Below are 41543 nucleotides of genomic sequence, written 5' to 3' on the forward strand. Positions count from 1 at the left end.
TGACCGGCCGGCTTATTCGCCGTTGTTCCGTGTCAGTGGAGGCGCATTATAGGGACTTCTCTGACGGTGACAAGCCCTGTTTTCAAAAAATAAATCAACCGTCTCTTTTTTACCCAAATTGTCTTTAAAGTGGCAGTTTTTCGAGCTTTGCGAAGCCGTAGCGTTGCAGAACGGGTATTAATTGCGCAGTTTCCGGGCTGAGCGCCATGCAGTACGCCACATTTTCATCACGAGATTTTGCATCGGGCGCTTCATGCTCAAGCAGCCAGGCGGTTCGTCTGGCAATCGCCGCACCGGAATCCACCAGCCGGGTGCCATCCGGCAGTACGCTGAGCAGTTCATCCTGCAATAAAGGGAAATGGGTGCAACCCAGCACAACCGTATCCGGCGGTTCCGGCATCCGCAGCCACGGCTTGAGGATACGACGCAGCTCATCGAGAGAAACCGGATGGCCATGCAGCTTCGCCTCGGCCAGTTCCACCAGCTCCGCCGATCCCAGCATTTCAATCCGGCATTCATTAGCAAAGCGGGAAATCAGCTCATGGGTATAAGGACGGCGCACCGTCGCGCGGGTCGCCAGCAGCCCCACCACGCCGTTCGCCGTTAAGCGCGCCGCAGGTTTAATCGCGGGAACCACGCCCACTACCGGGAACTCGAATTTTTCGCGCAGGGCGGGAAGGGAAACCGTGCTTGCGGTATTGCAGGCAATAATGGCAATCGCCAGGGGATAACGCTGTTGAACCGCAGTGACAATTTCTACCACGCGCTCAACGATAAATTCTTCGGTCTTTTCACCGTACGGGAAAGCGACATTGTCGAACGCGTAGATGTAATGCAGATCCGGCAGCAACTGCCGGATCTCATCATAGACAGACAGCCCACCGACACCAGAGTCAAAGACCAGTACGGTGGGACGTGCATCAGAAGGTGTAGCTGCCTGACAAGGTGTATTCTCGTCCAGCAGTTTGGTAGCCATAAGCCGTCTCGTAATCTTTATCCAACAGATTACCTATTTTACCACGAACTGTGAGGTGAGACGTTACCGGATATGATGCGGAAATATCGACAGTGCTATAGCTCGGCAATACCCGCTGCTCTGGGTTATAGGTTGACGAGCGGTTGTCATAGCGGCGGCCAAAGTACTGCCATGCGATATCCATATCCACATCGAACATCGTCCAGTCGAGCTGATACTTCGCCTGGCGTTTGGCGCGGCGCGGCAGCACCTCATCGGTTTCGTCGTCACGCGGGTCGATGTACTGCAACGTTACGCGGTGAGAAAAGATGCCGGTATCCACATTACCTGTCCATTCCACGCCCTTAATGGTGGCAGAGTTGATGTTGTAATATGCCGTCTGGCTGTAAGTCACCAGGTTATCGATCTCATAGCGATACGCGGAGAGGCGCCAGTCTACCGGGCCGGTCAGGCCTTCAAGCCCGGCTTCCCACTGTTTTGACTCTTCCGGTTTGAGATTCGGGTTGGAGGCGATACCAAAACGCTCCGCGCCGTACTGCTGTCCCAGCGACGGCGCCAGGAAGCCGGTGCCGTAAGAGACGGTCACGCGATAATCATCAACAAACTCCCAGCCCGCGGCGGTCTGCCAGGTTCCATGCCAGCCGAATTCGTCATCATGATCTTCACGACCGGACGCTTCCAGGGTCACATCGCCAAACTGCTGCTGACCGGTGAGATACAGGCCGGTGTTTTCACGTTTATACACGTCGCGCGCGTAGTTGTCTGAGGAGGTCAGGCGCTCCTGCTTCCAGTCAACCCCTGCGCTCACCGAACCATGACCGACGATAACGTTATTTCCCCACTGGATATAACGCTGTTCCATATCGTCCAGCGTGGTGCCGTCGTTATAGCGGCCATATACGCTGCTGTAGTTGTAATCTTTGCTCTTCTGATAATTGGCGATCAGCTGAGAAGAATAGATGCCGGAGTTAAAGCGCAGGCCGGTATCCCAGTTCTGGCTATACAACTGGCGCTCATCGCCGCCCGCGTCGTAGCCGTAGTTACCCTGGTCGTAATCGACATTATTGGTAAAGCTGTAGCCACGGAAGAAGCCGTCAAAATTGTCGTTAAATTTGTGTTGCAGGCCACCCCAGAAGGTTTTGTTGCGATAGCCGTCGCGATCGTCATCACCCGCCCAGGAAGAGTCCGGCTGAACGTTAAACCCTTTGGTGCTGGTATAGGCGCCAGCGACCGTCGCGACCGTATCGCCAAAATGCTGACGCAGCGCGCCGTCATAGGTCTGGTAGCTGTTAGATCCCACGCTGGCGTTAATCTGCGATTTCTCATCCCCGGTTTGGGTAATGATGTTTACCACGCCGCCAATCGCGCCGGAGCCATACACCGCCGAACGCGGGCCGCGAATAAACTCGATACGCTGCACTAATGAAAGCGGAAGTTGATTCAGTTCAGGATCGTTAGAAATACCGGAACGCGCCACCGGCACGCCATCGATCAGCATCAGCAGCTGTTTGGCTTCAGTACCGCGCACATATACGGATGCGGATTGTCCCAGGCCGCCGTTCTGGGCGATATCCACGCCAGGGAGACGACGCAGAACATCCACCACCGTGCGCGCCTGCCATTTATCGATCTCTGCGCGAGTCACCACATCGGTGGGAGCCAGTACAGTATTGACAGGCTGTTGGAAACGGTTGGCGGTCACCACCATGGTGTCGGCACTGCTTTGCGCCCAGACGGAAAACGCCGTAACGGAAAGGCCCGTCAGCAGCGCGAGTTTTTTTATCATCATTATATAAAGCATCCAGCTAATAAAAGGATGCCGCACTCACGACCGATAGCACGCGATGATCGTGATAATTGCGACGTATTCCGGCAGGTCTTCGGGCTTGGAGGCGTTGTCTGGACGAAGACTTCCCACTTTATTAAGCAGTGTCTGCACGAATGCATTCGTCCCACCTGTCTTTACCGCTGCGCGTCAGCTCCAGATTTTCACTGGATTCCCTATTTTATCTTTTCGAACCGGAACGCGAATGCTACCTGCATCGCCATATGGATGTCCAGACTTCCATGCGTAAACCGCCATACAGGGCTGGACATCACGGCTGCAATCCCTACAATCCCCTGCGTAAATTTTTATCACCAGGAACGCATGATGACGCCAGAGCACCTCCCCACCGAACAGTACGACGCGCAACTGGCCGAGAAGGTAGTCCGTCTGCAGGAAATGATGAGGCCGTTTGACGCCCCTGCACCGGAGGTGTTCCGATCGCCACTCAGCCATTACCGGATGCGCGCCGAGTTCCGCATCTGGCACGACGGCGATGACCTGTACCACATCATTTTCGATCAGCAGACTAAACAGCGTATCCGGGTGGACAGTTTCCCCGCCGCCAGCGAGCTGATTAACGCCCTGATGAGCGCAATGATCGACGGTGTGCGCAATAACCCAGTGCTGCGCCATAAGCTGTTCCAGATTGATTATCTCTCTACTCACAGCGATCAGGCTGTGGTGTCGCTGCTGTATCACAAAAAGCTTGATGAAACGTGGCAGGCGCAGGCCGCCGAGCTGCGTGACGCGCTACGTGCCAGAAATCTCAATGTGCATCTGATTGGCCGCGCCACCAAAACCAAAATCGCGCTCGACCAGGATTACATTGACGAGCGTCTGGTGGTTGACGGCAAAGAGATGATTTATCGCCAGGTGGAAAACAGCTTTACCCAGCCGAACGCCGCCATGAACGTGCAAATGCTGGAGTGGGCGCTGGATGTCACCCGTGGTTCCCAGGGCGATTTGCTGGAGCTGTACTGCGGTAACGGTAACTTTTCGCTGGCGCTGGCGCGTAATTTCCGCCGCGTACTGGCCACAGAAATCGCCAAGCCGTCGGTGGCTGCCGCACAGTACAACATTGCCGCCAACCATATCGACAACGTGCAAATCATCCGCATGGCGGCGGAAGAATTTACTCAAGCGATGAACGGCGTGCGGGAGTTTAATCGTCTCCAGGGGATCGATTTAAAAAGCTATCAGTGTGAAACGATCTTCGTCGATCCGCCGCGCAGCGGGCTGGATGACGAGACGGTGAAGATGGTGCAGGATTACCCGCGTATTCTGTATATCTCCTGCAACCCGCAGACGCTGTGCCAGAACCTGGAAACCCTGTCGCACACCCATAACGTGGAGCGGCTGGCACTGTTCGACCAGTTCCCCTATACCCACCATATGGAATGTGGCGTACTGCTCAACGCGAAGCACCGCTAAAAAGACAAAACCCCAAAAACGTGTTTTTGGGGTTTTTTGTATCCGGCCAGATTATTCAGTGACGTGGGTCGGACGGTTACGCAGGCGGTAACCAATCCAGAACAGCAGCGCCACCGCCAGCACGGACGGCAGGAAGTTAGAGCCGATTGCCGGGTATTCCGCGCGCACGACCGCGCTGTAAACCAGCACGCCCAGGATGAAGCAGCCAGCGGCGAGGCTCGGCAGGCCCACCGGCATGGTGCGGTCCTGGTAACGTTGATGCAGGCAATACACCGTCAGAACCAGTGCGATAATCGGGAAGACAGAAAACGGCACCACGGAGCTGAACAGCGCCGCGAATGTGCCATTAACAGAGAGGCCGGCGATTAATGCCAGCAGTAAGGTGCCTTTTTCTTGATATGACGGTTTCATTGCTCGTCCTTCACTAGTCGGAATGTTGCGCTAACTTTTCTTGTTCGCGGCGATACCAGTAATACGCGCCTTTGGAGATCATCCGCAGTTGCAATACCAGCCGCTCTTCGAGTTGACGACGCTGCTCGGGACCAACGTCGAGGGCTTCCGCGCCGGCGCTAAACACGATGGTGACCATCGCTTCCGCCTGCGCTTCAGTAAAACTTCGCGGCATGTGACTTTCGAGTTCCAGATAGTCGGCAAGTTCCGCAATGAAATGCTGGATTTCCCTGGCTACCGCCGCACGAAACGCCGCCGAGGTGCCGGAGCGCTCCCGCAACAGCAGACGAAACGCGTTAGGGTTGTTGCCGATAAATTCCATGAATGTGGAAACAGAGGTGCGGATCACGCTGCCGCCTTTGGCGATGCGCTGGCGCGCCTGTCGCATCAGCTGGCGCAGCATCAAACCGCTTTCATCCACCATGGTCAGCCCCAGTTCATCCACATCTCTGAAATGCCGATAAAATGAGGTGGGCGCAATACCCGCCTCACGGGCGACTTCACGCAGGCTCAGACTGGCAAAACTTCTTTCAGCGCTCAGTTGGCTGAACGCCGCTTCTACGAGCGACCGCCGGGTACGTTCTTTCTGTTGCGCTCTTACACCCATCACGTTGCCTGAATCCTTCCTGTCGAATGGCACACTGCCAGCCAATAAAATTACCGGGTTTATACTGGATTGTGAATGACTGTTTACGCGAGCTGTCTCGCGTTCCTCAGGAAAAAGCACAGTAACAATTGGGTTATCGCACCGATAATGTTACCATTCTGTTGTTTTTATGTATAAGAACAGGTCTGCCTTACCATGCCACACACCTACGATTATGACGCAATAGTGATTGGTTCCGGCCCTGGCGGCGAAGGCGCTGCTATGGGACTGGTTAAGCAAGGAGCACGGGTCGCGGTCATTGAGCGCTACCACAACGTCGGCGGCGGTTGCACCCACTGGGGCACCATCCCCTCGAAAGCACTCCGTCATGCCGTCAGCCGCATTATTGAATTTAACCAAAACCCGCTGTACAGCGATCACACCCGATTACTTCGTTCCTCCTTCGCCGATATTCTTAACCACGCCGACAGCGTGATTAACCAGCAAACCCGTATGCGACAGGGCTTTTACGAGCGCAACCGCTGCGAGATTTTGCAGGGCGATGCCCATTTTGTGGATGAACACACCCTCGCCCTGGAGTGCCATGACGGCACGGTGGAAAATCTCACCGCCGCGCAGTTCGTCATTGCCTGCGGCTCGCGCCCGTATCACCCGGAAGATGTCGACTTCACCCACCCGCGCGTTTACGACAGCGACTCGATCCTCAGCCTGCACCACGAACCACGCCACGTGATTATTTACGGCGCGGGGGTCATCGGCTGCGAATACGCGTCGATTTTCCGCGGGATGAACGTCAAGGTCGATCTGATTAACACCCGCGACCGGCTGCTGGCGTTCCTCGATCAGGAGATGTCCGATTCGCTCTCCTACCACTTCTGGAATAGCGGCGTGGTGATTCGCCACAACGAAGAGTATGAGCGCATCGAAGGGCTGGACGACGGGGTGATCATGCACCTGAAGTCCGGTAAAAAAGTCAAAGCCGACTGCCTGCTGTATGCCAACGGCCGCACCGGGAATACCGATTCGCTGGCGCTGGGCAACATCGGTCTTGAAGCCGACGGGCGCGGGCTGTTGAAGGTCAACAGCATGTACCAGACCGCATTGCCGCACGTGTATGCAGTGGGCGATGTGATTGGCTATCCGAGCCTGGCGTCAGCGGCGTATGACCAAGGGCGTATCGCCGCACAGGCGATGATCAAAGGCGAAGCCAGCGCGCATCTGGTGGAAGATATCCCGACCGGTATTTACACCATCCCGGAGATCAGCTCAGTGGGTAAAACCGAGCAGCAGCTCACCGCGATGAAAGTGCCGTACGAAGTGGGCCGGGCGCAGTTTAAGCATCTGGCGCGGGCGCAAATCGTCGGGATGAACGTGGGTACGCTGAAGATCCTCTTCCATCGCGAGACGAAAGAGATTTTGGGTATTCACTGCTTTGGCGAGCGCGCGGCCGAAATTATTCATATCGGCCAGGCGATAATGGAGCAAAAAGGTGGCGGCAACACCATCGAATACTTCGTTAACACCACCTTTAACTACCCGACCATGGCGGAAGCCTATCGGGTAGCGGCGTTAAACGGCTTAAACCGCCTGTTTTAACGCCGGGTCGAAATGGCCATCCATTTTTGTACGGATGGCCTCCGCCAGTTGCTCGTAGCGGTTACGCAGCGGCGAGCCCGGACGGTAAACCAGGCCCACGGTGCGACGCGGCTCCGGCTTAAAGCATTGCAGATACACCACGCCGTCGCGGCGGCGCTCATTCGGCACCGCCAGCGCAGGCAGCAACGTAATCCCACTGCCCGCCGCCACCATGTTACGCAGCGTTTCCAGGCTGGTTGCCCGGAAATGGGTATCTTCATCCGCGCCCGCTTCAAAGCAGAAGCCCATCGCCTGGTCGCGTAAGCAGTGACCGTCTTCCAGCATCAGCAATTTTTCGCCCGCCAGATCGGACATCGGCACGCGCTCGCGCGTTGCCCACGGATGATCTTCATACACCGCCAGCAGCATCGGCTCATCAAATAGCGGCACCTCGATAAAGGCTTCGCTCTCTTTCACCAGCGCCAGAATCGCGCAGTCGAGCTTGCCGCTATCCAGTTGCGCCAGCAGTTGATGGGTCTGCGCTTCATGCAGGTACATTTCGAGTTTCGGGAAAGTCTGGTGCAACATCGGAATGATGTGCGGCAGCAAATACGGGCCTACGGTCGGGATTAAGCCAATATGCAGCGGGCCGGACATCGCCTCGCCCTGTTGACTGGCCATTTCCTTTAGCACTTTGACTTCGCGTAATACGGTGCGCGCCTGATCCACCAGCAGCAATCCGGCCTGAGTAAACAGCACCTTGCGGCTGGTCCGTTCCAGCAACATCACACCCAGTTCGTCCTCCAGCTTGCGGATTTGTCCGCTTAAGGTCGGCTGGCTGACATGGCACGCATCGGCAGCACGTCGAAAATGACGGTGCTCGGCCAGTGCGACCAGGTATTCAAGATCACGAATATTCATTAATCATCCTCCGCCGCCACGATAGCCCATGGCGATAGATAGAATAGCAACCAACGATTATCCCTATCAAGCGAAATGACAAATAATAGCCAACAACGAAGCGACACTGCCTTACCCCGCAATGTGAGCTGAAAAACCCTTAACGGAATAACTAAAGCCAACGTAAATTTTTAGCGGACTTGATGTCCGCTTTTTTTTGCAAAAAAAAGCCTGGCACCACGCCAGGCCGAGTGGAGCAAAATGCGATTACGCTAAACGCGCTTTCGCCTCGCTAATTGCGGTTGCGACCTGTTGTGGCGATACGCCGCCTTTTGCCGAGCGCTTATCAAGGCAAGACTGCAACGACAGGATCGGATAAACGTCCTCGCCAATCACGGTACTGAATTTCTGTAAATCGGTCAGCGGCAGCGCCTCCAGCGCTTTGCCCTGGCGAATCGCTTCTACCACGGTTTCGCCCACGATATGGTGCGCTTCGCGGAACGGAACGCCTTTGGCGACCAAATAGTCGGCCAGTTCGGTTGCGTTAGCGTAGCCTTGCTCCGCCGCTTCCTGGCAGCGGGGGCGTTTTACCTGGATGCCGTCCAGCACCAGCGTCGCCATTTGCAGGCAGTCAAACCAGGTGTCGAGCGCGTCGAACAGCCCTTCTTTGTCTTCCTGCATATCTTTGTTGTAAGCCAGTGGCAGCCCTTTCAGGGTCATCATCATGCCGGTTAACGCACCTTGCACACGGCCACATTTGCCCCGGATCAGCTCCAGCGCATCCGGATTCTTCTTCTGCGGCATCAGAGATGAACCCGAAGTCACGCGATCCGACAGCTCAACAAACGCTGCTTCGCCGGTGTTGAAGAAAATCAGGTCTTCGGCGAAACGGGAAAGATGCACCATGCCGATAGAAGCATCGGACAGCAGTTCCAGCACGTGGTCGCGGTCAGACACGCTATCCAGGCTGTTGCGGGTCGCGGAGGCAAAACCCAGCCATCCGGCCAGTTGCTCACGATCGATGTCGTAAGCGGTGCCCGCCAGCGCGCCGCAGCCCAGCGGGCTGACGTCCAGGCGCTTCAGCGTATCCTGCAAACGGCTTTCATCACGGGCCAACATCTCAACGTAGGCCAGGCACCAGTGGGCAAATGTCACCGGCTGGGCGCGCTGAAGGTGGGTATAACCCGGCATCACCGCGTCCTGGTTACTGGCGGCGGTTTCCACCAGCGCGCGTTGCAGTTCGCGGGTCGCGTTCAGCAACTCGCCGACGGTCATTTTGCACCACAGTTTCAGGTCGGTGGCGACCTGATCATTACGGCTACGCCCGGTGTGAAGTTTTTTACCCAGTTGACCGACTTTGTCGATCAGTTTGCCTTCCACCCAGCTGTGAATATCTTCAGCATCGCTTTCAAGAATTTGTTGCGGGTTCGCCTGCACTTCTTGCAGCAGCGTTTGCAGCGCCTGCTCAAGCTGCACCTGCTCATCGGCAGTCAGAACGCCTACGGTCACCAGCGCTTTAGACCAGGCGACAGAGCCCACAATATCCTGCTCCGCCAGGCGGTAATCGAATCGCAACGAGTCGTTGAACTGTTTAAACCGCTGATCCGCTGCCTGAGTAAAACGCCCACCCCAAAGTGCCATAACCCGCTCCGTAAATGTTAATCCAGTCGATAAAATCAAGGCGGATATCGCTACCCGCCAGGTTTGCTACGTTAACGCTTAAGACAACACGTCTGATTATTTTTTCTGCTCGTTCAGCGCACGGATACGTGATGACAGCGAGAACAGACGGATAAAGCCGCCCGCGTGGCTGTGGTCATAGACTTCGTCTTCGCCGAAGGTCGCGAACTCTTCGCTGTACAGGCTGTTGGCGGATTTCTTCTGGATCGCCGTCACCTGGCCTTTATAGAGTTGCAGCACCACTTCACCGTTGACGCCTTCCGCCAGCGATTCCGCCGCCGCCTGCAATGACTGACGCAGCGGCGCGAACCAGCGGCCGTCATACACCACGTAAGACATTTCCAGGCCAACCTGCTCACGCCATTTGAAGCTATCGCGGTCCAGCACCAGCTGCTCAACGCCGCGCAGCGCCGCCATCATGATGGTGCCCCCTGGGGTTTCGTAGCAGCCGCGGGATTTAATGCCCACCAGGCGGTTTTCCACGATATCGATACGGCCCACACCATGTTTCGCGCCGAGTTTATTCAGCGCTTCCAGGCACTGGAACGGGCTCAGGAATTCACCGTTTACGGCAACCACTTTGCCTTTCTCAACGGTGACGGTGACTTGCTCAGGCGCGTCCGGGGCTTCCTGCGGATCGACGGTCCAGACCCAGCAATCTTTGTTGGACGCATTCCACGGGCTTTCCAGCACGCCGCCTTCAGTAGAGATGTGCCAGGCGTTCTCATCACGGCTGTAGATTTTTTCCAGCGACGCGGTGGTCGGGATGTCGCGCTCTTTCAGGTAGTCCAGCAGCGCTTCACGGGAACGCAGGTTCCACTCACGCCATGGGGCGATGACTTTCAGGTTCGGGACCAGCGCCGCCCAGGCGGATTCAAAACGCACCTGGTCGTTGCCTTTACCGGTCGCACCGTGGCACAGCGCATCTGCGCCCACTTTAATCGCCACATCCGCCAGCGCCTTCGCGATCAGCGGGCGCGCCATAGAGGTACCCAGCAGGTAGCTGCCTTCATACAGCGCCCCGGTTTGCAGCACCGGATAAACGTAATCTTTGATGAACTCTTCACGCGCATCGACCACATAGCACTCGCTCGCGCCAGTGCGCAGGGCTTTTTGCTCAACACCTTTCAGATCGTCACGGTCCTGGCCGATATCCACCACGCAGGCCACCACTTCGCAACCTTCATAGTTTTCTTTCAGCCATGGAATGATCGCGGAGGTATCCAGGCCGCCGGAGTAAGCGAGAACAACTTTTTTGATGCCGTGGTTTTGCATTTTCTTTTTCCTTTAAAAACGGTAATTAGGCAAGAATACGGGTGCCGATGGCTGTCCCGTTAAACAAAGAAGGTAACTGCTCGGCATGACGCCAGGAGGCGATATCCACCGGGCGGCCCAGCGTGCGCGCCGCATCCAGCGCCGCATTCACTTTCACCACCATACCATCGGTGATGATGCCCTGGGCAATCAGCTGTTCGGCTTTTGCGGCAGTCATCTCAGCAATGCGCTGCCCTTTGCCGTCCAGAATGCCGCTGACATCGGAAAGCAGGATCAGATCCGCACCGAGCGTGGCGGCCAGCGCCGTAGCGGCCTGGTCAGCGTTGACGTTCATCAGCTCGCCCGCCTCGGTGACGCCGATAGAGCTGACCACCGGCATAAAGCCAGCGTCCAGCAGGGTCGTAATCAGTTTGGCTGAGCCCGGTTCGGCTTTGCCGACGTGGCCAAGTTCATCATCCAGTTGGCTCACTTTTACGCTGTCGCCGTCGCCAAGATACAGGCCCACCGCCGGCAGTTGATGTTTCTTCGCCCAGGCCAGCAGCGTTTTGTTGGCGCTGCCCGCCAGCGCACCGGTGATGATGTCGATCTGATCGGCTGGCGTAACGCGCAGGCCATTTTTCTTTTTCACCGGCAGATTGAGTTTTTTCATCAGCTCATCCACCACGCAGCCGCCGCCATGAACGATTACCAGCGGGCGCTCGTGGGTCTCGCGATAATTCACCAGCGCGGTGAACAGACGTTCCAGCGCCTCTTCGCTATCCAGCAGTACGCCACCTAATTTGATAATTAATGGATTCATTATTGCACCGTTAAATAAGTGACTGAGTTTCAGCGAAGCCGAAACGAATATTGGCACACTGCACTGCCTGCGCCGCAGCGCCTTTCAGCAGGTTATCTTCCGTGGCCACCACAATTAGATGCTCGCCCTGAACAGCGAAACCGATATCGCAGAACGGCAAGCCCACCACATTTTTCAGCGCCGGAACGCCGTTCTGATACAGACGCACCAGCGGTTTATCACCGTAGGCGTCATTGAACGTCTGCGCCACCTGCTCTGCCGTCACGCCCGGTTTCAGGCGGCAGGTGATGGTTTCTAAAATCCCGCGCGGGAAGTTGCCCAGATGCGGAGTGAAAATGACCTGCGCGCCCAGATGGGTCGCGATTTCCGGCTGATGGCGATGGGTAAATACGCCATAGGGTTGCAGGCTCACTTCGCAGAAGCTGTTAGACATCGCCGCCTTGCGCCCGGCGCCGCTCACGCCGCTGGTGGCGTTGATCACCGGCCACTGGGCCAAATCCAGCAGATCGTTGTCGATCAGCGGCTTGAGCGACAACTGTGCCGCCGTCGGGTAGCAACCCGGCACGGCAACCAGTTTGGCTTCTTTCAGCGCGTCGCGGCTCCACTCAGCCAGGCCATACACCGCCTGCTCCAGCAGTTGCGGATGCTGATGGGTGAAACCGTAGAATTTTTCGTAAAACGCCGCATCGTTCACCCGGTACGCGCCGGATAAATCGAATACCACACAGCCTGCGTCAAGGAACTGCGGTGCCAGGTCGTGACTCACTTCGTGCGCCGTCGCCAGAAACACCACGTCAACGCCCTGGGTGAACTCGCTGATGTCAGACATCGGCATCAGCGGCATATCAACAATGCCTTTCAGTTGAGGATGCAAATCGGAGAGTAATTTTCCTGCATCATTGCTTTGCGCTGAGACCGTCAATGCGGTTATGTTCATATGTGGATGGCGATTGACATAGGTCGCGAGCTCTGCGCCAGTATAACCACTGGCACCAACAATCAGCGTATTCAACATCGGGGCTGTTCACCTTCTTTTATCGTCACGAGAAGTTACCTGGGGCAAAAGCGCCTGCTTCTGCCACGTTAGCGAGCGTTTTCAGGAGGCTGCGCGATGCGGTTCCTTTTTGCTCACCGTTAATGTATTTTTATTCACTTAATTTGCATGAATATTGATACTATCACGACCTAAGGTATGTCAACAGTGAAAATGAAATTACCGCCGTTTATCGAGATTTACCGCGCATTAATCGCGACTCCGTCCATCAGTGCGACCGAAGCCGCGTTAGATCAGAGTAATGCGTCTTTAATCAATTTACTGGCGTCCTGGTTTGGCGATCTGGGTTTTAACGTTGAAGTTCAGCCGGTTCCAGGAACCCGCAATAAATTCAATATGTTGGCGAGCATCGGCCAGGGCGCGGGCGGATTACTGCTGGCAGGCCACACCGACACGGTGCCGTTTGACGACGGGCGTTGGACGCGCGATCCCTTCACCCTGACCGAGCACGACAACAAGCTGTACGGCCTGGGCACCGCCGACATGAAAGGCTTTTTCGCCTTTATTCTCGATGCGCTGCGTGACGTCGACGTGACGCAACTGAAAAAACCGCTCTACATTCTGGCGACGGCGGATGAAGAGACCAGCATGGCGGGGGCGCGCTATTTTGCCGAAACCACCCAGCTGCGCCCGGACTGCGCGATTATCGGCGAACCGACCTCTTTGCAGCCGATCCGCGCGCACAAAGGACATATCTCCAGCGCGATTCGGGTACTGGGCCAGTCGGGCCATTCCAGCGATCCGGCGCGCGGCGTCAATGCCATTGAACTGATGCATGACGCCATTGGCCGTATTCTGGAGCTGCGCGATAACCTGAAAGAGCGCTATCACTATGACGCGTTTACCGTGCCGTATCCGACGCTCAACCTTGGCCACATTCACGGTGGTGATGCCGCCAACCGCATTTGCGCCTGCTGCGAGCTGCATCTGGATATTCGCCCGCTGCCGGGGATGACCCTTAACGATCTTAATGGATTGCTGGAAGAAGCCCTGGAGCCGGTCAGCAGCCGCTGGCCGGGCCGCCTGAACGTTGCAGAACTGCACCCGCCGATCCCAGGCTACGAATGCCCGCCGGATCATCATCTGGTGAAAGTGGTGGAAGAGTTGCTCGGCGCGCAAACCGACGTGGTGAACTACTGCACCGAAGCGCCGTTTATTCAGACGCTCTGCCCGACGCTGGTGCTTGGCCCCGGTTCCATTAACCAGGCGCATCAACCGGATGAATATCTGGAAACCCGGTTTATTAAACCGACCCGTGAACTGATTACCCAGGTTGTTCATCACTTCTGCTGGCACTGATCTGCATCACCCTCCTGTCACGTCGGAGGGTGACTTTTGTCACATTTCCATAAGTAACGCTTATCTGGCACGAAATGAATTAAATTTCGTGAATTGTCGCGATTTATTGGTTTGCTGAAGCGATTTCGCCGCAATTGACGAATGGTGGTTTACGTGGCTTTATAAAAGAAAAGACGTAGTTCAAGTCCGAAAGATTTCGGGGGCGCTGCCAACGCGGCTGTGGTTCGAAATATTAAGGACATATACACAAGAGATGGGGTGTCTGGGTTTTATGAACGAACAATATTCCGCTTTGCGTAGTAATGTCAGTATGCTCGGCAAGCTGCTCGGGGATACCATCAAGGATGCACTCGGAGAGAACATTCTTGACCGCGTAGAAACAATCCGCAAATTGTCGAAGTCCTCACGTGCTGGCAATGAAGCAAATCGGCAAGAACTGCTGACCACGCTGCAAAATCTGTCCAACGATGAGTTACTTCCGGTAGCCCGCGCCTTTAGCCAGTTTCTGAACCTGGCCAATACCGCCGAGCAATACCACAGCATCTCTCCCAAAGGGGAAGCCGCCAGCAACCCGGAAGTGATTGCCCGCACGCTGCGTAAACTCAAAGACCAGCCGAACCTGAGCGAAGCGGCGATCAAGCAGGCCGTTGAGTCGCTTTCCCTGGAGCTGGTGCTGACCGCACACCCCACTGAAATCACCCGTCGTACGCTGATCCACAAAATGGGCGAAGTGAATAACTGCCTGCATCAGCTCGACCATAAAGATATCGCCGATTACGAACGCAACCAGATCACCCGCCGTCTGCGCCAGCTCATTGCCCAGTCCTGGCATACCGATGAAATTCGTAAAAACCGCCCATCGCCTATCGACGAAGCGAAATGGGGCTTTGCGGTAGTGGAAAACAGCCTGTGGGAAGGCATTCCCAGCTATCTGCGTGAACTGAACGAGCAGTTGCAGGAGCACCTGGATTACAAACTGCCGGTAGATTTTGTACCGGTGCGCTTTACCTCCTGGATGGGCGGCGACCGCGACGGCAACCCGAACGTCACTGCCGATATCACCCGTCACGTGCTGCTGCTGAGCCGTTGGAAAGCCACCGACCTGTTCCTGAGAGATATTCACGTCCTGATTTCCGAACTGTCGATGGTAGAGTGTACCGACGAACTGCGCGAGCGCGTCGGCGAAGCGGGCGCGTCTGAGCCATATCGCTATCTGCTGAAAGGCATTCGCAGCCAGCTCACCGCTACCCAGGCCTGGCTGGAAGCGCGCCTGAAAGGCCAGAAACTGCCGAAGCCGCAAGGCTTGCTGACCCAAAACGAACAGCTGTGGGAACCGTTGTACGCCTGTTATCAATCGCTACAGGCCTGTGGCATGGGCATTATTGCCAACGGCGAACTGCTCGATACGCTGCGCCGCGTGAAGTGTTTCGGCGTGCCGCTGGTGCGTATTGATATCCGCCAGGAAAGCACCCGCCATACCGAAGCGCTGGGCGAACTGACCCGCTACCTCGGCATTGGCGATTACGAAAGCTGGTCAGAAGCCGACAAACAGGCCTTCCTGATCCGCGAACTGAATTCCAAACGTCCGCTGCTGCCGCGCCAGTGGGAACCGAGCGAAGAAACCCGCGAAGTGCTGGACACCTGCCGGGTGATCGCCGAAGCGCCGCAGGGCTCTATCGCCGCCTACGTAATTTCAATGGCGAAAACCCCGTCTGACGTGCTGGCGGTACATCTGCTGCTGAAAGAGGCGGGCATCGGTTTTGCGCTGCCGGTTGCGCCGCTGTTCGAAACCCTCGACGACCTGAATAACGCTAATGACGTGATGACCCAGTTGCTGAATATCGACTGGTATCGCGGCTTTATCCAGGGCAAACAGATGGTGATGATTGGCTATTCCGACTCGGCGAAAGACGCGGGCGTGATGGCGGCCTCCTGGGCGCAATACCAGGCACAGGACGCGTTAATCAAAACCTGTGAGAAAGCGGGCATCGCCCTGACGCTGTTCCACGGACGCGGCGGCTCCATCGGTCGCGGCGGCGCGCCTGCGCATGCAGCGCTGCTCTCTCAACCGCCGGGTAGCCTGAAAGGTGGCCTGCGCGTGACCGAACAGGGCGAAATGATCCGCTTTAAATACGGCCTGCCGGAAATCACCATCAGCAGCCTGTCGCTGTATACCGGTGCGATCCTCGAAGCTAACTTGCTGCCGCCGCCGGAACCGAAAGCCGAATGGCGTCACATCATGGACGAGCTGTCGACCATTTCCTGCAACATGTATCGCGGATACGTGCGTGAAAACGCCGACTTCGTGCCCTATTTCCGCTCCGCAACGCCGGAACTGGAGCTGGGCAAACTGCCGCTGGGTTCGCGCCCGGCGAAGCGTCGCCCGAACGGCGGCGTGGAATCCCTGCGCGCCATTCCGTGGATTTTCGCCTGGACGCAAAACCGCCTGATGCTGCCCGCCTGGCTGGGCGCAGGTGCCGCGTTGCAGAAAGTGGTGGAAGACGGTAAGCAGGGCCAGCTTGAAGCCATGTGCCGCGACTGGCCGTTTTTCTCGACCCGCCTCGGCATGCTGGAAATGGTATTCTCCAAAGCGGACCTGTGGCTGGCGGAATACTACGATCAGCGCCTGGTGAAGAAAGAGCTGTGGCCGCTCGGTAAAGAGCTACGCGAGCTGCTGGAAGCGGACATCAAAGTGGTGCTGGATATCGCCAACGACTCTCATCTGATGGCGGATCTGCCGTGGATTGCCGAGTCGATTCAGTTGCGCAATATCTACACCGACCCGCTAAACGTTCTCCAGGCCGAACTGCTGCACCGCTCCCGCCTGACGGAAGAAGCGGGCAAAGAGCCGGACCCGCGCGTTGAACAGGCGCTGATGGTCACTATCGCCGGCGTCGCGGCGGGTATGCGTAACACCGGTTAATGCCTTTACGCCCCGGCACTGTCCGGGGCGTTTATTTCTCGCCGCTGGCGACTTCACATCCCATACTTATCTTTTACGGTAATAAAACCGGGAGGAGATAAGCATGACTCAACAGTACGAATTGCTGACCGCGCCCTCCACAACGCCCATCAAAATGTGGACTAAAGGCGTGCCGGTTGAAGGCGAAGCCAAACAGCAACTGCTCAAAACCGCCAGCATGCCGTTTATCTTTAAGCATCTGGCCGTCATGCCTGACGTGCATCTCGGTAAAGGTTCCACCATCGGCAGCGTGATCCCGACGCGCGGCGCGATTATCCCGGCGGCAGTGGGCGTGGATATCGGCTGCGGTATGATTGCCGTGCGTACCTCACTCACGGCGAGCGACTTGCCTGACAACCTTTCAGGATTACGCAGCGCCATCGAACAAACCGTTCCTCATGGCCGCACCGTTGGCCGCGCCCAGCGCGATAAAGGCGCGTGGAACCATACGCCTCAGGATGTAGACGCCCACTGGGCACATCTTGCGCCGCGTTTTAAAAAGCTCACCGACAAATACCCTCAACTGCTGAAAACCAATAACCACCAGCACCTGGGGACACTTGGCACCGGTAACCACTTTATTGAAGTCTGTCTGGATGAGCAGCAGCGGGTCTGGGTGATGCTACACAGTGGTTCTCGCGGCGTCGGCAACGCCATCGGGTCGCTGTTTATCGCACTGGCGCAAAAAGATATGCAGCGCCATATCAGCAATCTGCCCGACCGCGATCTGGCCTATTTCGAAGAAGGCAGTAAACATTTTAACGACTACATGGAAGCCGTCAGTTGGGCGCAGGATTACGCCCATCACAACCGCGAAGTGATGATGAACCGCGTCCTGGCGGCGCTGTCTAAAATCATCACCAAACCCTTCGCAACCCAGCAGGAAGCCGTTAACTGCCACCATAACTACGTTCAGAAAGAAACGCATTTCGGCGAGTCGGTACTGGTTACCCGTAAAGGGGCGGTATCGGCGCAGAAAGGGCAAATGGGGATTATCCCCGGCTCGATGGGCGCGAAAAGCTTTATCGTGCGCGGCCTCGGGAATGAAGACAGCTTCTGCTCGTGCAGCCACGGCGCAGGCCGCACCATGAGCCGCAGCGCCGCTAAAAAGCGCTTTACGGTTGACGACCAAATCCGCGCCACCGCACATGTCGAATGCCGTAAAGACAGCGAGGTGATTGACGAAATCCCTATGGCGTATAAAGACATCGACGCCGTAATGGCGGCGCAATCGTCGCTGGTTGAAATCGTGCATACGCTGCGTCAGGTCGTCTGCGTGAAAGGATAAGGCGCAGCGGGTTAATGGCTGGCGGCATATGTTCCACATTCTTAAAGGCCATACATCAGATATGGTCTTTTTTTATCCTGGCGGGTAAGGTTTGCCATGCCTCTGCGCCAGGCTATCAGGCGCAGCAAATGTGGAAATCTAAATCTGTAACAGGAGAAGATGTATGGATCACATCATTCAGTCACCGGGTAAATACATTCAGGGTGCCGGTGTGCTTAGCCGCCTCGGCGATTACCTTAAACCTATGGCCGAACGCTGGCTGGTGGTCGGCGATAAATTCGTTTTGGGCTTTGCCCAGGAAAGCCTGCAATACAGCCTGAGCGCTGCCGGGTTGGCATTTGAAATTGCGCCGTTTGGCGGCGAGTGTTCGCAGAATGAGATCGACCGCCTGCGCGCCGTGGCGGAAAACGCGCGCTGCGATGCGGTCGTCGGGATTGGCGGCGGTAAAACGCTGGATACCGCCAAAGCGCTGGCGCATTACATGGCGGTTCCGGTGGCTATCGCGCCAACCATCGCCTCCACCGACGCGCCTTGTAGCGCCCTGTCGGTCATTTATACCGATGACGGTGAATTTGACCGCTACCTGTTATTGCCGCACAACCCGAACATGGTGATCGTTGATACCAAAATTGTAGCGGGCGCACCGGCGCGTCTGCTGGCGGCAGGGATTGGCGATGCGCTGGCGACCTGGTTCGAAGCGCGCGCCTGTTCACGCAGCGGCGCCAAAACGATGGCCGGCGGCCAGTGTACCCAGGCCGCGCTGGCCCTGGCGGAGCTGTGCTACAACACGCTGCTGGAACAGGGCGAAAAAGCGATGCTGGCGGCGGAACAGCATGTGGTTACCCCGGCGCTGGAACGGGTGGTGGAAGCCAATACCTATCTGAGCGGCGTCGGCTTTGAAAGCGGCGGCCTGGCGGCGGCGCACGCGATCCACAACGGTTTAACCGCTATCCCGGATGCGCATCATTTTTATCATGGTGAAAAAGTCGCGTTTGGTACGCTGGTGCAGCTAGTGCTGGAAAACGCGCCGCTGGAGGAGATCGAAACCGTCGCATCGCTGTGCTTTGCCGTGGGATTGCCGATCACGCTGGCGGAGTTGGATATTGAAAGCGATATTCCCGCCAAAATGCGCATCGTCGCTGAAGCCGCCTGCGCCGAAGGGGAAACCATTCACAATATGCCGGGCGGCGCGACAGCCGAGCAGGTGTATGCGGCGCTGTTGGTGGCCGACCAGTACGGTCAGGGCTTTTTGAAAAACTGGCAGTAACATAAAAATGCCCGGCTGCGTTAAGCGCCGGGCATTTTTTGAGGTCTTATACCGCCGGGCGCACGCCCAGCGTATGACAAATGGCGTAACTCATTTCCGCGCGGTTCAGGGTATAGAAGTGGAAGTCTTTCACCCCTTCGCGGCTGAGGATTTTCACCATGTCCATGGCGATATTCGCGCCCACCAGCTTGCGGGTTTCCGCATCGTCATCCAGGCCGGAGAACATCTGGGCCATCCACGCCGGTATACGCACGTTGGTCATATCCGCGAATTTTTTCGCCTGTTTGAAGTTAGACACCGGCAGGATCCCCGGAATGATTTCCACGTCAATCCCGGTCGCCGCGCAGCGGTCACGGAATCGCAGGTAGCTTTCCACATCAAAGAAGAACTGGGTGATGGCGCGGTTGGCACCCGCATCAATTTTACGTTTCAGATTCAGTAAATCCGCCTGGGCGCTTTTCGCTTCTGGATGCACTTCCGGGTACGCCGCCACGGAAATATCAAAATCCGCCACCTCTTTCAGCAGGCCCACCAGATCGGCGGCATACATGTCCGGCTTGCCGCTGCCCGGCGGTAAATCGCCGCGCAGGGCCACAATATGGCGAATGCCGTTTTCCCAGTAGTCACGGGCGATGGTGCGCAGCTCATCGCGGGTAGCGTCGATGCAGGTCAGGTGCGGTGCCGCTTCCAGACCGGTGCGATCTTTAATGCCTTTGATGATGCTATGGGTGCGGTCGCGCTCGCCGGAGTTCGCGCCATAGGTGACAGAAACGAATTTCGGCTTCAGGCTGCTCAAACGATCGATGGAATTCCACAGGGTCTGTTCCATTTCACTGGTGCGCGGCGGGAAAAACTCAAAGGAAACGTTAATGCGCCCGGCGACCTCGGCCAGACTCTGGTTCAATGCTTCCCGCTGGTTGGCGTGAAAAAAGCTCATACCCTTACCTCATCACTCGCTTGTCATTATTGGTTGTTGTGTTTTTTTGACTTCTATACGTTTAGACGTCCAGATGTAAAAATGACGGAAAAGCGACATCGCGTCAACTGAAAAATCACCAGAATGAATGAGGAATATTCAGCGAACGTGAAAAAAATTCAGGATGGAGCGTCACAGAAGGAAAAACGCCTTTTGCCAGCAGGGGCAAAAGGCGCATATCAGGTTACAGCAGTTGGGCCAGGCGATTGAGATCGGACTGAATGGCCCCGGCGGTGACGTCGCGTCCGGCACCCGGGCCACGGATCACCAGCGGGTTATCGCGATACCAGCGGCTTTCGATGGCGAACACGTTATCGCACGGCAGCAGCGAGGCCAGCGGATGCTCGGGACGTACCGCTTCCACGCCGACGCGTGCCTTGCCGTTGGCGTCGAAACGCGCCACATAGCGCAGCACCAGCCCCATTTCCCGGGCGGCTTCCAGACGTTGCACCATCTGGTCGTTTAGCGCATCGCCGTTCTCGAAGAAATGATCCACCGACCCGTCTTCGCAACCCTGCGGCACCAGCGATTCTACGCGCACCTGGTCAGGTTCGATGTCGTAACCGGCTTCGCGCGCCAGGATCACCAGCTTGCGCATGACGTCTTTACCAGACAGGTCGACGCGCGGGTCCGGCTCGGTTAAGCCCTGCTGCCAGGCCTGATCCACCAGATCGGTAAATGGCACGCTGCCGTCAAATTGCAGGAACAGCCACGACAGCGTCCCGGAGAAAATGCCGCTGATAGCCAGAATCGAATCACCACTGTCGCGCAGATCGCGCACGGTATGGTTAACCGGCAAACCTGCGCCGACGGTGGCGTTGTACAGCCAGTGACGGCCCGTTTTGGCGAACGCATCGCGGATCTGGCGGTATTTGTTGCTGGTGCTCGCGCCCGCCAGTTTGTTGGCGCTGATGACGTGGAAACCGTGGCTGGCGAAATCCAGATACTGATCGGCCAGCTCTTCGCTTGCCGTCACGTCCAGCACCACCAAATCGTCATACGGATGGTTACGCATCCACAGGAACAGCGACTCTTCGTCATGGTCCTGGGCTTCATCGTTAAAGAAGGCTAAGGCGCGGCTGGCGTCCAGCCCCTGGTCATTCAGCAGGCTGCGGCGGCTATCCACCACGCCGGCCAGCACAAATTCAAAACCAGTGCGGGCGGAAAGCGTTTCCTGCTCGCGGGCGAACAGCTCCAGCCAGCGGGAACCGATATTGCCTTTGCCGAACAGCATCAGGCCGATGCGTTTTTCGGCGCGGAACAGCGTCTGGTGCAGGCCCTGAATCAGGCTTTCGGTGGGACCGACGCGCAGTACGGCCACCAGGCTGATGCCCTCTTCCGATTGCCAGATAAACTCGACCGGCTGATCTTTTAGCTGCTGCCAGAAACGGTGGCTGTGCAGCGGATTGCGGCACACGCCTGCACCGACCATCGCCACCAGCGCTAACCCTTCGCGCAAACGCAGTTCACCCGGCAAGGTGGCAGCTTCTAACGTGCTGAATGCGCTGCCCACCACTTCCGAGGTGTAGCACAGTTGCAGTAAACGGCGATCCGGATGGACGCCAATCGACAGCGGGCGAATTTGCGCGCGTTTTAGTACGTTTAGCGTTTCCTGATGCGCCAGCTTGAAATCCTGATCCGGGGCCACCAGCAGTTCAATCAGGCACACGTCATCATGGCTGGTGACAATGCGCGCGCCGGTGCCGGACGCCAGTACGCGCTCGATACGCGTGGAGCCCTGCTCCGGGTTATAGCTGCAACGTAGCTGCAAATCGATATCGCTGCCGGAAACCGGCTGAAGAGTACGGGCGTGGAGCACCGGAGCGGCGAGGCGCGCCAGTTCGCTGGCTTCATCGAGGCGCAGTAGCGGCAGCAGGCAGGCGTCTTTCACTTTACGCGGGTCGGCGCTGTAAACGCCCGCCACGTCGCTCCAGATGGTGACGCGGGAAACGCCGCCCAGCGCGCCGATTTGGGTCGCGGAGTAGTCAGAGCCGTTACGCCCCAGCAGCACGGTTTCACCCGCGCCGTTGCGGCAAATAAAACCCGTCACCACGACGCGTTTGCCAGGATGCTGGGCCAGAAGCTGTTGCAGTAGAGGATAAGAGAGGCCTTCATCTACCTGCGGCTGCGCGCTGCGCTCGGCGCGTAAAAATTCGCGCGCGTCCAGCCAGGTGGCGTCAATGCCCTGAAGGTTCAGTACGGCGGACATTAACCGCGCCGACCAGATTTCGCCGTGGCCGACCACTTCGGCATACACCGCATCGGTAATGGTGCCGTCGAGTAGCGCCGCCAGCCGTTCGAGATCGTGAATAAAGCCGCTAATCAGTTCATCCGCTTTATCGGCGGGCAACAGGCCGCTGATTAATTCGGTCTGGTAACGGCGCAGCGCCTGCTGAACCTGATGGGCGGACAGACGATCCGTCTGGCTCAGTTTCAACCAACTGATCAACTGGTTGGTGGTACTGCCTGCGGCGGAAACCACCATCATGTCGTCCGGCTGCGAATACTCGGCCATGATCCCGGCCACGCGCAGATAACACTTCACATCCGCAAGGCTACTACCACCAAATTTATGCAGCTGACGACCTTTCGCCCCTGCAGGCGCTGAAACACTCATGCTTACCCCTTAGCCGCTGCCCGGAAGCCATTTTCCAGGTCAGCAAGTAAATCTTCACTGTCTTCAATACCGGTCGAGATACGCAGCAGCGTCTCGGAAATGCCTGCGGCGGCACGCGCTTCAGGCGCCATGCCCGCATGGGTCATGGTCGCGGCATGAGAGATCAGGCTTTCCACCCCACCTAACGATTCCGCCAGTGTAAACAGCTCCAGCGCGCCGAGGAAGCGGCGCAGCGTCTCTTCATCGCCGTCGATTTCAAAGCTCAGCATCGCGCCAAACCCTTTCTGCTGGCGAGCCGCAATGTCGTGACCCTGGTTTTCCGGCAGAGAAGGATGATACAGCTTTTTCACCAGCGGTTGGGTCTTCAGATAGTCAACAATCGCCAGCGCGTTACGCTGCGCGATATCCATACGCGGCACCAACGTACGCAGGCCACGCAGCAGCAGATAGCTGTCAAACGCCGCAGCGGTCACGCCAATATTATTCGCCCACCAGGCCAGATTAACGGCGGTCTCTTCATCACGGGAAATCACCACGCCAGCCACCACGTCGGAGTGGCCGTTGAGGTATTTGGTGCAGGAGTGCAGCACTAAATCGGCACCGAGCGACAGCGGATTTTGCAGCGCCGGGCTCAGGAAGGTGTTATCCACTACGCTTACCGCTCCGGCTTCACGAGCCAGGCGGCAGATTTTTTCGATATCCACCACGCGCAGTAACGGGTTGCTCGGCGTTTCGATCAGTACCAGTTTCGGTTTCTCCGCCAGCGCCGCTTTCAATGCCGCTTCATCGTTTTGATCGACAAACAGCACCCGGTAACAGCCGCGTTTCGCCAGGCTATCGAACAGACGGTAGCTGCCGCCGTAGCAGTCGTGCGGCGCAACCAGCAGATCGCCCGGATTCAGGTACACCGTGGTGACCAGATGGATCGCCGACATGCCCGTGTTGGTCAATACCGCGCCCGCGCCGCCTTCAAGTTCCGCCAGTGCGCGCTGGGTCACATCGCGCGTAGGGTTACCGCGGCGAGAATAGTCATGCGCGCGCGGCTCGTTGAAACCGGTGAAGTTATAGGTGCTGGAAAGATGGATAGGCGGGACAACGCAGCCGTACTGTTCGTCATCGTTTAATCCGCTACGTACTGCGATGGTGGCCTGTTTACGTGTCATGTTGAGCGGCTTCCTGGCTGAAGGACTGATCCCGGCGTTTTCGCGGGATAATCGGGAATCGGTTCAAAGTCTGCCCACAGAGTAACCACAGAAGAAATGGACGTCAATACATCTGGACATCTAAACTTCTTTGCGTATAGATTGAGCAAAACCAAATTAGCCGTTAAAATTGTGTGTTTAGAGCAGCCGTGCAATGGATTTCCCTGTGCGCGGCACTATCGCGTTTATGGCTGTGGCCCACCAGACTGGCCCTGGCCCACTATCAATAATGAGAGGATGAAAGGTATAACATGGCTGAATGGAGCGGCGAATATATCAGCCCATACGCTGAGCACGGTAAGAAGAGTGAACAAGTAAAAAAAATTACGGTTTCCATTCCTCTGAAGGTGTTAAAAATCCTCACTGATGAACGTACCCGTCGTCAGGTGAATAACTTGCGTCACGCCACCAACAGCGAACTGCTGTGTGAAGCGTTTTTGCATGCATTTACCGGACAGCCGTTACCGAATGATGAAGATCTGCGTAAAGAGCGCAGTGATGAAATCCCGGAAGAGGCGAAAGTGATTATGCGTGAGCTGGGCATCGACCCGGAGACGTGGGAATACTGAGCGGCAAACAGAGACAAAAAAGGCGCCTTGCGGCGCCTTTTCTTTCCGTGGTGCTTATTTAGCGCCCGGGATGCTGAAACGCTTGTTGAAGCGGTCAACACGGCCACCGGTAGCAACATCACGCTGTTTGCCGGTGTAGAACGGGTGGCATTTGCCACAAACGTCCAGGTTCAGATCGTGGCCCACAGTTGAGTGAGTTTTGATCACATTACCACAAGAACAGGTTGCAGTAATTTCAGTGTAATTCGGGTGAATACCTTTTTTCATGGGAAACCTCAGTTAAGGCCGCGTCGCTCTTCCGGCCCTAACGCCAGACACCACGCGATGTTGATAAATTCCCCGTCTCATGCCGTCCTGCGGGTGTGTTCACTGCAAGACGACGCGCCGGGGAAATACGTCGATTTGACTGCACGCTTTGTGCATCAAAGGCGGCGAATCATACAGAAATTAATCAGCGTATGCAAACTGATCCGCAAATTGGCTTTCTCACAGTGTACACTATGCCGTCATTTTCTCAGCCGGGAGCCCGGATGTCTGTTGCCCATATTGCCCTGGCGGTGCCACTGCCCCGCACCTTTGATTATCTGCTTCCCGCCGGGATGCCGGTGACGGCGGGTTGTCGCGTGTTGGTGCCGTTTGGCAAGCAGCAGCGCGTTGGTATCGTGGTGTCCGTCAGCGAGCACAGCGAACTGCCGCGCGAGGAGCTGAAATCGGTGCTGGAGCCGCTCGACGGCGAGTCGCTGTTTTCTCCTTCTTTATGGCAACTGTTGTTATGGGCGGCGGAGTACTACCACCATCCGATCGGCGATGTGTTATTCCATGCGCTGCCGGTACTGTTGCGCCAGGGGAAGCCCGCCAGCGGAACGCCGCTCTGGACCTGGTTTGCCACAGAAGATGGCCAAACCATCGACATCAACAGCCTGAAACGCGCCCCTAAACAGCAGCAGGCGCTGGCGTTGCTGCGCCAACAGCCGATTCTGCGCCACCAGCTTAGCGAGATGAACCTGAGCGATGCGACGTTTCAGGCGTTGCGCACCAAAGGATTGTGCGATTTACGGGCACAATTGCCTGAGCAAACCGACTGGCGGCCCGGCTTTAGCGTGTCCGGCGAACGGCTGCGGCTGAACACCGAGCAGGCCACCGCCGTGGGGGCGATCCACAGCGCGTCCGATGAGTTTTCCGCCTGGCTGTTAGCGGGCGTAACCGGCTCAGGGAAAACCGAGGTTTATCTCAGCGTCCTGGAAAATGTGCTGGCTCAGGGCAAACAGGCGCTGGTGCTGGTGCCGGAAATCGGCCTGACGCCGCAGACCATCGCGCGTTTCAGGGAACGCTTTAACGTCCCGGTAGAAGTGCTGCACTCGGCCCTGAATGACAGCGAGCGGCTGGCGGCCTGGCTGAAAGCGAAAAGCGGCGAGGCGGCGATTGTCATCGGCACCCGCTCGGCGCTGTTTACGCCATTTAAACAGTTGGGCGTGATTGTGATTGATGAGGAGCATGACAGTTCCTATAAACAGCAGGAAGGCTGGCGCTACCATGCCCGCGACCTGGCGGTGTATCGCGCCCACCGCGAGCAGATCCCGATTATCCTCGGCTCAGCAACCCCGGCGCTGGAAACCTTGCATAACGTTCGGGTAAAGAAATACCGCGAACTTAAACTCACCCGCCGCGCGGGCAATGCGCGCCCGGCAATGCAGCACCTGGTGGATTTAAAAGGCCAGCCGGTGCAGGCGGGCCTTGCGCCGGCGCTGATCGCCCGGATGCGCCAGCATCTTCAGGCCGATAACCAGGTCATTTTATTTCTTAACCGGCGTGGTTTCGCCCCGGCGCTGCTCTGCCACGATTGTGGATGGATCGCCGAATGCCCGCGCTGCGACCATTACTACACGTTGCATCAGGCGCAGCATCAGTTGCGCTGCCACCACTGCGACAGCCAGCGCCCGGTGCCGCGCCAGTGCCCGCAGTGCGGCTCCACGCACACGGTGCCGGTCGGCCTGGGAACCGAGCAACTGGAGCAGGCGTTAAGCCCGCTGTTCCCCGGCGTGCCGCTGTCGCGTATCGACCGCGACACCACCAGCCGCAAAGGCGCGCTGGAGCAGCATCTGGCGGACGTGCATCGCGGCGGCGCGCGTATTCTGATCGGCACCCAAATGCTGGCCAAAGGCCATCACTTTCCCGACGTGACGCTGGTGGCGCTGTTGGACGTGGACGGCGCGCTGTTCTCGGCAGATTTCCGTTCCCCGGAGCGTTTCGCCCAGTTGTATACCCAGGTTGCCGGACGCGCCGGGCGTGCGGGTAAACAGGGCGAAGTGATCCTGCAAACCCATCACCCGGAACACCCGCTGCTGCAAACGCTGCTCAGCCAGGGCTACGACGCCTTCGCCGAAGAGGCGCTGCGCACCCGCAGCCAGGTCTGGCTTCCGCCTTACAGCAGCCACGTGATGATCCGCGCCGAGGACCATAACAACCAGCAGGCCCCGCTGTTTTTACAGCAGTTGCGTAATCTTTTGCAGGCCAACCCGCTGGCGGATGACAAACTGTGGATACTCGGCCCGGTCCCGGCGTTACAGCCGAAGCGCGGCGGGCGCTTTCGTTGGCAAATCCTGTTGCAGCACCCTTCCCGCCTGAAGCTGCAACATATCCTTAGCCAGAGCCTGGCGCTGGTAAACACGCTTCCTGAGGCGCGCAAAGTCAAATGGACGCTGGATGTCGATCCCATAGAAAGCTAAATCTTCAGCACAATGCGGCAGAGATCGAAAAATAAAATATTGATCACATTTCTTATGCAATATTTGTAACCGCACGGTGTAAATATCTGATAAGAATGATCGGTCAAGCCAGACCACAGGACGTGGCTGCGCCCGCGATAGTTTGCGAGGAGAAGAAGTTGAACCCGAAGAAACAGGTTGTTGCCGCAACCATGAAAGATGTTGCCGAGCGGGCAAATGTCTCAACCGCCACGGTATCTCGTGCATTAATGAATCCTGAGAAAGTCTCTCAGGCTACCCGTAACAAGGTAGAGCAAGCTGCTATAGACGTGGGTTATTTGCCAGGCTCTCTGAACCGCAATTTAAAACGTAATGAGTCACGCACCATTCTGGTGATTGTTCCGGATATCTGCGATCCGTTTTTCAGCGAAATTATTCGCGGTATTGAAATCACCGCCGCCGACCAGGGTTATCTGGTGCTGATTGGCGACTGCGCGCACCAGAATCAGCAAGAAAAAACCTTTATTGACCTGATCATCACCAAGCAGATCGACGGCATGTTGCTGCTCGGCTCGCGCCTGCCGTTCGACGCCAGTAAAGAAGAGCAGCGCAACCTGCCGCCGATGGTGATGGCTAACGAATTCGCGCCGGAGCTGGAACTGCCGACGGTGCATATCGATAACCTGACCGCCGCCTTTAATGCCGTCAATTATCTGCACGAACTGGGCCATGACCAGATTGCCTGCATCGCCGGGCCAGAGGAAATGCCGCTGTGCCATTACCGGTTGCAGGGTTATGTTCAGGCGTTGCGCCGCAGTGGGATGCAGGTCGATCCGCATTATATCGCCCGGGGCGATTTTACGTTTAATGCTGGCGCACAGGCGCTGGATCAGCTGCTGAACCTGCCCAATCCACCCACGGCAATCTTCTGCCACAGCGATGTGATGGCGCTGGGGGCACTGTCCCAGGCCAAGCGCCGCGGCTATAAAGTGCCGGAGGATTTGTCGATTGTCGGCTTCGATAATATCGCGCTCGCGGAGTTCTGCGACCCGCCGTTAACCACGATTTCCCAGCCGCGTTTTGAGATTGGCCGCGAGGCCATGCTGCTGCTGCTCGATCAGTTACAGGGCCAGGTCGTGAGCAGCGGTTCGCGCCTGTTGGATTGCGAGCTTATCGTTCGCGGCTCCACGCGTGCCCGCAAGGCGGCAAAATAGTTTCGATTAGGACTCACCTCACTGGTCAAAAGCCCGTCCCTTAAGTAACATGACGGGCTGATAAACGAATAAATACAGCGAAACGATAGTGGCACAACGAGATTATGTACGCCGCGGACAGCCGAGCCCCGCGCGGCGCAAGAAACCGACTACCCGCAAAAAGCAACGTAACCTGCCTGCTGTTTCCCCGGCCATGGTCGCTATCGCGGCCGCCGTTCTGGTGACCTTTATCGGTGGCCTGTACTTTATTACCCATCATAAATCTGAAGAAGTTGAGGTCATCCCAGGTCACAAAGTAACGGGAAATGGCTTGCCGCCGAAACCAGAAGAGCGCTGGCGCTACATTAAAGAGCTGGAAAACCGCCAGCCGGGCGTGCGTACCCCAACCGAGCCGTCTGCCGGTGGGGAAATCATGAACCAGGATCAGCTGACCAACGAACAGCGTCAGCTACTGGCACAGATGCAGGCGGATATGCGCCAGCAGCCCACGCAACTGAACGAAGTGCCGTGGAACGAGCAAACGCCTGCCCAGCGCCAGCAAACGCTTCAGCGCCAGAAACAGCTCCAGCAGCAACAGAACACCGTCGCGCAGCAGCGTACCCCGCCGCGCGTCGAACAACCGTACCAGCAACCCCAGCAGGTGCGCACGACCACGGTTCAGGAGCAGCCCGTACGCAGCGCGCAAACGCAGAAACCTGCCGCGCAGCAAACCAACCGCATCACCGCCAGCCAGCAGCCTTATCAGGATCTGCTGCAAACGCCGCCGCATACCGCCCAGCGCGAACCGGCGCAGCCGAAGGCGACCGCCCAGGCCGCGCCGGTCACACGTGAAACCACGCCAGAAAAACCAGCCGCCGAGAAAAAAGATGACCGTCGTTGGATGGTACAGTGCGGTTCATTTAAAGGCGCCGAGCAGGCGGAAACCGTGCGTGCGCAGCTGGCGTTTGAGGGCTTTGATTCACGCATTACCGCCAATAACGGCTGGAACCGCGTGGTGATCGGCCCGGTGAAAGGCAAAGAAAACGCCGACGGCACCCTCACCCGCCTGAAGCTTGCCGGTCACACTAACTGCATTCGTCTCGCCGCTGGGGGTTGAAACCCCTAAATCACCCCCCATCTATAATTGCATTCTGCCCCGCGCCTGGCGCGGGGCCTGTATTCAGCTATCGAAAAGGGGTCTGTCAGTGACAACAATAGTAAGCGTACGCCGCAACGGACAGGTGGTGATTGGTGGCGATGGACAGGCCACATTGGGCAACACCGTAATGAAAGGCAACGTTAAAAAAGTGCGTCGCCTTTACAACGATAAAGTCATTGCGGGTTTCGCGGGCGGTACAGCGGATGCCTTCACGCTGTTTGAACTCTTCGAACGCAAACTGGAAATGCATCAGGGCCATCTGGTGAAAGCGGCGGTTGAGCTTGCCAAAGACTGGCGTACCGACCGGATGCTGCGCCGTCTGGAAGCGCTGCTGGCGGTGGCGGATGAAACGGCCTCGCTGATCATCACCGGTAACGGCGATGTGATCCAGCCGGAAAACGACCTGATTGCGATTGGTTCAGGTGGCCCGTATGCCCAGGCTGCGGCACGCGCCCTGCTGGAAAACACCGAACTGAACGCCCGTGAAATTGTTGAGAAGTCGCTGGGGATTGCAGGTGATATTTGCATCTACACCAACCACTTCCTGACCATCGAAGAACTCTCCTCTAAAGCGTAAGGATTTCCCATGTCTGAAATGACCCCACGCGAAATTGTCAGCGAACTCGACAAACATATTATCGGCCAGGACGCGGCGAAGCGTTCTGTTGCCATCGCGCTGCGTAACCGCTGGCGCCGTATGCAGCTTGATGAAGAGCTGCGTCATGAAGTGACACCGAAAAACATTCTGATGATCGGCCCAACCGGCGTCGGTAAAACCGAAATTGCCCGTCGCCTGGCAAAACTGGCCCATGCGCCGTTTATCAAAGTTGAAGCCACGAAATTCACCGAAGTGGGCTATGTCGGTAAAGAAGTGGACTCGATCATCCGCGATCTGACCGATGCGGCGATTAAGATGGTGCGCATGCAATCCATCGACAAGAACCGCTATCGCGCCGAAGAGATGGCGGAAGAGCGCATTCTCGACGTGCTGATCCCACCGGCTAAAAACAACTGGGGCCAGGCTGAACAGGCGCAGGAGCCTTCAGCGGCGCGTCAGGCATTCCGTAAGAAACTGCGCGAAGGCCAGCTGGATGATAAAGAGATTGAAATCAATCTCGCCGCTGCGCCGATGGGCGTAGAAATCATGGCGCCTCCGGGCATGGAAGAGATGACTAACCAGCTCCAGTCCATGTTCCAGAATCTGGGCGGGCAAAAGCAAAAGCCGCGTAAACTGAAAATCAAAGACGCGATGAAGCTGCTGGTGGAAGAAGAAGCCGCCAAGCTGGTAAACCCGGAAGAACTGAAGCAAGACGCGATTGACGCGGTTGAACAGCACGGCATCGTATTTATTGATGAGATCGACAAAATCTGTAAGCGCGGCGGCAACGTGTCCGGCCCGGATGTGTCCCGTGAAGGCGTGCAGCGCGACCTGCTGCCGCTGGTAGAAGGCTGTACGGTATCCACCAAGCACGGCATGGTGAAAACCGACCATATCCTGTTTATCGCTTCCGGCGCGTTCCAGGTGGCCAGCCCGTCTGACCTGATCCCGGAATTGCAGGGCCGTCTGCCGATCCGCGTTGAGTTACAGGCGCTGACCGCAGAAGACTTTGAACGCATCCTGACCGAACCGAACGCGTCTGTCACCGTGCAGTACAAAGCGCTGATGGCAACCGAAGGGGTGAATATCGACTTCACCGACGACGGCATCAAACGGATCGCCCAGGCGGCGTGGCAGGTCAACGAGAGCACCGAAAACATTGGCGCGCGTCGTCTGCATACGGTACTGGAGCGTCTGATGGAAGAAATCTCCTATGACGCCAGCGATCTCAACGGCCAGACCATCCTCATCGATGCGGAATACGTTGGTAAACACCTGGATGAACTGGTGGCAGATGAAGATTTGAGTCGCTTCATTCTGTAATTGCCTGAGGGTTGGCGGATATACCCAAAAGAGGTAGGTCGTACGCCTCGCTTAACAGAGTTCGGCGACACCTCTGCAACTTACCGGTTGTTGTGGTTATAATCGCGCTCAGTGCAATTTCATCATTTACGATGGGGGCAATTCGCCCCCATTTTTTATTGGTTAGCTTATTACTATGACTGACTCACAAACACTGAGCCGTACGCAAGCCTGGCTGGAAAGCCTGCGCCCACGTACTCTTCCCCTCGCGTTCGCCTCCATTGTGGTCGGTAGCGCGCTCGCCTGGTGGCAGGGCGTCTTCGATCCGGTAGTCGCTTTCCTTGCGCTACTTACGGCGGGCCTGCTGCAAATCCTGTCCAACCTCGCCAATGACTACGGCGATGCGGTAAAAGGCAGCGACAAGCCGGACCGCATCGGTCCGCTGCGCGGGATGCAAAAAGGCGTGATTACCCAGGCTCAAATGAAACGTGCGTTAATCATCACCGTGATGCTGATTTGCCTGTCCGGCTTCGCGCTGGTGTGGGTGGCCTGCCGAACCTTCAGTGATTTCCTGGGCTTTTTGCTGCTGGGGTTGCTGTCAATTATCGCCGCCATTACCTATACGGTCGGCACCCGGCCTTACGGATATCTCGGCCTTGGGGATATTTCGGTACTGATTTTCTTCGGCTGGCTGAGCGTGATGGGCACCTGGTATTTGCAGGCGCATACGCTGATCCCGGCGATTTTCCTGCCCGCCACCGCTTGTGGGCTGCTGGCGACCGCCGTGCTGAATATTAATAACCTGCGCGATATCGACAGCGACCGAATTAACGGTAAAAACACCCTGGCAGTACGGCTTGGGCCAGAGCGCGCCCGTCGCTATCACGCATTTTTGCTGATCGGCACGCTGGTGTGCCTGGCGCTGTTTAACCTGTTTTCACTGCAAAGCCCGTGGGGCTGGCTGTTTATTTTGGCAGCGCCGATGCTGGTCAGACAGGCGCAATATGTGGTGCGGGAACGCGATCCGGTCGCGATGCGCCCAATGCTGGAACGTACGGTAAAAGGTGCGCTGCTCACTAACCTATTGTTTGCAATAGGCGTTATTTTGAGTCAGGCCCATTTTTAACTGACAAATATCAATTAACAATTGATGATTTTGCCAACAATCGACTGAAAGCGATATACTGAAAACTCTCGCAGCAACGAAACCTTAAGCCTATGAAATACGATACTTCTGAGCTTTGTGACATTTATCATGAAGAAGTCAATGTGGTGGAGCCGCTGTTCTCCAACTTCGGCGGGCGCTCATCTTTTGGCGGACAGATCATTACCGTGAAATGTTTCGAGGACAACGGGTTGCTGTACGAGCTACTCGAGCAAAATGGCCGCGGACGCATTTTACTGGTGGACGGCGGCGGTTCCGTTCGTCGCGCGTTGCTTGACGCCGAGCTGGCGCGTCTGGCGGTGCAGAATGAATGGGAAGGCATCGTCATCTATGGTGCAGTGCGCCAGGTGGACGATCTGGAAGAGCTGGACCTCGGCATTCAGGCCCTGGCCGCCATTCCAGTTGGCGCGTCCGGCGAAGGCATTGGTGAAAGCGATGTGCGCGTCAATTTCGGCGGTGTGACCTTCTTCTCCGGTGACCACCTGTATGCTGATAACACCGGTATGATCCTTTCCGAAGACCCGCTCGATATCGAATAATCCTCATTCAGGCCATCCCGTAGCGGATGGCCTGAATGTTTATGCTTACCAGCCAGGCACCGCCCCACCATTAAAGATTTTTTCCGCCGCTTTCGCCACTTCAGGCGACTGATACGACTGAATAAATTTCTTCACGTTTTCCGCGTCTTTATTGTCTTCACGCGTCACGATGATGTTCACGTACGGCGAGTTTTTGTCTTCGATAAACACGCTGTCATGCACCGGGGATAAATTCAGCTGTTGAATGTAGGTGGTGCTGATGATCGCCACGTCGACTTTCGGGTCGTCCAGCACACGCGGCAGTTGCGCGCCTTCCAGCTCCATGATTTTCAGGTGACGCGGGTTATCGGTAATATCCAGCGCCGTCGGCAGCAAGCCGATATTCGGCTTCAGGGTAATCAGCTGCTCTTTTTGCAGCAGCAGCAGCGCGCGGCCCAGGTTGGTCGGATCGTTGGGTATCGCGACGGTTGCGCCATCTTTTAGCTCATCAACCGATTTAATCTGGCGGGAATAACCGGCCATTGGGAAGACAAAGGTATTGCCTACCGCCACCAGCTTGTAATTATGCGCCTTGTTATCCTGTTCGAGGAACGGACGGTGCTGGAACACGTTGGCATCCAGTTCGCCCTGATTAGTGGCATCGTTTGGCAGCAGCGAACCGCTGAAACCCACCAGTTCGACATCCAGGTCATATTTATCTTTGGCGACTTTTTTGGCGACTTCCGCCACATCCTGTTCCGCACCGTTAATCACGCCCACTTTGATGTGTTTGGCGCTATCGCTTTGTTGGTCGCAACCCGCCAGCAGCAGGCCGGTCAGTAGTACCGTAGCGGCCATCCGGCCATAAGACATCCCCAGTTTCATTGTTGTTATCCTTAGTTACGCGTCAATTCCGCCAGAAAACGACTATAGCGAGATTAGCGAAGCGGGATAAAAAACGAAAAGGAATGGGCAAGAAGAAAAAAGCATAAGCGGGATGAAGCAACAAAAAAGGCACCGAAACGGTGCCTTTTTTGCGGGAGAAGTAATTACACTTCTTCCATGCGGCCCAGCAGTGCCTGCAGACGTTCCTGCCACACGTGCTGTTGCTCTTTCAACTGGTGGTTTTCGCGCTCCAGCTCTTCACGGCTGCCCTGCGCGTGTTGCACTTCTTGCGCCAGGCTGTTGTTCTTTTCTTTCAGTTCTTCGATTTCCATCTGTAACAGGGTGATGGTATCAACAGCCTGCTGTACTTTTGCTTCCAGTTTCTCAAACACTTCAAATGACATCGTCATACCTCTCCAGAATTGCAAGGCGTTGATAGAATGCTATCCCTACCGTCTCCGGTGACGCCTTATTAATACGTGCGCACCACATGAGTCCGATTGTATGGAGCGTTGCCGCCAGTGTCCAGCAGCACACCATGCTGTTTGCGAAATGCAACACTTTTCAGCCTATGCCGAATGCGTTCCAACAAAATCCCCGGCAAATGTTAACAAATGACGCCTGACGGCGGTTTTAAATTCCGTGCGCGCCCCCAGCAAAATTCGCGCGAAAACGCGCGTTTTATTGACGAGCTACACACATTTTAATTTCGATATTTCTCGTTTTTGCTCGTTAACGATAAATTAACACCATGTCTACAGGACATAACGGGTGATATCGCACCCGAAATAACAATAATCATCACTTTTACCTTCAGGACCCGATTATGAGTCAAACATCAACCTTAAAAGGCCAGTGCATCGCCGAGTTCCTCGGTACCGGGTTGTTGATTTTCTTTGGTGTGGGCTGCGTCGCCGCGTTAAAAGTGGCGGGTGCCAGTTTCGGCCAGTGGGAAATCAGCGTGATTTGGGGGTTAGGGGTAGCCATGGCTATCTACCTGACCGCGGGCGTTTCCGGTGCGCACCTCAATCCCGCCGTCACGCTTGCGCTGTGGTTATTTGCTTGCTTTGATAAACGTAAAGTCGTTCCTTACATTGTGTCTCAATTTGCTGGCGCCTTTTGCGCCGCCGCATTGGTTTACGGGCTTTATTACAATCTTTTTTACGATTACGAACAGACTCACAATATGGTGCGCGGCAGCGTTGAAAGCCTCGATCTGGCAGGCGTGTTCTCAACCTACCCTAACCCGCACATCAATTTCTTCCAGGCCTTTGCCGTCGAGATGGTGATCACGGCGATTCTGATGGGACTGATCCTGGCGCTCACGGATGACGGTAACGGCATTCCGCGCGGCCCGCTCGGCCCGTTGTTGATTGGCCTGCTGATCGCCGTTATCGGCGCGTCCATGGGCCCGTTGACCGGCTTCGCGATGAACCCGGCGCGTGATATCGGACCGAAAGCCTTCGCCTGGCTTGCGGGCTGGGGCAACGTCGCCTTTACCGGCGCGAAAGATATTCCTTACTTCCTGGTGCCGCTGCTTGGCCCGGTGGCAGGTGCAGCATTGGGTGCCTTCAGTTATCGTAAACTGATTGGCCGCCACTTACCTTGCGATGTCTGCGCTGTGGAAGATGAAAAAGAATCGGCAACCTCCAGCGCGCAACAAAAAGCTACGCTGTAATAAGACTGAAGGGACAAGAAACATGACTGAGAAAAAATATATCGTTGCGCTCGACCAGGGCACCACCAGCTCCCGTGCCGTGGTGATGGATCACAGCGCGAATATCGTGAGCGTATCACAGCGTGAATTTCAGCAGATCTACCCGAAAGCCGGCTGGGTTGAACATGACCCGATGGAAATTTGGGCCACCCAAAGCTCGGTATTAGTCGAAGTGTTGGCGAAAGCCGATATCAACTCTGATGAAATCGCCGGCATCGGTATCACCAACCAGCGTGAAACCGCCATTGTCTGGGAGCGTGAAACCGGTAAGCCGATTTATAACGCCATTGTCTGGCAGTGCCGCCGTACTGCGGAGATTTGCGAACAGCTCAAGCGCGACGGCATGGAAGAGTACATCCGCAAAAACACCGGCCTGGTAGTGGACCCGTATTTCTCCGGCACCAAAGTGAAGTGGATCCTGGATCACGTAGAAGGCTCCCGCGAGCGTGCCCGCCGTGGCGAACTGCTGTTCGGCACCGTGGATACCTGGCTTATCTGGAAAATGACCCAGGGACGTGTTCACGTGACCGATTACACCAACGCCTCCCGTACTATGCTGTTCAACATTCACAGCCTGGACTGGGACGACCGGATGCTGGAAGTGCTGGATATCCCACGCGCCATGCTGCCGGAAGTGCGTAAATCCTCGGAAGTCTACGGCCAGACCAACATCGGCGGTAAAGGCGGCACCCGTATTCCTATCGCCGGTATCGCGGGCGACCAGCAGGCGGCGCTGTTCGGCCAGTTATGCGTGAAAGAAGGGATGGCGAAAAACACCTATGGCACCGGCTGCTTTATGCTGATGAACACCGGCGAAAAAGCCGTGGCATCGGAAAACGGCCTGCTGACCACCATCGCCTGCGGCCCGAGCGGCGAAGTGAACTACGCGCTGGAAGGCGCGGTGTTTATGGCGGGTGCGTCTATTCAGTGGCTGCGTGATGAGATGAAACTGATCAACGACGCATTCGACTCTGAATACTTCGCCAATAAAGTGAAAGACACCAACGGTGTCTATGTGGTTCCGGCGTTCACCGGGCTCGGCGCACCGTACTGGGACCCATATGCCCGTGGCGCGATCTTCGGCCTGACGCGCGGGGTCAATTCCTGCCACATCATCCGCGCGACCCTGGAATCCATCGCCTTCCAGACCCGCGACGTGCTGGAAGCGATGCAGGCAGACTCCGGCATTCGTCTGCACGCCCTGCGCGTGGACGGCGGCGCGGTCGCCAACAACTTCCTGATGCAGTTCCAGTCCGACATTCTGGGCACCCGCGTTGAGCGCCCGGAAGTGCGTGAAGTCACCGCGCTGGGCGCGGCTTACCTCGCCGGTCTGGCGGTCGGTTTCTGGCAGAACCTGGATGAGTTGCAGGAAAAAGCGGTCATTGAACGCGAATTCCGTCCAGGCATCGAAACCACCGAGCGTAACTTCCGCTACGCAGGCTGGAAAAAAGCCGTTAAACGCGCCCTGGCGTGGGAAGAGCACGACTAATTAACCTCTCAGGGACGCCGCTGGCGTCCCTTTTATTATCCCCTTCGCGTACAAATTTCAGCCTTATCCCCCCTGTGCTACACTCCGCAACAATTTCTTTTGTGAATGAGTGAGCTATGAGACGAGAACTTGCCATCGAATTTTCCCGCGTAACCGAAGCCGCCGCGCTGGCGGGTTACAAATGGTTGGGCCGTGGAGATAAAAATACCGCTGACGGCGCGGCGGTCCACGCCATGCGCATTATGCTTAACCAGGTCAATATCGACGGGCAAATTGTTATCGGCGAAGGGGAAATCGACGAAGCGCCGATGCTGTATATCGGCGAGCGCGTCGGTACCGGCCAGGGCGATGCGGTAGACATTGCGGTTGATCCGATTGAAGGCACGCGCATGACGGCGATGGGCCAGGCCAATGCGCTGGCGGTGCTGGCGGTGGGCGATAAAGGCACGTTCCTGAACGCGCCTGATATGTACATGGAAAAGCTGATTGTCGGGCCGGGCGCGAAAGGTGTTATCGACCTCAATCTGCCACTCGCCATTAACCTGCAAAACATCGCCCAGGCGCTGAATAAGCCGCTGAGCGAGCTAACCGTCACCATTCTGGCGAAACCGCGCCACGATGACACCATTGCAGAGATGCAGCAGCTTGGCGTGCGCGTTTTCGCCATTCCTGACGGCGATGTGGCGGCCTCGATTTTAACCTGCATGCCCGACAGTGAAGTAGACGTGCTGTACGGCATTGGCGGCGCGCCGGAAGGCGTAGTCTCCGCTGCGGTGATCCGCGCGCTGGACGGCGATATGCATGGCCGCCTGCTGGCTCGCCATCAGGTGAAAGGCGACAGCGAAGAGAACCGCCGTATCGGCGAGCAGGAGCTTGAGCGCTGTAAGGCGATGGGCATTGAAGCCAACAGCGTGTTGCGCCTCGACGATATGGCGCGTAGCGATAATGTGATTTTCTCGGCGACCGGCATCACCAAAGGCGATTTGCTGGATGGTATCAGCCGCAAAGGGAATATCGCCACCACGGAAACCCTGCTGATCCGCGGTAAATCGCGCACCATTCGGCGGATTAAATCCATTCATTATCTCGATCGCAAAGACGCCAACGTTCAGACGCATATACTGTAATCGTTTGTCTGAATGAGCTTTCCGGCCCGCCAGGGCTGGAAATCTGCGGCTCACCTCAGCAAGATAAAAGGGTATTCATCGGTGGAGTAAATTATGGCGGAATGGGTAAAAGGCAAAGTCACACAGGTTCAGCACTGGACTGACGCACTGTTTAGTCTCACCATCGACGCGCCGGTCGCCCCGTTTACGGCCGGGCAGTTCGCCAAGCTGGGGCTGGAAATCGACGGCGAACGGGTGCAGCGCGCTTACTCTTACGTCAACGCGCCTGATAATCCGGCGCTGGAGTTTTATCTGGTCAACGTGCCGGAAGGCAAACTCAGCCCGCGTCTTCATGTCATGCAGCCTGGCGATGAAATCAATATCGTCAGCGACGCAGCGGGCTTTTTCGTGCTGGAAGAAGTGCCAGACTGCGACACGCTGTGGATGCTGGCGACCGGCACCGCCATTGGCCCCTATCTGTCGATTCTCCAGTACGGCAAAGATCTCGAGCGCTTTAAACACATCGTGCTGGTACACGCTGCGCGTTATGCCGCCGATTTAAGCTATCTGCCGCTGATGCAGGCGCTTGAGCAGCGTTACGAAGGGAAACTGCGGATCCAGACCGTGGTCAGCCGTGAAACCGTTCCAGGCTCGCTTACCGGGCGCGTTCCGGCGCTGATTGACAATGGCGAGCTGGAAAACGCGGTGGGCCTGACGATGCTGCCCGAAAACAGCCATGTGATGCTGTGCGGCAACCCGCAGATGGTGCGGGATACCCAGCAGTTGCTGAAAGAGACCCGGCAAATGACCAAACACCTGCGCCGCCGTCCGGGCCATATGACGGCGGAGCATTACTGGTAAATCAACGATATTTCACATCCAGCGTGTCTTTACCGTATTTATTCTCGCCGGGGGTGCCGATAAACGCCCCCAGGTCGAGCAGCAGCATCACCATAATCAGCGTGGGAACAAAGCGCCCGACCACCCACTGCCACATGCCGCCCAGCACCGCCCAGTTCCCGGCCAGCAGCATCCACGCCAGAATCATAAACAGTGCCCACAGGCCAGATTTCCCACGATCGTGCAGGCGTTTCACCACCACGGCGGATGTCGGCCACAGCAGGCAGACCAGCACAAATGCCCCCGTTTGCGCGTCAAGGATGCCGTTGGCGACCAGGATAAACAGCAACGCCATTGCCACCAGCCACAAACCAATCCAAATCCAGAAATCGCGACGCCCAATGCGCCCCTTAAATGAGAACAGCCATTGCTGTAGGGTCATAAATTATCCTTATCATCATCATGTGGCGTAGTTTACCCTGAACCCGGTCAATTTTGACAAGCCGCCTCGTTATCGTTTTAATCGCTGTAACCAGTTATCGGGAGCCAGGTTTGATAAAGTCACTGTTCGCTATCTTATTACTCTGCTTGCCGCTGGCGGCAGGCCTTGCCGCGCCGGAAAACGACGACGCGGATCAGCCGGGAAAAGCGCCCTATCTGCTGCCTGGCGCACCCTCTTTTGACCTGACGATTTCCCAGTTCCGCGAAAGATTTAATCAGGATAGTGCCCCGCTGGCGCTCAGCGAGTTCCGCGCCATTACCTCAAGTCAGGATAAAGACGCGATTACCCGCGCCGCCACCAAGATTAACGAGAATCTGTATGCTTCCAGCGCCCTGGAGCGCGGCACGCTGAAGATTAAATCGATGCAAATCACCTGGCTGCCGATTCAGGGGCCGGAACAAAAAGCCGCGAAAGCCAAAGCGCTGGAATACATGGCGGCGGTGATGCGCGTTTTCGTGCCGTTCAGCAAAGCCCAAAGCCAGAAAAGGATGACTACGTTGCTGACCTCCGCGAAAAACAAACGCTACTACCAGCAAACGGAAGGTGCTATCCGTTATGTGGTCGCAGATAACGGCGAAAAGGGGCTAACCTTCGCCATTGAACCGATTAAGCTGGCGCTATCTGATAACCTGGAAGGAAACAATAAATGACAAAAAGCAAAGCCATTCCAGACGTGAATCTCTATACTGTTTGACAGACCGCGCTGCCGGAATGGCAGCAATCTTCCTTAATTCGCTTGACCGCGTGGAGAATTGAAATGCGACATCCTTTAGTGATGGGTAACTGGAAACTGAACGGCAGCCGCCATATGGTAAACGAGCTGATCGCCAACCTGCGTAAAGAGCTTTCTGGCGTGGACGGCTGCGGTGTGGCGATTGCCCCGCCGGCAATCTACCTGGATCAGGCTAAACATGCCGTATCCGGCAGCCATATCGCCCTCGGCGCGCAAAACGTTGACGTTAACCTGTCTGGCGCATTTACCGGCGAAACCTCTGCCGAAATGCTGAAAGATATCGGTGCGAAATACATCATCATCGGTCATTCCGAGCGTCGTACTTATCACGCTGAATCCGACGAGTTCATCGCTAAAAAATTCGCTGTCCTGAAAGAGCAGGGTCTGATCCCGGTTCTGTGCATCGGTGAGACCGAAGCGGAAAACGAAGCGGGCAAAACTGAAGAAGTTTGCGCACGTCAAATCGACGCGGTGCTGAAAACCCAGGGCGCGAGCGCGTTCGAAGGCGTGGTTATCGCTTACGAGCCAGTATGGGCTATCGGTACCGGCAAATCGGCTACCCCGGCGCAGGCTCAGGCGGTTCACAAATTCATCCGTGACCATATCGCGAAAGTTGACGCTGACATCGCTAATCAAGTGATCATTCAGTACGGCGGTTCCGTTAACGCGGCGAACGCAGCAGAACTGTTCACCCAGCCGGATATCGACGGCGCGCTGGTTGGCGGCGCATCCCTGAAAGCGGATGCTTTCGCGGTGATCGTGAAAGCAGCGGCTGAAGCGAAAAAAGCGTAATTACGCTGCCATAAAAAAACCCTGCCTCGGCACTGGGGAATCCCCAGTAATGTGCGGGTAAAAAAGGACGGGCATAGAGTTTTG

At 56.5% G+C, this 41543-nt stretch carries 36 protein-coding genes and 1 riboswitch; of the genes, 20 read left to right on the forward strand and 16 right to left on the reverse strand.

The genetic code is table 11. The features are described 5' to 3' along the window. Nucleotides 1-124: 124 nt before the first annotated feature. Together murI and btuB are read right to left on the reverse strand one after the other, a co-directional pair. Nucleotides 125-976, reverse strand: coding sequence for a glutamate racemase (murI, locus tag RT120_RS20560; protein ID WP_312985612.1), 852 nt, complete (start codon nt 974-976; stop codon nt 125-127). Further along, the gene (btuB, locus tag RT120_RS20565; RefSeq protein WP_312985653.1) at nt 921-2762 is read right to left on the reverse strand and encodes a TonB-dependent vitamin B12 receptor BtuB; all 1842 of its coding nucleotides are present in this window, start codon (nt 2760-2762) and stop codon (nt 921-923) included. The genes murI and btuB overlap by 56 nt, the downstream gene beginning before the upstream one ends. A gap of 67 nt (nt 2763-2829) precedes the next feature. Beyond that, a riboswitch (cobalamin riboswitch) is annotated at nt 2830-3015 on the reverse strand. Between the two features lie 113 nt (nt 3016-3128). On the opposite strand from btuB, the gene trmA reads away from it, so the two are divergent. After that, nucleotides 3129-4235, forward strand: coding sequence for a tRNA (uridine(54)-C5)-methyltransferase TrmA (gene trmA / locus RT120_RS20570; RefSeq protein WP_312985655.1), 1107 nt, complete (start codon nt 3129-3131; stop codon nt 4233-4235). 51 nt (nt 4236-4286) lie between these two features. On the opposite strand, the gene RT120_RS20575 is transcribed toward trmA, so the two are convergent. Together RT120_RS20575 and fabR are read right to left on the reverse strand one after the other, a co-directional pair. After that, nucleotides 4287-4646: a YijD family membrane protein gene (locus RT120_RS20575; RefSeq protein ID WP_151603042.1), complete on the reverse strand. Its 360-nt coding sequence runs from the start codon at nt 4644-4646 to the stop codon at nt 4287-4289. Between the two features lie 13 nt (nt 4647-4659). Then, nucleotides 4660-5295, reverse strand: coding sequence for an HTH-type transcriptional repressor FabR (gene fabR / locus RT120_RS20580; RefSeq protein WP_040460042.1), 636 nt, complete (start codon nt 5293-5295; stop codon nt 4660-4662). A gap of 192 nt (nt 5296-5487) precedes the next feature. On the opposite strand from fabR, the gene sthA reads away from it, so the two are divergent. Further along, on the forward strand, nt 5488-6888 hold the full coding sequence (gene sthA / locus RT120_RS20585; RefSeq protein WP_161659608.1) for a Si-specific NAD(P)(+) transhydrogenase: 1401 nt from the start codon (nt 5488-5490) through the stop codon (nt 6886-6888). Here sthA and oxyR read toward each other — a convergent pair. From oxyR to argC, 5 genes are all read right to left on the reverse strand, one after another. Beyond that, entirely contained in the window at nt 6871-7788 is a 918-nt protein-coding gene (gene oxyR, locus RT120_RS20590; RefSeq protein ID WP_312985614.1) for a DNA-binding transcriptional regulator OxyR, read from the reverse strand. The genes sthA and oxyR overlap by 18 nt on opposite strands. A 246-nt stretch (nt 7789-8034) precedes the next feature. Further along, entirely contained in the window at nt 8035-9408 is a 1374-nt protein-coding gene (argH, locus tag RT120_RS20595) for an argininosuccinate lyase (protein WP_312985616.1), read from the reverse strand. Between the two features lie 96 nt (nt 9409-9504). After that, the gene (locus tag RT120_RS20600; RefSeq protein WP_312985618.1) at nt 9505-10722 is read right to left on the reverse strand and encodes an argininosuccinate synthase; all 1218 of its coding nucleotides are present in this window, start codon (nt 10720-10722) and stop codon (nt 9505-9507) included. A gap of 25 nt (nt 10723-10747) precedes the next feature. Continuing rightward, nucleotides 10748-11524 (reverse strand): acetylglutamate kinase, encoded by a 777-nt coding sequence (argB, locus tag RT120_RS20605; protein ID WP_312985657.1) that lies wholly within the window; start codon nt 11522-11524, stop codon nt 10748-10750. A gap of 7 nt (nt 11525-11531) precedes the next feature. Continuing rightward, nucleotides 11532-12536 carry an N-acetyl-gamma-glutamyl-phosphate reductase gene (argC, locus tag RT120_RS20610; RefSeq protein ID WP_312985620.1) on the reverse strand — a complete coding sequence of 335 codons (1005 nt, stop codon included), beginning with the start codon at nt 12534-12536 and terminating at the stop codon, nt 11532-11534. 186 nt (nt 12537-12722) lie between these two features. Between argC and argE the strand changes: the two genes are divergently transcribed. The 4 genes from argE to RT120_RS20630 all read left to right on the forward strand — a co-directional run bounded on the left by argE (nt 12723) and on the right by RT120_RS20630 (nt 19391). Beyond that, entirely contained in the window at nt 12723-13874 is a 1152-nt protein-coding gene (gene argE, locus RT120_RS20615; RefSeq protein ID WP_312985622.1) for an acetylornithine deacetylase, read from the forward strand. A gap of 271 nt (nt 13875-14145) precedes the next feature. After that, nucleotides 14146-16797: a phosphoenolpyruvate carboxylase gene (gene ppc / locus RT120_RS20620; protein ID WP_151603034.1), complete on the forward strand. Its 2652-nt coding sequence runs from the start codon at nt 14146-14148 to the stop codon at nt 16795-16797. 103 nt (nt 16798-16900) lie between these two features. Continuing rightward, on the forward strand, nt 16901-18124 hold the full coding sequence (locus RT120_RS20625) for an RtcB family protein (protein WP_312985624.1): 1224 nt from the start codon (nt 16901-16903) through the stop codon (nt 18122-18124). Nucleotides 18125-18287: 163 nt separating this feature from the next. Continuing rightward, nucleotides 18288-19391: a glycerol dehydrogenase gene (locus RT120_RS20630; RefSeq protein ID WP_312985626.1), complete on the forward strand. Its 1104-nt coding sequence runs from the start codon at nt 18288-18290 to the stop codon at nt 19389-19391. A 46-nt stretch (nt 19392-19437) separates the two neighbouring features. Here RT120_RS20630 and metF read toward each other — a convergent pair whose 3' ends face one another. From metF to metB, 3 genes are all read right to left on the reverse strand, one after another. Further along, on the reverse strand, nt 19438-20328 hold the full coding sequence (metF, locus tag RT120_RS20635; protein ID WP_203120802.1) for a methylenetetrahydrofolate reductase: 891 nt from the start codon (nt 20326-20328) through the stop codon (nt 19438-19440). 223 nt (nt 20329-20551) lie between these two features. Further along, nucleotides 20552-22984: a bifunctional aspartate kinase/homoserine dehydrogenase II gene (locus RT120_RS20640; RefSeq protein ID WP_312985629.1), complete on the reverse strand. Its 2433-nt coding sequence runs from the start codon at nt 22982-22984 to the stop codon at nt 20552-20554. A 2-nt stretch (nt 22985-22986) separates the two neighbouring features. Beyond that, nucleotides 22987-24147, reverse strand: coding sequence for a cystathionine gamma-synthase (gene metB, locus RT120_RS20645; RefSeq protein ID WP_312985631.1), 1161 nt, complete (start codon nt 24145-24147; stop codon nt 22987-22989). 290 nt (nt 24148-24437) lie between these two features. On the opposite strand from metB, the gene metJ reads away from it, so the two are divergent. After that, a complete protein-coding gene (gene metJ / locus RT120_RS20650; RefSeq protein WP_015966498.1) occupies nt 24438-24755 on the forward strand; it encodes a met regulon transcriptional regulator MetJ in 318 nt (105 codons plus the stop codon). A gap of 54 nt (nt 24756-24809) precedes the next feature. On the opposite strand, the gene rpmE is transcribed toward metJ, so the two are convergent. Next, nucleotides 24810-25022, reverse strand: a complete 213-nt coding sequence (gene rpmE / locus RT120_RS20655) for a 50S ribosomal protein L31 (protein WP_161659587.1) — start codon at nt 25020-25022, stop codon at nt 24810-24812. A 263-nt stretch (nt 25023-25285) separates the two neighbouring features. Between rpmE and priA the strand changes: the two genes are divergently transcribed. The 7 genes from priA (at nt 25286) to rraA (ending at nt 33416) form a co-directional block, all read left to right on the forward strand. Next, the gene (gene priA, locus RT120_RS20660; protein ID WP_312985634.1) at nt 25286-27481 is read left to right on the forward strand and encodes a primosomal protein N'; all 2196 of its coding nucleotides are present in this window, start codon (nt 25286-25288) and stop codon (nt 27479-27481) included. Between the two features lie 158 nt (nt 27482-27639). Beyond that, nucleotides 27640-28674: a DNA-binding transcriptional regulator CytR gene (cytR, locus tag RT120_RS20665; protein WP_312985636.1), complete on the forward strand. Its 1035-nt coding sequence runs from the start codon at nt 27640-27642 to the stop codon at nt 28672-28674. Nucleotides 28675-28762: 88 nt separating this feature from the next. After that, entirely contained in the window at nt 28763-29770 is a 1008-nt protein-coding gene (ftsN, locus tag RT120_RS20670; protein ID WP_312985638.1) for a cell division protein FtsN, read from the forward strand. Nucleotides 29771-29858: 88 nt separating this feature from the next. After that, a complete protein-coding gene (gene hslV, locus RT120_RS20675; protein ID WP_002436777.1) occupies nt 29859-30389 on the forward strand; it encodes an ATP-dependent protease subunit HslV in 531 nt (176 codons plus the stop codon). Nucleotides 30390-30398: 9 nt separating this feature from the next. Then, nucleotides 30399-31733, forward strand: coding sequence for an HslU--HslV peptidase ATPase subunit (gene hslU, locus RT120_RS20680; protein WP_312985639.1), 1335 nt, complete (start codon nt 30399-30401; stop codon nt 31731-31733). Nucleotides 31734-31908: 175 nt separating this feature from the next. Then, nucleotides 31909-32838 (forward strand): 1,4-dihydroxy-2-naphthoate polyprenyltransferase, encoded by a 930-nt coding sequence (menA, locus tag RT120_RS20685; protein WP_312985641.1) that lies wholly within the window; start codon nt 31909-31911, stop codon nt 32836-32838. 92 nt (nt 32839-32930) lie between these two features. Continuing rightward, nucleotides 32931-33416, forward strand: a complete 486-nt coding sequence (gene rraA / locus RT120_RS20690; RefSeq protein WP_161659581.1) for a ribonuclease E activity regulator RraA — start codon at nt 32931-32933, stop codon at nt 33414-33416. Between the two features lie 45 nt (nt 33417-33461). Here rraA and nlpA read toward each other — a convergent pair whose 3' ends face one another. Both nlpA and zapB read right to left on the reverse strand, forming a co-directional pair. Then, nucleotides 33462-34280 carry a lipoprotein NlpA gene (nlpA, locus tag RT120_RS20695; RefSeq protein WP_312985643.1) on the reverse strand — a complete coding sequence of 273 codons (819 nt, stop codon included), beginning with the start codon at nt 34278-34280 and terminating at the stop codon, nt 33462-33464. Between the two features lie 164 nt (nt 34281-34444). Then, nucleotides 34445-34690 carry a septal ring assembly protein ZapB gene (gene zapB, locus RT120_RS20700; protein WP_125294945.1) on the reverse strand — a complete coding sequence of 82 codons (246 nt, stop codon included), beginning with the start codon at nt 34688-34690 and terminating at the stop codon, nt 34445-34447. 416 nt (nt 34691-35106) lie between these two features. Here zapB and RT120_RS20705 point away from each other — a divergent pair, with 416 nt between their 5' ends. From RT120_RS20705 to fpr, 4 genes are all read left to right on the forward strand, one after another. Continuing rightward, a complete protein-coding gene (locus RT120_RS20705; protein ID WP_312985645.1) occupies nt 35107-35958 on the forward strand; it encodes an MIP/aquaporin family protein in 852 nt (283 codons plus the stop codon). Nucleotides 35959-35980: 22 nt separating this feature from the next. Next, nucleotides 35981-37486 carry a glycerol kinase GlpK gene (gene glpK, locus RT120_RS20710; protein WP_312985646.1) on the forward strand — a complete coding sequence of 502 codons (1506 nt, stop codon included), beginning with the start codon at nt 35981-35983 and terminating at the stop codon, nt 37484-37486. Between the two features lie 116 nt (nt 37487-37602). Further along, the gene (glpX, locus tag RT120_RS20715; RefSeq protein ID WP_312985647.1) at nt 37603-38613 is read left to right on the forward strand and encodes a class II fructose-bisphosphatase; all 1011 of its coding nucleotides are present in this window, start codon (nt 37603-37605) and stop codon (nt 38611-38613) included. Between the two features lie 93 nt (nt 38614-38706). Beyond that, nucleotides 38707-39453 (forward strand): ferredoxin--NADP(+) reductase, encoded by a 747-nt coding sequence (gene fpr, locus RT120_RS20720; protein ID WP_312985649.1) that lies wholly within the window; start codon nt 38707-38709, stop codon nt 39451-39453. Nucleotide 39454: 1 nt separating this feature from the next. Here fpr and RT120_RS20725 read toward each other — a convergent pair whose 3' ends face one another. Further along, nucleotides 39455-39874 carry a DUF805 domain-containing protein gene (locus RT120_RS20725; protein ID WP_312985651.1) on the reverse strand — a complete coding sequence of 140 codons (420 nt, stop codon included), beginning with the start codon at nt 39872-39874 and terminating at the stop codon, nt 39455-39457. Nucleotides 39875-39987: 113 nt separating this feature from the next. Here RT120_RS20725 and RT120_RS20730 point away from each other — a divergent pair, with 113 nt between their 5' ends. Both RT120_RS20730 and tpiA read left to right on the forward strand, forming a co-directional pair. Then, nucleotides 39988-40584, forward strand: coding sequence for a DUF1454 family protein (locus tag RT120_RS20730; protein ID WP_312985658.1), 597 nt, complete (start codon nt 39988-39990; stop codon nt 40582-40584). A 107-nt stretch (nt 40585-40691) separates the two neighbouring features. Then, a complete protein-coding gene (gene tpiA / locus RT120_RS20735) occupies nt 40692-41459 on the forward strand; it encodes a triose-phosphate isomerase (protein WP_002436761.1) in 768 nt (255 codons plus the stop codon). Nucleotides 41460-41543: the final 84 nt, after the last annotated feature.

It is taken from the genome of Atlantibacter sp. (genome assembly GCF_032062175.1).
GTDB lineage: Bacteria > Pseudomonadota > Gammaproteobacteria > Enterobacterales > Enterobacteriaceae > Atlantibacter.

Coding starts and splice junctions, on each gene's coding strand:
- oxyR (WP_312985614.1), bottom strand. CDS start 7,788: ATGAATATTCGTGATCTTGAATACCTGGTCGCACTGGCCGAGCACCGT.
- RT120_RS20705 (WP_312985645.1), top strand. CDS start 35,107: ATGAGTCAAACATCAACCTTAAAAGGCCAGTGCATCGCCGAGTTCCTC.
- RT120_RS20625 (WP_312985624.1), top strand. CDS start 16,901: ATGACTCAACAGTACGAATTGCTGACCGCGCCCTCCACAACGCCCATC.
- murI (WP_312985612.1), bottom strand. CDS start 976: ATGGCTACCAAACTGCTGGACGAGAATACACCTTGTCAGGCAGCTACA.
- RT120_RS20725 (WP_312985651.1), bottom strand. CDS start 39,874: ATGACCCTACAGCAATGGCTGTTCTCATTTAAGGGGCGCATTGGGCGT.
- metJ (WP_015966498.1), top strand. CDS start 24,438: ATGGCTGAATGGAGCGGCGAATATATCAGCCCATACGCTGAGCACGGT.
- RT120_RS20575 (WP_151603042.1), bottom strand. CDS start 4,646: ATGAAACCGTCATATCAAGAAAAAGGCACCTTACTGCTGGCATTAATC.
- metB (WP_312985631.1), bottom strand. CDS start 24,147: ATGACACGTAAACAGGCCACCATCGCAGTACGTAGCGGATTAAACGAT.
- RT120_RS20600 (WP_312985618.1), bottom strand. CDS start 10,722: ATGCAAAACCACGGCATCAAAAAAGTTGTTCTCGCTTACTCCGGCGGC.
- menA (WP_312985641.1), top strand. CDS start 31,909: ATGACTGACTCACAAACACTGAGCCGTACGCAAGCCTGGCTGGAAAGC.
- hslU (WP_312985639.1), top strand. CDS start 30,399: ATGTCTGAAATGACCCCACGCGAAATTGTCAGCGAACTCGACAAACAT.
- zapB (WP_125294945.1), bottom strand. CDS start 34,690: ATGACGATGTCATTTGAAGTGTTTGAGAAACTGGAAGCAAAAGTACAG.
- fpr (WP_312985649.1), top strand. CDS start 38,707: ATGGCGGAATGGGTAAAAGGCAAAGTCACACAGGTTCAGCACTGGACT.
- glpX (WP_312985647.1), top strand. CDS start 37,603: ATGAGACGAGAACTTGCCATCGAATTTTCCCGCGTAACCGAAGCCGCC.
- priA (WP_312985634.1), top strand. CDS start 25,286: ATGTCTGTTGCCCATATTGCCCTGGCGGTGCCACTGCCCCGCACCTTT.
- metF (WP_203120802.1), bottom strand. CDS start 20,328: ATGAGCTTTTTTCACGCCAACCAGCGGGAAGCATTGAACCAGAGTCTG.
- RT120_RS20640 (WP_312985629.1), bottom strand. CDS start 22,984: ATGAGTGTTTCAGCGCCTGCAGGGGCGAAAGGTCGTCAGCTGCATAAA.
- tpiA (WP_002436761.1), top strand. CDS start 40,692: ATGCGACATCCTTTAGTGATGGGTAACTGGAAACTGAACGGCAGCCGC.
- rpmE (WP_161659587.1), bottom strand. CDS start 25,022: ATGAAAAAAGGTATTCACCCGAATTACACTGAAATTACTGCAACCTGT.
- argH (WP_312985616.1), bottom strand. CDS start 9,408: ATGGCACTTTGGGGTGGGCGTTTTACTCAGGCAGCGGATCAGCGGTTT.
- ppc (WP_151603034.1), top strand. CDS start 14,146: ATGAACGAACAATATTCCGCTTTGCGTAGTAATGTCAGTATGCTCGGC.
- nlpA (WP_312985643.1), bottom strand. CDS start 34,280: ATGAAACTGGGGATGTCTTATGGCCGGATGGCCGCTACGGTACTACTG.
- rraA (WP_161659581.1), top strand. CDS start 32,931: ATGAAATACGATACTTCTGAGCTTTGTGACATTTATCATGAAGAAGTC.
- btuB (WP_312985653.1), bottom strand. CDS start 2,762: ATGATAAAAAAACTCGCGCTGCTGACGGGCCTTTCCGTTACGGCGTTT.
- trmA (WP_312985655.1), top strand. CDS start 3,129: ATGACGCCAGAGCACCTCCCCACCGAACAGTACGACGCGCAACTGGCC.
- glpK (WP_312985646.1), top strand. CDS start 35,981: ATGACTGAGAAAAAATATATCGTTGCGCTCGACCAGGGCACCACCAGC.
- argC (WP_312985620.1), bottom strand. CDS start 12,536: ATGTTGAATACGCTGATTGTTGGTGCCAGTGGTTATACTGGCGCAGAG.
- RT120_RS20630 (WP_312985626.1), top strand. CDS start 18,288: ATGGATCACATCATTCAGTCACCGGGTAAATACATTCAGGGTGCCGGT.
- sthA (WP_161659608.1), top strand. CDS start 5,488: ATGCCACACACCTACGATTATGACGCAATAGTGATTGGTTCCGGCCCT.